This is a genomic window from Filimonas zeae (genome assembly GCF_014641615.1).
Taxonomy (GTDB): Bacteria; Bacteroidota; Bacteroidia; order Chitinophagales; family Chitinophagaceae; genus Filimonas; species Filimonas zeae.
The window spans coordinates 57,672-115,342 of the sequence record NZ_BMIB01000001.1; the positions used below are offsets into that span (position 1 = coordinate 57,672).

General features: G+C 47.4%; 51 protein-coding genes and 1 tRNA gene (2 of these 52 cut by a window edge). 32 read left to right on the forward strand and 20 right to left on the reverse strand.

Annotated features, from left to right (window positions below):
- From IEY13_RS00240 to IEY13_RS00265, 6 genes are all read left to right on the forward strand, one after another.
- Positions 1-612 carry the 3' end of a RagB/SusD family nutrient uptake outer membrane protein gene (locus IEY13_RS00240; protein ID WP_188949512.1) on the forward strand. It extends 885 nt beyond the left edge of the window, so the window shows 612 of its 1,497 coding nt (coding positions 886-1,497); the start codon falls outside the window, past its left edge; its stop codon occupies positions 610-612.
- An 80-nt stretch (positions 613-692) separates the two neighbouring features.
- Positions 693-1,997: a glucoamylase family protein gene (locus IEY13_RS00245; protein ID WP_188949514.1), complete on the forward strand. Its 1,305-nt coding sequence runs from the start codon at positions 693-695 to the stop codon at positions 1,995-1,997.
- Between the two features lie 18 nt (positions 1,998-2,015).
- Positions 2,016-2,696: a GDSL-type esterase/lipase family protein gene (locus tag IEY13_RS00250; RefSeq protein ID WP_188949517.1), complete on the forward strand. Its 681-nt coding sequence runs from the start codon at positions 2,016-2,018 to the stop codon at positions 2,694-2,696.
- Positions 2,697-2,708: 12 nt separating this feature from the next.
- Positions 2,709-4,997: a beta-glucosidase BglX gene (gene bglX, locus IEY13_RS00255; RefSeq protein WP_229687647.1), complete on the forward strand. Its 2,289-nt coding sequence runs from the start codon at positions 2,709-2,711 to the stop codon at positions 4,995-4,997.
- 161 nt (positions 4,998-5,158) lie between these two features.
- Positions 5,159-5,229, forward strand: a tRNA-Cys gene (locus tag IEY13_RS00260).
- A 474-nt stretch (positions 5,230-5,703) separates the two neighbouring features.
- Positions 5,704-6,651, forward strand: a complete 948-nt coding sequence (locus IEY13_RS00265) for a hypothetical protein (protein WP_188949519.1) — start codon at positions 5,704-5,706, stop codon at positions 6,649-6,651.
- A 124-nt stretch (positions 6,652-6,775) separates the two neighbouring features.
- On the opposite strand, the gene rnhA is transcribed toward IEY13_RS00265, so the two are convergent.
- Together rnhA and IEY13_RS00275 are read right to left on the reverse strand one after the other, a co-directional pair.
- On the reverse strand, positions 6,776-7,246 hold the full coding sequence (gene rnhA, locus IEY13_RS00270) for a ribonuclease HI (RefSeq protein ID WP_188949521.1): 471 nt from the start codon (positions 7,244-7,246) through the stop codon (positions 6,776-6,778).
- Positions 7,247-7,282: 36 nt separating this feature from the next.
- The gene (locus IEY13_RS00275; protein ID WP_188949523.1) at positions 7,283-8,911 is read right to left on the reverse strand and encodes an acyl-CoA carboxylase subunit beta; all 1,629 of its coding nucleotides are present in this window, start codon (positions 8,909-8,911) and stop codon (positions 7,283-7,285) included.
- 138 nt (positions 8,912-9,049) lie between these two features.
- On the opposite strand from IEY13_RS00275, the gene IEY13_RS00280 reads away from it, so the two are divergent.
- Positions 9,050-9,850 (forward strand): alpha/beta fold hydrolase, encoded by an 801-nt coding sequence (locus tag IEY13_RS00280; RefSeq protein ID WP_188949526.1) that lies wholly within the window; start codon positions 9,050-9,052, stop codon positions 9,848-9,850.
- A 47-nt stretch (positions 9,851-9,897) separates the two neighbouring features.
- Positions 9,898-10,758: a PAS domain-containing protein gene (locus tag IEY13_RS00285; protein WP_188949528.1), complete on the forward strand. Its 861-nt coding sequence runs from the start codon at positions 9,898-9,900 to the stop codon at positions 10,756-10,758.
- On the opposite strand, the gene IEY13_RS00290 is transcribed toward IEY13_RS00285, so the two are convergent.
- From IEY13_RS00290 to IEY13_RS00325, 8 genes are all read right to left on the reverse strand, one after another.
- Positions 10,748-12,946 carry a B12-binding domain-containing radical SAM protein gene (locus tag IEY13_RS00290; protein ID WP_188949530.1) on the reverse strand — a complete coding sequence of 733 codons (2,199 nt, stop codon included), beginning with the start codon at positions 12,944-12,946 and terminating at the stop codon, positions 10,748-10,750. The genes IEY13_RS00285 and IEY13_RS00290 overlap by 11 nt on opposite strands.
- Before the next feature lie 113 nt (positions 12,947-13,059).
- Positions 13,060-13,293, reverse strand: a complete 234-nt coding sequence (locus tag IEY13_RS00295; RefSeq protein ID WP_188949532.1) for a helix-turn-helix domain-containing protein — start codon at positions 13,291-13,293, stop codon at positions 13,060-13,062.
- Between the two features lie 21 nt (positions 13,294-13,314).
- The gene (locus IEY13_RS00300) at positions 13,315-14,265 is read right to left on the reverse strand and encodes a DUF2975 domain-containing protein (protein WP_188949534.1); all 951 of its coding nucleotides are present in this window, start codon (positions 14,263-14,265) and stop codon (positions 13,315-13,317) included.
- Positions 14,266-14,388: 123 nt separating this feature from the next.
- Positions 14,389-15,597, reverse strand: a complete 1,209-nt coding sequence (locus IEY13_RS00305; protein WP_188949536.1) for a DUF763 domain-containing protein — start codon at positions 15,595-15,597, stop codon at positions 14,389-14,391.
- Positions 15,598-15,621: 24 nt separating this feature from the next.
- Positions 15,622-16,020 carry a DUF1634 domain-containing protein gene (locus IEY13_RS00310; RefSeq protein WP_188949538.1) on the reverse strand — a complete coding sequence of 133 codons (399 nt, stop codon included), beginning with the start codon at positions 16,018-16,020 and terminating at the stop codon, positions 15,622-15,624.
- 26 nt (positions 16,021-16,046) lie between these two features.
- Positions 16,047-16,880, reverse strand: coding sequence for a sulfite exporter TauE/SafE family protein (locus IEY13_RS00315; RefSeq protein WP_188949540.1), 834 nt, complete (start codon positions 16,878-16,880; stop codon positions 16,047-16,049).
- A 6-nt stretch (positions 16,881-16,886) separates the two neighbouring features.
- Positions 16,887-17,531 carry a FadR/GntR family transcriptional regulator gene (locus IEY13_RS00320; protein ID WP_188949542.1) on the reverse strand — a complete coding sequence of 215 codons (645 nt, stop codon included), beginning with the start codon at positions 17,529-17,531 and terminating at the stop codon, positions 16,887-16,889.
- 63 nt (positions 17,532-17,594) lie between these two features.
- Complete coding sequence (locus IEY13_RS00325; protein ID WP_188949544.1) at positions 17,595-18,128, reverse strand: FecR domain-containing protein; 534 nt, start codon at positions 18,126-18,128, stop codon at positions 17,595-17,597.
- A 116-nt stretch (positions 18,129-18,244) separates the two neighbouring features.
- Here IEY13_RS00325 and IEY13_RS00330 point away from each other — a divergent pair, with 116 nt between their 5' ends.
- The 4 genes from IEY13_RS00330 (at position 18,245) to IEY13_RS00345 (ending at position 22,992) form a co-directional block, all read left to right on the forward strand.
- Positions 18,245-19,528, forward strand: a complete 1,284-nt coding sequence (locus IEY13_RS00330; protein WP_188949546.1) for an NAD(P)/FAD-dependent oxidoreductase — start codon at positions 18,245-18,247, stop codon at positions 19,526-19,528.
- A gap of 120 nt (positions 19,529-19,648) precedes the next feature.
- Positions 19,649-21,211: a S8 family peptidase gene (locus IEY13_RS00335; RefSeq protein ID WP_188949548.1), complete on the forward strand. Its 1,563-nt coding sequence runs from the start codon at positions 19,649-19,651 to the stop codon at positions 21,209-21,211.
- Between the two features lie 187 nt (positions 21,212-21,398).
- On the forward strand, positions 21,399-22,211 hold the full coding sequence (locus IEY13_RS00340; RefSeq protein ID WP_188949550.1) for a polysaccharide deacetylase family protein: 813 nt from the start codon (positions 21,399-21,401) through the stop codon (positions 22,209-22,211).
- A 7-nt stretch (positions 22,212-22,218) separates the two neighbouring features.
- Entirely contained in the window at positions 22,219-22,992 is a 774-nt protein-coding gene (locus tag IEY13_RS00345) for a glycosyltransferase family 2 protein (RefSeq protein WP_188949552.1), read from the forward strand.
- On the opposite strand, the gene IEY13_RS00350 is transcribed toward IEY13_RS00345, so the two are convergent.
- From IEY13_RS00350 to IEY13_RS00360, 3 genes are read right to left on the reverse strand one after another with little or no spacing between them, the layout of a single operon-like run.
- Positions 22,973-23,737, reverse strand: a complete 765-nt coding sequence (locus tag IEY13_RS00350) for a hypothetical protein (protein ID WP_188949554.1) — start codon at positions 23,735-23,737, stop codon at positions 22,973-22,975. The genes IEY13_RS00345 and IEY13_RS00350 overlap by 20 nt on opposite strands.
- 54 nt (positions 23,738-23,791) lie before the next feature.
- Complete coding sequence (locus IEY13_RS00355) at positions 23,792-24,346, reverse strand: hypothetical protein (protein WP_188949556.1); 555 nt, start codon at positions 24,344-24,346, stop codon at positions 23,792-23,794.
- A gap of 15 nt (positions 24,347-24,361) precedes the next feature.
- Complete coding sequence (locus IEY13_RS00360; protein WP_188949558.1) at positions 24,362-25,267, reverse strand: helix-turn-helix domain-containing protein; 906 nt, start codon at positions 25,265-25,267, stop codon at positions 24,362-24,364.
- 106 nt (positions 25,268-25,373) lie between these two features.
- Between IEY13_RS00360 and IEY13_RS00365 the strand changes: the two genes are divergently transcribed.
- On the forward strand, positions 25,374-25,853 hold the full coding sequence (locus IEY13_RS00365; RefSeq protein ID WP_188949560.1) for a nuclear transport factor 2 family protein: 480 nt from the start codon (positions 25,374-25,376) through the stop codon (positions 25,851-25,853).
- On the opposite strand, the gene IEY13_RS00370 is transcribed toward IEY13_RS00365, so the two are convergent.
- From IEY13_RS00370 to IEY13_RS00380, 3 genes are all read right to left on the reverse strand, one after another.
- Entirely contained in the window at positions 25,840-27,747 is a 1,908-nt protein-coding gene (locus IEY13_RS00370) for an AAA domain-containing protein (RefSeq protein WP_188949563.1), read from the reverse strand. The two genes, IEY13_RS00365 and IEY13_RS00370, sit on opposite strands and share 14 nt — an antisense overlap.
- 24 nt (positions 27,748-27,771) lie before the next feature.
- Positions 27,772-28,656, reverse strand: coding sequence for a class I SAM-dependent methyltransferase (locus IEY13_RS00375; RefSeq protein ID WP_188949565.1), 885 nt, complete (start codon positions 28,654-28,656; stop codon positions 27,772-27,774).
- Positions 28,657-28,745: 89 nt separating this feature from the next.
- Positions 28,746-31,133, reverse strand: coding sequence for an ABC transporter permease (locus IEY13_RS00380; protein ID WP_188949568.1), 2,388 nt, complete (start codon positions 31,131-31,133; stop codon positions 28,746-28,748).
- A gap of 227 nt (positions 31,134-31,360) precedes the next feature.
- Here IEY13_RS00380 and IEY13_RS00385 point away from each other — a divergent pair, with 227 nt between their 5' ends.
- From IEY13_RS00385 to IEY13_RS00445, 13 genes are all read left to right on the forward strand, one after another.
- Positions 31,361-31,792, forward strand: a complete 432-nt coding sequence (locus IEY13_RS00385) for a VOC family protein (protein WP_188949570.1) — start codon at positions 31,361-31,363, stop codon at positions 31,790-31,792.
- A gap of 40 nt (positions 31,793-31,832) precedes the next feature.
- Positions 31,833-32,093: a hypothetical protein gene (locus IEY13_RS00390; RefSeq protein ID WP_188949572.1), complete on the forward strand. Its 261-nt coding sequence runs from the start codon at positions 31,833-31,835 to the stop codon at positions 32,091-32,093.
- Positions 32,094-32,198: 105 nt separating this feature from the next.
- Positions 32,199-32,786, forward strand: coding sequence for an RNA polymerase sigma-70 factor (locus tag IEY13_RS00395; protein WP_188949574.1), 588 nt, complete (start codon positions 32,199-32,201; stop codon positions 32,784-32,786).
- A 32-nt stretch (positions 32,787-32,818) separates the two neighbouring features.
- Positions 32,819-33,757 carry a FecR family protein gene (locus tag IEY13_RS00400; RefSeq protein ID WP_188949576.1) on the forward strand — a complete coding sequence of 313 codons (939 nt, stop codon included), beginning with the start codon at positions 32,819-32,821 and terminating at the stop codon, positions 33,755-33,757.
- Positions 33,758-33,907: 150 nt separating this feature from the next.
- Positions 33,908-37,438 (forward strand): SusC/RagA family TonB-linked outer membrane protein, encoded by a 3,531-nt coding sequence (locus IEY13_RS00405; RefSeq protein ID WP_188949578.1) that lies wholly within the window; start codon positions 33,908-33,910, stop codon positions 37,436-37,438.
- Between the two features lie 22 nt (positions 37,439-37,460).
- On the forward strand, positions 37,461-38,885 hold the full coding sequence (locus tag IEY13_RS00410; RefSeq protein WP_188949580.1) for a RagB/SusD family nutrient uptake outer membrane protein: 1,425 nt from the start codon (positions 37,461-37,463) through the stop codon (positions 38,883-38,885).
- A gap of 19 nt (positions 38,886-38,904) precedes the next feature.
- Complete coding sequence (locus IEY13_RS00415; RefSeq protein WP_188949582.1) at positions 38,905-39,654, forward strand: DUF4843 domain-containing protein; 750 nt, start codon at positions 38,905-38,907, stop codon at positions 39,652-39,654.
- Positions 39,655-39,674: 20 nt separating this feature from the next.
- Positions 39,675-41,123 carry a PKD-like family lipoprotein gene (locus IEY13_RS00420; protein ID WP_188949584.1) on the forward strand — a complete coding sequence of 483 codons (1,449 nt, stop codon included), beginning with the start codon at positions 39,675-39,677 and terminating at the stop codon, positions 41,121-41,123.
- Between the two features lie 37 nt (positions 41,124-41,160).
- The gene (locus IEY13_RS30075) at positions 41,161-42,555 is read left to right on the forward strand and encodes a TlpA family protein disulfide reductase (protein WP_229687649.1); all 1,395 of its coding nucleotides are present in this window, start codon (positions 41,161-41,163) and stop codon (positions 42,553-42,555) included.
- 117 nt (positions 42,556-42,672) lie between these two features.
- Positions 42,673-43,413, forward strand: coding sequence for a DUF4261 domain-containing protein (locus IEY13_RS00430; RefSeq protein ID WP_188949586.1), 741 nt, complete (start codon positions 42,673-42,675; stop codon positions 43,411-43,413).
- Between the two features lie 95 nt (positions 43,414-43,508).
- A complete protein-coding gene (locus IEY13_RS00435; RefSeq protein WP_188949588.1) occupies positions 43,509-44,006 on the forward strand; it encodes a thioredoxin family protein in 498 nt (165 codons plus the stop codon).
- Positions 44,007-44,155: 149 nt separating this feature from the next.
- Positions 44,156-44,734 carry a hypothetical protein gene (locus tag IEY13_RS00440; RefSeq protein WP_188949590.1) on the forward strand — a complete coding sequence of 193 codons (579 nt, stop codon included), beginning with the start codon at positions 44,156-44,158 and terminating at the stop codon, positions 44,732-44,734.
- A gap of 10 nt (positions 44,735-44,744) precedes the next feature.
- Positions 44,745-45,194 (forward strand): hypothetical protein, encoded by a 450-nt coding sequence (locus IEY13_RS00445; protein WP_188949592.1) that lies wholly within the window; start codon positions 44,745-44,747, stop codon positions 45,192-45,194.
- A gap of 3 nt (positions 45,195-45,197) precedes the next feature.
- Here IEY13_RS00445 and IEY13_RS00450 read toward each other — a convergent pair whose 3' ends face one another.
- Entirely contained in the window at positions 45,198-45,707 is a 510-nt protein-coding gene (locus tag IEY13_RS00450) for a response regulator (RefSeq protein WP_188949594.1), read from the reverse strand.
- 156 nt (positions 45,708-45,863) lie between these two features.
- On the opposite strand from IEY13_RS00450, the gene IEY13_RS00455 reads away from it, so the two are divergent.
- The gene (locus IEY13_RS00455) at positions 45,864-46,640 is read left to right on the forward strand and encodes a hypothetical protein (protein WP_188949597.1); all 777 of its coding nucleotides are present in this window, start codon (positions 45,864-45,866) and stop codon (positions 46,638-46,640) included.
- Here IEY13_RS00455 and IEY13_RS00460 read toward each other — a convergent pair.
- The gene (locus tag IEY13_RS00460; RefSeq protein ID WP_188949599.1) at positions 46,637-47,122 is read right to left on the reverse strand and encodes a hypothetical protein; all 486 of its coding nucleotides are present in this window, start codon (positions 47,120-47,122) and stop codon (positions 46,637-46,639) included. The two genes, IEY13_RS00455 and IEY13_RS00460, sit on opposite strands and share 4 nt — an antisense overlap.
- Before the next feature lie 72 nt (positions 47,123-47,194).
- Entirely contained in the window at positions 47,195-47,662 is a 468-nt protein-coding gene (locus IEY13_RS00465) for a PPC domain-containing DNA-binding protein (RefSeq protein ID WP_229687650.1), read from the reverse strand.
- 136 nt (positions 47,663-47,798) lie between these two features.
- On the opposite strand from IEY13_RS00465, the gene IEY13_RS00470 reads away from it, so the two are divergent.
- From IEY13_RS00470 to IEY13_RS00480, 3 genes are all read left to right on the forward strand, one after another.
- On the forward strand, positions 47,799-49,208 hold the full coding sequence (locus IEY13_RS00470) for a DHA2 family efflux MFS transporter permease subunit (protein ID WP_229687651.1): 1,410 nt from the start codon (positions 47,799-47,801) through the stop codon (positions 49,206-49,208).
- A 158-nt stretch (positions 49,209-49,366) separates the two neighbouring features.
- On the forward strand, positions 49,367-51,802 hold the full coding sequence (locus tag IEY13_RS00475; RefSeq protein ID WP_188949605.1) for an ABC transporter permease: 2,436 nt from the start codon (positions 49,367-49,369) through the stop codon (positions 51,800-51,802).
- A gap of 46 nt (positions 51,803-51,848) precedes the next feature.
- Positions 51,849-52,358, forward strand: a complete 510-nt coding sequence (locus IEY13_RS00480; protein WP_188949607.1) for a TlpA family protein disulfide reductase — start codon at positions 51,849-51,851, stop codon at positions 52,356-52,358.
- Between the two features lie 12 nt (positions 52,359-52,370).
- Here IEY13_RS00480 and IEY13_RS00485 read toward each other — a convergent pair whose 3' ends face one another.
- Positions 52,371-53,219 (reverse strand): ThuA domain-containing protein, encoded by an 849-nt coding sequence (locus IEY13_RS00485; RefSeq protein ID WP_188949609.1) that lies wholly within the window; start codon positions 53,217-53,219, stop codon positions 52,371-52,373.
- Positions 53,220-53,331: 112 nt separating this feature from the next.
- On the opposite strand from IEY13_RS00485, the gene IEY13_RS00490 reads away from it, so the two are divergent.
- Together IEY13_RS00490 and IEY13_RS00495 are read left to right on the forward strand one after the other, a co-directional pair.
- Complete coding sequence (locus tag IEY13_RS00490) at positions 53,332-56,538, forward strand: S41 family peptidase (protein ID WP_188949611.1); 3,207 nt, start codon at positions 53,332-53,334, stop codon at positions 56,536-56,538.
- Positions 56,539-56,695: 157 nt separating this feature from the next.
- On the forward strand, positions 56,696-57,671 hold the beginning of the coding sequence (locus IEY13_RS00495) for a hypothetical protein (protein WP_188949613.1). The gene runs 1,394 nt beyond the window's last position; only the first 976 of its 2,370 coding nucleotides appear in the window; it begins with the start codon at positions 56,696-56,698; the stop codon falls past the right edge of the window.

Sequence of the window (57,671 nt, forward strand, 5' to 3'; positions counted from 1 at the left end):
GAGGTGCAGGGTATTCGTGGTGCTACCTTTAATGTAACCAATGTGTTTACCGGCTGGGGCTTTAACACGCCTAGTGGCAATCTGGACAGTGCCTATGAAGCAGGGGATATCAGAAAAAAATCTACCATTATACATATAGGCGATACTTTGTTTGATGATGTGATTATTAAAACGGCCGAGAATGCACGGTATAACTATAAGGCTTATCCCAGCAATACTGCGGAAACTTACGGTGGTAACGCGCAATACAGCAATAAAAACATCCGCGTGCTGCGTATGGGGGATATATACCTGATTAACGCAGAAGCGGCCAACGAACTGGGTACAGGTACTGCTGTTACTTCACTAAACGCGGTGCGTAACCGTGCTAAGCTGGGTAATACCTCTGCTGCTACACAGGCGGATATCAGGAATGCCATCTGGAAAGAGAGAAGAGTGGAGCTGGCAATGGAGCACGACCGCTTCTTTGATCTGGTAAGGCAGGGCCGTGCTGGTACTGTGCTGCGTGCATTGGGTAAAAGCTTTGTGGATGGAAAGAATGAATTGTTTCCTATTCCGCAACAAGAGATTGATGCAAGCGGTAACCTGCTGCGTCAGAACCCCGGCTATTAATATTTTATAACTGCTTATTGCGCATTGCCCGTTTGTATAGAGTGGGTAATGCGCAATATGTATTTTCAGATAGTGTATTCATGAAAAAACTGGTGTTGATTTTAGCGTTTTGTGTGCCAGTGGCAGCAATGGCGCAACCGAAGAAAGGCTTATCAGATACGGCGCTGCTTGATCTGGTGCAGAAGCAAACCTTTAAGTATTTCTGGGATTTTGGTCACCCGGTAAGTGGGCTATCCCGCGAGCGTAGTAATGAGTCATTTAACTATGGCCATGAAGTAGTTACTACCGGCGGTACGGGCTTTGGTATTATGGCTGTTATTGTAGCTGCCAACCGTGGCTGGGTTAAGCGGGAGGAGGCAGTAAAGCGGCTGTTGAAGATGACTGATTTTCTGTCAAAGGCGGATAGTTATCATGGTGTGTTTCCGCATTGGCTGAATGGGGCTACGGGTAAAACTATTCCCTTCAGCCGTAAGGATGATGGTGGTGATCTGGTAGAGACTTCTTTTCTGTTTCAGGGGCTGCTGTGTGCGCGTCAGTACTTTACTGCCAACACGCCGGATGAAAACCGCCTGCGCAATCAGATTAACTGGCTGTGGGAGGGTGTGGAGTGGAACTGGCATACCCGTGGCGGTATGGACCTGCTTTACTGGCACTGGAGCCCTAACAACGGCTGGAGTATGAACTTTGAGCTGCGTGGGTGGAATGAAACGTTGATTACGTATATACTGGCGGCTTCCTCTCCTTCTTATGGTATTGATGCGAAGGTGTATCATAACTGTTTTGCGCAGAGTAATCATTTTAAAAATGGTAAATCATTTTATGGTATTACGCTGCCGCTGGGTTTTGATTATGGTGGCCCGATGTTCTTTGCGCATTACTCCTTTCTGGGGCTGGACCCGAGAGACCTGAAAGACCGGTATGCCAACTACTGGGAGCAGAACAGGAACCATACGCTGATTAACTATGAGCATTGCGTGCGCAACCCCAATCACTTTAAAGGATACAGTGCCAGCTGCTGGGGACTTACGGCCAGCGATAACTATGAAGGCTATAATGCACATTCTCCTGATAATGATCTGGGGGTAATAACGCCTACTGCGGCATTGTCTTCCTTCCCTTATACACCGGAGCAGAGCATGCGTGCAGCAAGGTATTTTTATGATACGGTGGGTAGTAAGCTGTGGGGTGAGTATGGTTTTGCAGACGCTTTTAGTGAGCAGAATAACTGGTATGCCAGCTCTTATCTGGCCATAGATCAGGGGCCGGAGATTGTGATGATAGAGAACTATCGCACCGGTTTACTGTGGAAGTTGTTTATGAGCTGCCCGGAGGTGCAGCACGGGTTGAATAAGCTGGACTTTACCAGCCCCTGGTTAACCAAATAAACCAATAACCAATATTATATGATAACCCAACTATGGAAGAAAAAAGGCGCACAGGTGTTGCTGGCGCTATTGTTACTTACAGGTACACCGGCTATGGCGCAACATCCGCCGTTCTGGAGCGATATTCAACGTTTTAAGAAAGCGGATAGTACACAGCAGCCTGCTAAAAACGGGATACTGTTTGTGGGCAGTTCGTCTTTTACCAAGTGGACAGATGTGCAGCAGTATTTTCCTGCCTATCCCATTATTAACCGTGGCTTTGGTGGTTCTTCATTGCCAGATGTAATCCGTTATGCAGATGCTATCATTTTTCCTTATCAGCCTAAGCAGGTAGTGGTGTATTGTGGTGATAACGATCTGGCTGCATCTGATACGGTATCGGCGGCTACTGTTGCGGCCCGTTTTCAGCAGTTGTTTCAACTGATACGCAGCCGTATGCCGAAGGTGGAAATAGACTATGTATCTATTAAGCCCAGCCCCAGCCGTGCGCATCTGATGCCGAAGATGATAGCGGCAAACAGGCAGATACATGCGTTTTTACAAACACAAAAGCGTGCTGCGTTTATAGATGTATTTACGCCTATGCTGAATAAAGACGGACAGCCCCGTGCGGAGTTGTTTATTGAAGACAGGCTGCACATGAATGCTACCGGATATGCAATATGGCAGAAGGCCATTCAACCCTATTTGAAGAAGTAAAAAGAGAGTAAGATGAAAACAGCAATGAAAGCCAGTTATCTGCTGGCAGGCTTAGGTCTGATAGGACTGCCTTTTACGGGTGGCGCGCAGGATGCGAAGATGAACGCCTTTGTTACTAACCTGATGGCTAAGATGACAATGGAAGAAAAGATTGGTCAACTGAACCTGGTAACACCCGGTGGCGCTGTAACCGGCGCAGTGGTGAGTGAGGGTGTGGAAGACAAACTGCGTAAAGGCCTGGTAGGTGGTATGTTTGGTATTACCGGCCCGGAAAAAATACGTAAGGCACAGGAGCTGGCAGTAAACCAGAGCCGCCTGCATATACCATTGTTGTTTGGTCTGGATGTGATACATGGTCACAAGACGGTATTCCCTATTCCTTTGGGACTATCCTGTAGCTGGGATACCGCGCTGATAGGCAGAAGTGCCCGTACGGCGGCTATTGAAGCCAGTGCAGACGGGTTAGACTGGGCCTATTCCCCCATGGTGGATATTGGCCGCGACCCCCGCTGGGGCCGTGTGTCTGAAGGTTCCGGTGAAGACAGCTGGCTGGGCGCTGCCATTGCGCGTGCGATGGTGAAGGGCTATCAGGGCAATGATCTTACCCGCAACGATGTGGTAATGGCCTGCGTAAAACACTTTGCTTTATATGGTGCAGCAGAAGGTGGGCGTGATTATAACACCACCGATATGAGCCGTATTAAAATGTACGAGCATTACCTGCCTCCTTACAAAGCGGCGGTAGAAGCAGGTGTGGGAAGTGTAATGAGTTCTTTTAACGATGTGGATGGTGTGCCTGCTACTGCTAACAAATGGCTGATGACTGATCTGCTGCGCAAGCAGTGGGGCTTTAAAGGCTTTGTGGTAACGGATTACACAGCTATCAGCGAAATGATGGCACACGGCCTTGGCGATCTGAAACAGGTATCTGCTTCGGCACTGAATGCAGGTATTGATATGGATATGGTGGCTGAAGGTTTTCTGGGTACGTTACAGCAATCGCTGGCTTCGGGTAAGGTAACCAAACAGCAGATTGAAACAGCCTGCCGCCGCGTGCTGGAAGCTAAATATAAACTGGGTTTGTTTGCTGATCCTTACCGCCGTCTGGATGTACAGCGTGCTTCGCAACTGATACTGACAGATGCACACCGGGCGCAGGCACGTGCTACTGCTGCCCGTTCATTTGTATTGCTGAAGAATCAGGGCCAGGTGTTGCCGCTGCAAAAGAAGGGTACGGTGGCACTGGTAGGGCCACTGGCTGATAACCACCGTAACATGCTGGGTACATGGAGTGTATCGGGCGATTTTGATAAGAGTATAACGGTACGGCAAGGCATTGAAAATGTAGCGGGCAACGATGTACAGATTCTGTACGCCAGGGGCGCTAACATTTCTGATGATACCGTGTTTGCGAAAAAGGTGAATGTGTTTGGTAAGGAGATAGAGATTGACAGCCGTTCTGCCGATGAAATGGTGAAAGAAGCGGTGGAAACCGCAAAGAAGGCGGATGTGGTAGTAGCAGTACTGGGTGAAGCGGCAGATATGTCCGGCGAATCCTCCAGCCGTACAGATATCAACATTCCCGGTAATCAGCGTGCGCTGCTGGAAGCCTTACTGGCAACCGGTAAGCCGGTGGTGCTGGTGCTGTTCAATGGCCGTCCGCTAACGCTGGAGTGGGAGCATGCGCATGTGCCTGCTATTCTGGATGCGTGGTTTGGTGGTACGGAAGCGGGTAATGCTATTGCAGATGTGTTGTTTGGTAACTATAACCCTGGTGGTAAAGTCACTGCTTCTTTCCCGCGTAATGTAGGTCAGATTCCGGTGTATTACAACCACAAAAACACGGGCCGCCCTTACAACGGCGAGGCTGAAAGCAAGTTTAAATCTAACTATCTGGATGCGCCTAACGATCCGCTGTATCCTTTCGGTTATGGCTTAAGCTACACCAGTTTTGCATATGGAGATGTACAACTGAGCACTACCAAAGCAACGGGTAACGCCACCGTTACTGCCAGTGTTACAGTGACCAATACCGGCAAATACGCCGGTGAGGAAGTGGTGCAGCTGTATATTGCCGATCCGGTAGCCAGCATTGCCCGCCCGGTGAAGGAACTGCGTGGTTTTCAGAAAGTACTGTTACAGCCGGGTGAAACCAAAACCGTTTCTTTTCCTGTAACTACTTCTCTGCTGAAATTCTACAATACCAACCTGAAGTATGACTGGGAGCCGGGTGAATTTATTATTCAGATAGGCACTAATTCCAGGGATGTAAAGAGCGCTTCTATCAGCTGGGATAAATAATATTAATAAGTATTAAGTTTCTGACAGAGAAAACAAAGGCCTGTAGATGCTGTACAACGCAGTATTTACAGGCCTTTTGGCTTGTGGGGGAATATTTTTGAAATATAAAGTCCATATTTTTGGTGGACTAATGAGTTCTTCCTATGTTTGCTTCACAAACGAGTTACGTGGCCGAGTGGGTAGGCGATGGTTTGCACAACCTTCCACGGAGGTTCGAGTCCTTCCGTAACTGCTATTTTTTTGTATGGCAAGCAATCGAAGTAAAAGCTGTGTTTCTACACGGCTTTTTTGCATTTGTGGTAGCCGGGAGCCTTTAGTGTCTGATGTTTCCAGGCCGCTGCTCTTTTCAGCAATAAATATGGTTTGAACGCTTTATCTATGTCTATGGGTAGCAGTTGGCATGCGGTATCTATGCTGTATGTATGGAATTGGGTACAGGCATCTACGGAGGATGTACGGAGCATTCATGGGGGATGCATAGGAAATCTATGGAGGAGCTACGAAGCATTTATGGCAGCGGGAACGGGTTTCTACAGGGTTACCATGGGCAAATCCGTGTTTGATACGGATGGAACAGGTGGGTAAGTTGGCTGCACTATCGCCGTGTGTATACCGGCTGTTTACCGTGAGATAAGGGGTAAAGCGTTCAAAATTTTAAGGTGATAATAGCGGCGGATGGCGTAAATTACTGATAGCAATTTTGAGTATGGCTAAACAGACTGGTCCGTTTTTAATCCGATGCACTATTGACGGCGTTTGCTTTTATATAGCAAACGGCGAAGGTTGCGCGCGTACCAGTAACCCGCCGGAGGCAAAACGCGTGAAAAAAGCGCCTGCATTTGCGGAGTTCCGCCGGTATTCGGATTATCTGAAGCAGGCTTCGCCGCTGGCATCAGCTATGCACAAAAAACTACCCAGGGGCAAACAACGCCATCATTATCAACGGTTAGCTGGCATAGCTATCCGGGGCATGAAAGCTGGTGGCGATAGGGAAACAGTAGTGCGGCTGATGGAGCAGGAGGCGGAACTGATATGCAACGAGATACACGAAGGGGTAGTAACAGCTGTAGTACATGGAGAGCAGGCCTGGAAGGTGAAATGGAAGGATGGCGGGCCGGTGTTGCAAAAGCGGCGCAGGAAAACGGCTATACTTAAGTCTTCTGCCAGCGTGCAGCAGCGGCAGGCGTTTGAGGAATTGAAAGAGGGAGGGGATTGGAAGTTGGGAGTTGATAGTTTGGAGTTGGGAGTTGATGGGGTAGAGAAGGGAAGCGATTGGAAGTTGGGAGTTGGTAGTTTGGAGTTGCGAGTGGACGGGGTAGAGAAGGGAGGGGATTGGAAGTTGGGAGTTGGTAGTTTGGAGTTGGGAGTTGACAGGGTAGAGAAGGGAAGCGATTGTCCGGTGTTTGAGGTGCAGTCAGGGGAAGGGCGGGGCCGGGGAAGCGGGGAGAAATGTGAGGTAGAGCGTGGGGGAGTGAAGGAGCCGGCGTTTGAAGCGCGTGAAAGTGATCTGTTTAATTTTAGTATACAAAAGCCGCTGGTGCGTTGGCTTGCAGATAGGGCAGTGTGGTGGGCGGATAATGGAGAAGCGGTTGCGAAAGATAGGCGGAGAGGGCGTGCAAATGGGCGGCCGTTAATACGTTGGCCTTCCGGCTAAAGGATGTTGCCATTGTAATCCGGAAGTGTTTATTACAATATTCTCTTGTGAGACATGGTAGCGGGTACATGTAATGGTTACCCCATTCAATATACCCGCCAGGTTATATTTGTTTCTGAATCTATTAATTCTCCTGCTCGTAACCGTAATCAATCTGCAGGTTCTTACCGTCTGCGGCCTGGGTGGCCAGTACGTCGCAGCGGTTGTTGTAGGGGTTATCGGCGTGGCCTTTTACCCAGCGCATTTTTATCTGGAACTCTTTGGATAGTTTGTAGAAACGGGTCCAGAGGTCTTTGTTTTTTTTGCCACCTTTGAAATCGTTTTTAATCCAGCCGTCTACCCACTTTTTTTCAATGCTGTTTACCACGTACTGACTATCGGTAAAGATGGTTACGGGAATGCCTCTTTTGGTAAGGGTTTCCAGGGCTACAATTACGGCCAGCAGCTCCATACGGTTGTTGGTGGTGCGTCTGTAGCCGGCTGAAAGTTCTTTTACCTTTTCTCCCCACATTAATATAGCGCCGTAGCCGCCGGGTCCGGGGTTGCCTCTGGATGAGCCGTCGGTGTAAATAATCAGTTGATGACCTTCAGACATGTATTGATTCCGTTTTTGGGGCTGCAAAGTAAGCACTTACACCTGAAACACGCCCAGTTTTAAGTCATTTATCACGGGGTTGTTATTGGCGGCGGCTATGCCTTCGCTGATAACAGTGCGGGTATCTATGGGGTCGATAATTTCATCTACCCACAAACGCGCGGCTGCATAGTAGGGTGTGGTTTGGGTGTTGTACTTGTCTTTAATGGTTTGTAACAGCTTGTTTTCTTCTTCGGGGGTAATGGTTTTACCCTGACTTTTCAGGCTGGCTACCTGTATCTGTAACAGGGTTTTGGCAGCCTGATCGCCACCCATTACGGCTATTTTGGCGCTGGGCCAGGCGTAGATGAAGCGGGGGTCGTAAGCCTTGCCGCACATGGCGTAGTTGCCTGCGCCAAAGCTGTTGCCGGTAATAATGGTTATTTTGGGTACCACGCTGTTGGCTACGGCGTTTACCAGTTTGGCGCCGTCTTTTATAATGCCGGAGTGCTCGCTGCGGGTGCCTACCATAAAGCCGGTTACATCCTGCAAAAACACCAATGGTATTTTTTTCTGGTTGCAGTTGAGTATAAAGCGGGCGGCTTTGTCGGCGCTGTCGTTATAAATAACACCACCCATCTGCATTTCGCCTTTTTTGTTTTTGAGTACCAGGCGCTGGTTGGCTACAATACCTACGGCCCAGCCATCTATACGGGCGTAGCCGCATACCATGGTTTGACCGTATTCTTTCTTAAACTCGTCAAACTCACTGTTGTCAACCAGGCGTTCTATCAGTTCTACTACGTCGTAGGGTTTGGCGTTGTATTCGGGAATGATGCCGTACAACTCTTCCGGGTTTTTAGCGGGCGGTGCGGGGGCTATGCGGTCGAAGCCTGCTTTGGGTTTGTGGCCCAGGCGGCTGATGATTTTCTTTATCTGATCCAGGCATTCCTGCTCGGTGGTAAAGCTGTAATCGGCAATGCCGCTTATTTCGGTGTGGGTGCCTGCGCCGCCCAGGGTTTCGGCATCTACTTCTTCGCCAATAGCGGCTTTTACCAGGTAGGGGCCTGCCAGAAAAATGCTGCCGTTGCCTTCTACCATCAGGGTTTCATCGCTCATAATGGGTAAGTACGCGCCTCCGGCTACGCAGGGGCCCATTACGGCGGCCAGCTGGGTAATGCCCATAGCACTCATTTGTGCGTTGTTGCGGAAGATGCGGCCAAAGTGTTCCTTATCGGGAAATATTTCATCCTGCATGGGCAGGTATACACCGGCACTGTCTACCAGATATATTACCGGCAGGTGGTTTTCCATGGCAATCTCCTGCATGCGCAGGTTCTTTTTACCGGTGATGGGGAACCAGGCACCTGCTTTTACGGTTTGGTCGTTGGCTATAATCATACACTGCCGGCCGCTTACATAGCCCATACCTGCCACGGTGCCGCCTGCGGGGCAGCCGCCATGTTCTTCGTACATACCGTAACCTGCAAAGAGGCCTAATTCGGTGAAGGTGCTGTTTTTATCGATCAGGTATGCTATTCTTTCCCGTGGTGTGAGTTTGTTGCGTTCTTTCTGCTTTTCTATGGCTTTTTTGCCGCCTCCGAGTTCAATTTTTCCGGCATATTGTTTCATGTCGCTCAGCAAAAGGCGCATCCAGTCTTCGTTACGGTTAAATTGTAAGGTCATAGTAGATTATCGTTAGAACAGTGAATATACGGCGAATGCGTTAACAAATATTTTAAGGTGAATTGAAGCATATTTTAAGTAGCGGGGATTAACGAATCTGTACATTAGCGGCTCTTATCAAATATAATACGCCCGGTAATGGATGTGATTCAAAGAAATAATATTACTGTTTACGGTAATGAAAACGCTAAGCAGACCATCGTTTTTGGTCATGGCTTTGGAACGGATCAGACCTCATTCAAGCAGGTTGTACAGTTTTTTGGAAAGGACTATCGTGTGATTTTATATGATAATGTGGGTGGAGGGAAAGCTGATCCGGAAGCATACAGCCCTGCGCGTTATAGCACGCTGAATGGTTATGTAACTGATCTGTTAGATATATGTGCGTATCTGGAATTGAAGGATGTGATATATGTAGGGCATTCCGTTAGTGGTATGATTGGCTTACTGGCTTCTATCCGCAATCCGGAGTTCTTCAGCAAACTGGTATTTCTGGGTGCGAGCGCCCGTTACCTGAATGATGATGCTGCCGGTTATGTGGGTGGCTTTAATCAGGAAGCACTGAATGGTTTATACGATGCTATGAGTAGTAACTACTATGCATGGGCGAGTGGTTTTTCTTCTATAGTAATGAATAATCCCGACCGTCCGCAGCTGGCTGCTACGTTTGCTTCTACTTTGTCTGCTATACGCCCGGATATTGCACTGGCGGTAGCGAAGGTAATTTTTGAATCGGACCACCGTGCAGATTTAGGTAAGGTAACCAAACCGGTGCTGATTGTACAGTCCAGCGAAGATGTGGCGGTGCCTGCTTCGGCGGCTGAATACCTGCATGCACATATTCCCGGCAGCAAGCTGGTGCATATTAACTCTAAGGGGCATTACCCGCATATGAGCGCACCCGGTGAAGTGGTGACTGTTATGCAGGAGTTTATTTAGTGCGCCTGCTTTTTTACTATAACCTGTAACACTACCTGATATAACAAGTGCTGAACTGGAAAAAAATATCGGATACTTTTATCCATTACGTAAATGACCGGAGCGAACATACTACTGCCGGTCGTTTGTTGCCCTATAGTATTAATCTGCTGCGGCATGCTGCCGGTGCGTACACTTCGTTACAGGTAGTGTTTGAAGATAAGGTAACGGCGAAGGTGAAGGATGCTACGCCTGCTTTTCTGGATGAGCTGGTACTGAACCCCGGTCCGCTGGAAGAGTTGCTGGCCGAACACCGCTACGAACCTTTTGGCTGGGAAGAGATACCTGTGAAGAAAAACCCTTTGCAGGATGTGCTTACGGCTTTATCGGCTGCTGCTATTATTCCGCTGAATATTAACGACCGTGCCTCTATGCTGGTACTGGGCTGGAGCGAGCCGCAGGTGTTTGATGCTTCTTTTACAGAAGCGGCTGTGCTGATACGCAAAACGCTGGAGAGTGCGCTTACACACACTTCCCGTACCGATGCACTGGAACTGAGTAATACCTATTTTACTGCTATACTGGAGGCCATGCCCCAGGCTGTTATTTTTATAGATGATAACGGCCGTAGTGGCTGGCTGAACAAACAGGCGGCGCGTTTGCTGAAGCTACCCATGTCGGGCGAGATGGCACCAGGTGCTTTTGCCGGCGCCATGGCTGACTGGCGCAACAGTGCGGCCAATGTGGATGATATTAATGCGAAGGCGGCGCAGTTCTTTTCATCGCCTGGTAATGTAATTAAAGACTGGATATGGCAGTTTGGTGGGGATACTCCTGCACAGTATAGCGTAAGCTGCACGCCGGTAAAGCACGATCAGTTTACGGGTAAGCTGTGGGTGTTTCATAAAATGGTAGTGGCTACAATCTGAGCAGCCCATATTTATGTAAGGTGTTTACCGGCTTGTTATCCCAGAATAATTCAAAGTCTTCCAGTCCGGCAGCTTCATAGCTGTCTTTTACTTCCTGTAAGGTATATGTTTTAAGGTTGGCGGCAGAAAGCTGTTGCAGCATACCATTCAGCCATTGGCCCTGATTGGTATCTACACTGATATTCATACTATCCTTCTTGCCCTGGAAGGTGAAGGAAGCCACTTCCCACTGATTCCCTTTTTTACTTTTGGTAATAATTTCCATTTGCGGTTTGCGGCCCAGCCATACTACTTTGCTGGTAGGCTTTGGGGTGCTGTATTCCGCTTCCTGTAAGGCTTTTACAATGTATTCAGGATCTACTTTGGTTTTGGGTACTTTAAACTCGAACCATTTTTGCAACGGATAATCGAAGCAGGCACCGTGCATGTAGTTGAGTAACGATTTCTTTAAACCATAACCGAAGGCGTCGTGATCGGCACCGGTAGGGTCTGTGTGTACAATATCATTGTTGGCAAAGGTGCCTATGGCCTCGGTTTCTTTTTTAACACCAAACTTTTCGGGGTTAAGACCTACGGGGCTGTGGGCCGTCATGGCAAACTGGTGCCAGAAGGCAGATTGTAATACCCCTGCCTGAAACATCTGTCGTACCATTTCCAGCGAGTCGATGGTTTCCTGTTCTGTTTGGGTGGGAAAGCCATACATGAGGTAGGCGTGTACCATTATACCTGCTTCGGTAAAGTTGCGGTTTACGCGGGCTACCTGTGCTACGGTAATACCTTTCTGTATCAGTTCCAGCAGGCGGTCGCTGGCTACTTCCAGTCCGCCGGATACGGCAATGCAGCCGGAGGCTCTGAGCAGCAAACACAGATCGCGGGTAAAGCTTTTTTCAAAGCGTACATTGGTCCACCAGCTTACCGTTATTTTACGGCGGATGATTTCCAGCGCCAGTGCGCGCATCAGTGCGGGCGGTGCAGCCTCATCTACAAAGTGAAAGCCGTTCTGACCTGTCTGGGCAATAATCTGTTCCATACGGTCGCACAGCATTTGTGCGGCAATGGGCTCATAAAGCCGTATGTAGTCCAGTGATATATCGCAGAAGGTACATTTACCCCAGTAGCAGCCGTGCGCCATGGTAAGTTTGTTCCACCGGCCATCGCTCCAGAGGCTGTGCATGGGGTTTATAATTTCGATGGCGCTGATGTATTTATCCAGCCAGAAATCGCTGTAGTCGGGCGTGCCTACCTGGCCCTGTTTATAATCGCTGCAGGCTTTGTTGTTAATATAGGTAACGGTGCCGTTTACCAGTGTAAAGGTGCGTTTCAGCTCTTCTACCGTTTTTTCGCCGTTAATATGTTGTATCAGGTTTTCGAAAGGCGCTTCGCCATCGTCGAGCGTTACGTAGTCGTAAAACTCAAACACCCGTGGGTCTGACAGGGAGCGGAGTTCGGTATTGGCAAATCCGCCGCCCATTACCACGCTGGTCTGTGGGTAGTTTTGTTTAATCCACTGCGCGCAGCGGAGGCTGGCGTACAGGTTACCGGGAAAGGGAACGGAAATGGCTACCAGCTTTGGCTGTACCATCTGCATTCTTTCGGTAAGTATGCGTATGAGGATGCGGTCTATGTAGGTGTATTCCTGTTGCAGGGCATTGTACAGCTCGTCAAAACTGTTGGCGCTGCGGCCCAGGCGTTCTGCATAGCGGCTGAAGCCGAAGTGTGCGTCTACACATTCGGTAATCAGATCGCTCAGGTCTTCCAGGTACATGGTAGCCAGGTGTTTGGCTTTGTCCTGCAGGCCCATGTTGCCGAAGGCCCATTGCAGATCGTCTAACTGCGCAAAGCGGCTGGCTTCGGGTAAAAAATTGCGTTTGCTGATGAGGTGCGCCAGTGTGGGGTTTTTGCCCTGGAGAAACAGGATTACCGCGTCTATGGTTTGCAGGTAATCTTCCTGTAAGGCCATAATGCGGCGGGCGTTTTCTGATAATTCAGCGCCTTTGCTGCCTATTTCTTCAAACAGCTGTTGCAGGCCGGGTTGCGAGAACAGGGCCAGTGTAACTTCTATACCCAGATCTGCCTGAAAAGAAGCGATGTTTTTGGTATTCAAAAAACCTTTCAGGTAGGCAGTGGCCGGGTACGGCGTGTTCAGCTGCGTAAAAGGGGGCGTTATCAGAAAAACCGGAGCGCTCAATATTAACGTGTTTAAGGGGCAAAAGTATCCCTTAAAACCCAAAAATGGTGGTGGTTAACCTGCTTTTAAGAATGACAGGGCGGCAGAAGGGCCGCTGGGAAATGTTATAAGGTTTATTTGTTCATCAGTTTTGCGTAGTCCTCATCGGTCATATATTCCAGAATTTCTCCCGGCTGGCATTCGAGTACCCGGCATATTTCTTCCAGCGTTGAAAAGCGGATGGCTTTGGCCCTTCCGCTTTTCAATATGCTCAGGTTGGCAAGGGTAATGTCTATTTTCTCACTCAGGTAGGTGAGGCTCATTTTCCTTTTTGCCAGCATTACATCCAGATTCACTACTATGGGCATTACGCTAAAGTAATTAAAGTTTTAAACGGTAAGGTCATGTTCCTGTTGCAGCTGAAGGCCTTTGTTAAAGGCCCTGAATAGAAGCCAGAATATAATAGCTGCAATGAACCACGTGGGTTCAATGCAGTCTGACAGATTTATGCTGAACCAGATTTTGGTAATATGGTAGTACCAGAGTCTAACCGGTGGGTTTATAAGAAGTGGAATGAGTGCGGATAAGAACATATACCATGCACAGAAAGCCAGCCGCATTTTATTTTCTTCTGTAAAAAATGCTCCCCGTGCAATGGAGAGGCAAAGTCGTATAAGGCAAATGACAGACCAAAGCAAACCACCGGATTGAAGGATTGCATAAACAATCATCAGTATCCAGCTGATGCAATATACTATTGTGCTTACCTTGAATTTAACGATCTGGCCATGGGCATCATAACGAAAGGGAACTTCTTTAATAAGCGGCCTCAGGTGCAGATTGCCAGCTATACGAATGGTGTCTTCATATTTAATATAATTTCTACCCTCCTTTCTGAAAAATACTGGTTTGGTACCAATTGGTGATTCCAGTTCTTTTTTGAAATAGTAGCTGCTTATTCCGAGATACCGGGTGGTATCTGCATAGCCAGAATCGTTTGCACGTCCCCAGCGGTCTTTGCAGCTGATGCAGTCTCTTATAGTATAAACTCCTATTCCTGCTGCTGAATAGCCTTCAGCAATGCCTTCGGTTATATGCCTGATATAATTGTCTGCGTTTCTGGCACTGTCTTTCAGGCGCACGTAAGTATGATACGGCAAACTGGTGGATAATGTATATATAAAAGCTGAGTCGGGATCGGGGTCTTGTATATACCCTTCGCTATGTACAAGACTTGTATTGGTTACTCTGGTAAAGAACAGGGATGTTATAATAAAGAACAATACCAGTGCAACGAGTGTAATAACTATGATGTCTGCTATCCGGTCTGGTTTTCTCATTTGGGTAGAGTTGTTTCCTCAAAACTATAATAAATTATCGAAAAACAATAAATAATAGTTGTTTTGTTGCTGGATGAAACTTATTTGTCGTTTACTGGTGTGGCGGAGTAATACAGCAGAACTTTAGAAAAGCGGCAGCTGCGTAGCGCCTTTGGGAGGCTCTTCTTTGCCGAAAACGGTGCGGCCCTGGTATTTCCACGAATCTTTTCTTTCTTTTTCAATCAGTTCGTCAAAGCGGGTATGGTCGGGTACAAAGTCCTGTTCGTGCTGGCGGGCTATTTCGCTGAGGCTGCGGATGGCGTGTTGTTTATCGCTCTGGCCAATTTTAGCTTTTTGTACGGCGGTTTGGAGTATGTTGATGGTATCGTCGTATACGGTTTGTGGTACGGGGAAGGGATGACCGTCTTTGCCGCCGTGGGCAAAGGAAAAGCGGGCGGGATCTTTGAAGCGCGAGGGTGTGCCGTATATAACCTCGCTTACCAGTGCCAGTGATTGCAGGGTGCGGGGGCCTACACCCTCCAGTAGTAAAAGCTCTTCAAAGTCGGTGGGGCGTTTTTCGTGCGCCAGCCATAGTACGCTGCCGAGGCGTTTAAGGTCTACGTCTTTGGCTTTTACCTCGTGGTGGCCGGGTAACAGCAGGCGGCGGGTTTCGATGATGAGGTTTTCGGGGGGTTCGTCTGCCATTTGCAGCATGGTCTGGCGGGCAGGGGCGGCCTGATGATCGGTCATGTTGAGGATGATGCCTGCATTACCGCCACAGATAGCGGTGTGGGGTTCATCGGTGAAAGAGGTGATAGCGGGGGAGTGCCAGTGGTACCGGCGGGCGCTGCTGCCATTGGTTTCCATGCCCTGCTGTACCACGGCCCACTGGCCTTCATCGCTAACAATAAAGCTGTGGAGGTATAGCTGAAAACCATCCTGTATGGCAGTATTGTCTACCTTGGCACTGAGGCGGCTGCAGCGTGCCAGGTAGTGGCCATCCAGACCTGTTTTTTCGCCTATGGCCAGTAGTTCGGCCGGGGTTTGGCGGGAGTGTTTGCCTTTGCCGCCGCAGATGTAAATGCCCAGTTCTTTAGAGAGGGGATTGACAGATTTTTTGAGGGCGCCCATTACAGAGGTGGTGATGCCGGAGGAATGCCAGTCCATACCCATTACGGCTCCGAGGCTTTGAAACCAGAAGGGATCGCTTAAACGGCGTAGTACCTCTGCCTTACCAAATTCGGTAATAATGGCTTCGGTAATAGCCAGTCCCAGCCGGGCCATGCGTTCTGCCAGCCAGGGTGGCACTGCTCCGTAATGCAGGGGTAGGTCTGCCGTTCCTGATCGCTTCATGCTAACAAAGTTAGCGTAAAAGCTTTATACCTTCAGACCGCCGAACATGCTGGTCATAATTACGCCCAGTACTATAAGGGTGATGACTACATACAGCTTGTCTTTTTCCAGTATAAAGGATACCAGGGATAACACAATACGCAGGATAGGTGTGGCTATAAGAATAGCTACACCCAGCTGAATAATTTCGGTGGCGCTGCCGGTGCCGAGGCCTTTGATAATACCGGGAAGGCTGGTGTAGGAGGCATCTTCGCCGTGGAAGGTTGTGTAATCGGGTATGGTTTGCATGCCGTGGTGCAGCAGGTACATGATACCACCTATAAGGGCAACTGCGCAGGAGAGGATGACGCCAATGCGCAGGGTCTGCCCTATAAATACTTCTATATTTCTATCGTTGATAATGGCTTTGTTGTTTGCTTTCATCTTTAATTTCTTTACAGGGTGCATGGTTAAAATTTGTGCTGCAGGCCGTTGTAGATCATCTGTAAGGCGATGATGGTGATGGCTATGCTGAAGATGAGGCGGAGTTTCTTAGGATTGATGCGCATGAGCAGGCGTGTGCCGGTAAGGGCGCCTGCCAGTACACCAATGATTACCGGCATAGCAATACCGGGATCGATATATCCTCTTTGCAGGTATACTACGGCGCTGGCAGCTGCGGTAACACCTACCATAAAGTTGCTGGTGGTGGTGCTTACGCGGAAGGGAATGCGCATGGCGGTATCCATGGCCAGCACTTTCAAAGCGCCGGAGCCTATGCCCAGCAGACCGGATAGAACGCCGGCCAAAGTCATGATAGAAAAGCCGCCGCCTACGTTTTTGAGTTTATAATGTATCACCCCGTCTTTAGTGGGGTAGCTGCCGTTAAGTTTCAGTTTTTCGGCCAGGGGGCTGCCTTCCATATCGGCATGTTCATTCTTTTTACGGAGCGTCATAGCGGCGGAGAAGATCAGTGTGGCACCGAAGAGAATGGCTACGAAGTTAACCGGCGTGTATACCGCAATGAGCGCACCGCATACGGCGCCGATGGTGGTAGCAATTTCCAGAAACATACCTACGCGTATATTGGTAATGCCTTCTTTTACATAGGCACTGGCAGAGCCGGAGGAAGTAGCGATGGAGGATACCAGCGCAGCGCCGATGGCATAACGCATATCAATATGAAAAACGAGGGTGAGCAGTGGTATTACCACTACGCCACCGCCGAGGCCTGTTAAAGAGCCAACAAGGCCTGCCATGTAAGCACCAGCCAGTAAAATGAGGGTAAACGTAAGAATAAGCATCTGGTATTAATTATTGTTTGCTAAAATCTGTTGTAGGGTGGCTGCGGCTTTATCGGGCTTGCCGTTTTTAACGGCGGTGAAGAGGGCTTCGTGAAGTTGGTGGCTCTGGGCAAAATGGTGTACGGTGCCAGCGTCGCGTTTATCAAAGAAGTCACGGATTACCACGGTAAAGTTTTTATAGAGGTCGGCCAGTACGGAGTTGCCGGAAGCGGTAGCGAGTGCCAGGTGAAAGCCTATATCGGCATCGGTACATTCTTTTATCTGCTCCTGCTCAATGGCTTTGCGGCGTTTATCCAGCCAGTGGGCTATGGCGTCTATATCATCCGGTGTTTTATGGGTGGCGGCCAGGCGCACAATTTCTACTTCCAGCAGGGTACGTACGCTGTTGATTTCTGTGGCATCGGCGCGTCGGAGGCGTTCGTGCAGGGTTTCGCGTTTGGGTTTGTCGCTTACATAAGTACCATCGCCCTGTTTTACGCGTACTATGCCAGACATGGCCAGTGTTTTTACCGCTTCGCGTATGGTGGAGCGGCCTACATTGTATTGTGCCATCAATTCCGGCTCGGCTGGTATTTTATCACCCGTTTTATATTTTCCCTTTGCTATGTCGCGTTGTATAGCGGCAATGACTTTGTCTGATAGCTTCGCCATAACATCTCCGTTTAAACGTCTGATGTTTCAAAGGTAGGAAATAGTACGGGAAAGGGTATCCGCTTATTTCAGGGCTGCACGCCAGGCGGCCAGATCGGTAGCGTCGAACTTCTCTTTTTCCATCAGATCAATGGTTTTGTTAATCATTACCATCTGGTTATTTCGGAGGGTATCCTGCTCGTTAAAGGGCGATTCGTAGTTCTTATCTACCAGAATATGGCCGTTGATAACCTGTACTTCTTCGCCATCTTCCTTAGCAAAAGCAATTACGCGGAAGGCAGCTTTGCCGTTAACGGTCAATTTTAACAGACGGGTGCGGATGATGAGAGGGGTGCTGTTATCCGGTACATCCATAAACAGATCGCCATCTATTTCCAGTTCCCGTTTTTGGGGATATGCGTCCGCGGTTGTAATGCGGGTGTCTTTCTGCAGCCACACGCTGGAGCTATCGTTGAGCGTTATGTTTTTAACAGGGCGTGGTATTTTGCCTTTGTACGCAAATCCGGGCTGTGAGCAGCTGGTGAACATGCCTGCGGCTATGGTTATCAATACTGCGGGAAAAGCGATTAGTCTGGTGGTTGGTTGGTATAGTGCCATGCTGCAAACTACGGATGTTTGTGCCAACGGGAAAGCGGGAAGGTGTTTTTTTATGGCAGGGGAATTGCTGGCATACAGCATTATCCATCATTTTAGTCCGTTTAACAGGATACCTTATGAAAGTAGTTATTGTCGGGGGCGGCTTTGCCGGTATTAATCTGGCCAAACAGCTGGCAGGGAACAGCGCTATTGAGGTGGTGCTGGTAGATAAAAATAATTATCATTTTTTTCCTCCGCTGATTTATCAGGTGGCTACTTCTTTTATTGAGGCTTCTAATATCAGTTATCCTTTCCGTAAAATGTTTCAGTATAAAAAGAACCTGCGTTTTCATTACGGGGCGTTACTGAACATTGTGGCTTCGGAAAACAGAATTGAAACTACCACGGGTGATGTGCCTTATGACCGGCTGGTGCTGGCGCTGGGTACGCAAACCAATTATTTTGGTATGCAGAATGTGCAGCAGTATGCTTTGCCGATGAAAACGATTAATGATGCGCTGGATTTGCGCAACCATATATTACAGGTGATGGAGAAGGCGGCGCTGGAGCATGACCCTGTGGAGCGGGAGAAGCTGCTGAATATAGTAATTGCCGGTGGCGGGCCTACGGGTGTGGAACTGGCGGGTATGCTGGCCTATATGGGAAAGAATATTGTGAAGAAGGATTACCCTGATGTGCCGGATGCGAGCCGGGCCAATATTTACCTGGTGGATATGCTGCCGGTACTGCTGGGGCCTATGAGCAAAAAATCGCAAACGGAGGCTTATGAAGTGCTGATGGGGATGGGGGTAAAGGTGAAGCTGAACCAGAGTGTAAAGGATTATGTGGATGGTGCGGTGGTGTTTGGCGATGGTAGCACTATACCTACGCATTCGCTGATATGGACTTCTGGCGTAATTGCCTGTGAGGCGCCGGGGCTGCCCAGGGAAAGTGCAGGACGCGGCAGACGGTTACAGGTAGATGCTTTTAATAAGGTGGTGGGTGTAGAGCATGTGTATGCGATAGGGGATATGTGTTTGCAAACCACGGATGCAGGTTTTCCCAACGGGCATCCGCAGCTGGCGCAGGTGGCGATACAGCAGGGAAAGCTGCTGGCGAAAAACCTGCAGCGGGAGTTGCGGCACGCGCCTATGCAGCCGTTTTTGTATAAGGATAAGGGCAGTATGGCTATTATATCTAAGAACAATGCGGTGGTGGATTTGCCTAAGAATGTGTTTATGCGTGGCTTTTTTGCCTGGCTTACCTGGTTGTTTATTCATATTTTACCTATTGCGGGTTTCCGGAATAAGCTGAAGCTGTTTAATAACTGGATTGTTTCTTTCATTAGTAACGACCCCAACCTGCGGTTGATTATACGGCCTAAAAACGACTGGGCGGCAAAGGGGGAGGGGAATGGATAGCAGTAGCGTTCGTTAAATTTTGCTGTAAATCAGTTATCTGTTAAAAATACCGGCATATTTGTGGAATGATGCGCTGCGGCGCATCTTTTATTTGCATCATTAGAAAAGAGTATAGAGATAATGAAAAAATGGAACGCAGTGCTTGCTTTGTGTGGTACGCTTGCTTTAGCCCATGCCCAAAAGCCTAACTGGCATAACCTGGATCTGCAACGTGATTCTGTGTTTGGCATCAGTACAGAAAAAGCCTATAATGAATTACTGAAGAACAAAAAGAGCACACCGGTAGTGGTGGCGGTAATTGACAGCGGTATTGATACGGCGCATGAAGACCTGCGGAGCGTGCTGTGGGTTAACCCGAAAGAAAAAGCGGGTAACCAGAAAGACGACGATAAGAACCGCTATACAGACGATATTAACGGATGGAGCTTTATTGGCTCTGAAAAAGGGAATGTGCAATATGATAACCTGGAACTGACGCGTATACTGCGCAAGCAGATGGCGCGTTTTGGTTCGCTGAGCAGTTTGCCGGAAGATACCACGGGTTTGTATGCGTTTCAGCAACTGAAATCGGAATACGACCGTGAGCTGGCGAAGGCTAAAATGCAGCTGATGGGTATGACGCAGTTTGCAGCTGCGCTGGACAGCGTGGTGGTGCATGCCAATAAAGGCCGTTTAACCCTGGAAGATCTGAAAGGGTATAAGGCAGCGAACGGACAGGAGCGCCATGTGAAGACGATTCTGATGAAAGAATTGCAGCGTTACCCGGATGCGGTTACGTTTAAGGAGAAGGAGATTGACGGCGGTGTGGAGCATTTTAAAGATATGGTTGAGTATCAGCTGAACCTGGAGTACGATCCGCGTGCGGTGGTGGGTGATGATTATAATAATGTAAAGGAGCGTTATTACGGCAGTAATGATGTTACCGGGCCGGATGCCGACCATGGTACCCACGTAGCGGGCATTATAGGTGCTGTGCGTAATAACGGTTTAGGTATAGAGGGCGTTGCGGATAACGTGCAGATTATGGTGGTGCGTGCGGTGCCTAACGGCGATGAGCGCGATAAGGATATTGCCAATGCTATCCGTTACGCAGTGGATAAGGGTGCAAAGGTTATTAATATGAGTTTTGGTAAACCTTATTCGCCTGATAAGAAGGTGGTAGATGAGGCTGTGAAATATGCTTTGAAGAAAGATGTGCTGCTGATACATGCGGCGGGTAATGAGGGGTTGAATATTGATGACAGCGCTAATATTTTTTACCCCCGCCGCCAGTATGAGAAGAAGGGGGAAGCGAATGCCTGGATTGAGGTAGGTGCTTCCGGTTATAAAGATGATGAAACGCTGGTAGCTTCTTTTTCTAACTATGGAAAAAACACTGTGGATGTGTTTGCGCCTGGTGTTTCTATCTATTCTTCTGTTCCAGGTTCAAAATATACTTACCATGATGGTACCAGTATGGCTAGCCCGGTAGTAGCTGGTTTGGCTGCGCTGATCCGTTCTTACTATCCTAAGCTGAGTGCGATGGAAGTAAAAGATATTATTCTGCAATCTGCTGTTAAGGTTACGCACCCTGTTATGGTGGCTGATGGTGGTGCACCACATGCTGTGCAGCTGTCTGATATATGCCGCACCGGCGCGGTGGTAAATGCGTATGCTGCTTTACAGCTGGCTGCGCAGAAGTAAATAGTATTACCATGTTATTTGTGCCGCATCTGCCTTTTTGGGGGCAGGTGCGGCATTTTTATTTCCGGTGATTTTACTGCTTTGGGCAGGTGGTTACGTGTTTAAAGAGATGTAAGCGTATTTTAATCGTTTTCAATGTATTAGCTTCCTATTTTTGCTATCTGATCCGTACTTAACATTCTTACAATTGGAAAACTTATTTCCGGTATTGATGTATCATGCCGTTACCCTGGAAAACCATGAAGCCTGCGGGCATGTGCACGTGCCTTACGGGGCATTTGCTGCACAGCTGCAATGGCTTTATGAGAATGGCTACGAAACCATAACAGTTTCGGAAATTGGCGATCCCCGTCAATCTGAGGCTAAAAAGGTGGTGCTTACTTTTGACGATGGGTATTATTCCCTTTACCACCTGGTAACGCCTTTATTAAAGCGGTATCGTTTTTCTGCTACTTTATTTCTTACTACTTACCCTGTGGGTGCAGCAAGCTATGATGTACTGCCTGCACTGGAAAAGGAATTTCCGGAAGGCGACCGGCCGCTTACGTGGCAGGAGCTGGAGGAGATGGAGCATTCCTGCTGGGATATACAGGCGCATGGTCATCAGCATCTGGTACATAATACGCTGGGCTTACATGCTTTGACGGCGGAGATAGAGAAGAGTAAAACTGTTATAGAGCGTCATCTGAATAAAGCGGTACGTTTTTACGCCTTTCCCTATGGGCGGTATAATCATCCGTGTTTGCGTATTACACGGGAACTGGGATTTGTTAAAGTATTTACGGTACAGCCAGCACTGGCCAGGTTTTCTTCAAACAGGTTCCGTATGCCGCGTATAGAGGTTAACCGGTATGTAACAATGGAGCAGTTTGCGCATAAGGTATGTACGGGATTTGGTAGCCGGGGGGAGCAGCTGCGCTGGTTTGTTTTGCAGTTTGTTTACAGGAATGTGAAGTGGAAAGACAGGATTAGAGCGATATACAGGAAAATAAGAAAATAGCTGATTGATGGATTTGTTGAAAGATGTAACCTTATTGATAACACACTATAACCGTAGCACCTCGCTGGAGCGGCTTTTATTAAGCGTGCAAAAGCTGGATATGGGTTTTGGAGAAGTGATAGTATCGGACGATGCGAGTGATGCGCCGCATTTGCAGCATTTGCAGGAACTACGGGCAGTATATGGGTTCAGGATTATAACTGCTGACAGGAATGGCGGGCTGGGTGCCAATATAAACAAGGGGCAGCGCGCCGTTGGTACGCCTTATATTTTATATGTGCAGGAGGATTTTGAAATTACGCCTCTGTTTAAAAAGACGATGCCGGAAGCGCTGGCATTACTGGAAGCGGATAAGGGGCTGGACCTGGTTCGTTTTTTCGCCCATTTCCGTTATCCTTATCTGAAGCCGTACGGTGGTGATTTTGAGGAAGTATCTATACCCGCGCTGGCGTGGGATTACAATAAGATTTATAGTTACGCGGATACGCCCCATTTAAAGCGGGCTGGTTTTGAAAAGAAGTTTGGTGCTTACCGGGAGGATTTGAAGGCTGACCGGATGGAGTACCGTATGTGCATATCCTTTATGGTAAATAAAGGGCGCTGTGTTATTACGAAGCACTATGCTTCGCTGTTTATACACGAGAACCTTGTATCGGAACCCAGCACTGCCATACGGCCACCCCGCCAACGAAGTAAAGAGTTTATTATACAGATTATCCGTTTCTGTTACCGCCAGTTAAAATATAACTGGGATTTGCTGGTTACTCCGCGGAGGCGTTAAGCTGTATTGTAACCTGCACTTGTTTGTTATTGGCGCGTTCCCATCTTATAACTGCGGGCTCTTCTTTAATGCGGGTGATTAATTCATTAAAGAGCCAGGTTACAAAGTTGTCCATGGTAAATATGCCGGGTACCAGCATGATTTCTATTTCGCCGGAGAAAGTGCTATCAGTTTCTTTCAGTATTTCGCGGGCGTATATTTTCAACTCGTTGGCAAGCATGCTGGGGTTGGTGTGGCCTGCGGTAATAACCTTGCGGGTACTTCCATTTTCGTTTTCTGCGGTAAGGCCTGACATATAAGGTGCACGCGGTTCTGCTATTGTACGTGCTGCTACGGGCACAGGCATTGGGATATTATCCAGGAGGGCAGGTCTGCCCAATCTGGCAAACGGTTGCCCCGATTCCAGCGGTATAAAGCGATGGCCTACCAGCAGGCCGTTGGGCATTGCATGGTCGAATGCTTTTACCAGCATGGCATCGTGTTTTCTTTCATCTCCGCCGTTTACCTGCCCTTCCATGTAAATTACCACCTGCTCAAAATCGGTATCTGCTTTGCGCAGAAAGTCATCTATAAAAGTATTCGGGTCTTGTGTTGCGGCTGGTATTTGCCGGATGATATGCCCGCTTTTGAATACCAATATTTCGGGCATGATGCTGCCGGTAATATTGTGGCGGGAAAAAAGCGCCCTGTCTATACCTGTAAATACTGCTGCTTCCAGCTGTTTGTTGCCGCTGAATATGTCCATGTGTACTGGTTTATGGGGGATGACGGCGGCAATTTATACAAATACCCCGATATGCTAACCGGGGTGTTTTACGGGAAGCGGAGATATTTTGAGTGCATAGTGAATAAGCTCCATTACGTAATTCCGCAGCAGATCAAACTTGTATATATAATCGGAATGTACTTCGCCCAGCATTTTAGTGTAGATGCGACTTATATAAGCATCCTGCGTATCGCTGAGGCGAAAGGATGATTTACCGTGCTGCAAAAACATGGGCAGCTGGTTAATGTTCTGTTTCATTTTTTCGCTGAGGAAGGGTACGCGGAAGAAACAACAGAAGCCGCTGGTATTGTTGCTGAGCGGTTGAAAGGTATAGGGCATCTGCGGGTTGGAGAACAACAGCAGGGTGTCTGATATATCTATGCTTTTACCGGTAAAGTGGTAGCGGTTATGCCCGCGCAGCAGACTTATTTTGTGGAACTGACCTGCTTCTACTGCTGCCGGATTGCACTTGCCGTAATCTATTTCTTCTGCCCGGCATAGGTTAAAGTTACCCCAGTTGCCGGGCTGGTTTTCGTTGAGCCCGTTAGATGACAGATAAAAATCGTCGGGCATATCACATATAGCCATAACACACAGTTTACATTATATTGCCCGGAAGGCGGATGGGGTTAAGGCTACATGTTTCTTAAAGAAATTGTTGAAATGCGCAGGCTCTTCAAAGCCCAGGCAGTAGCTTATTTCGGATATGTTCCAGTTGGTATGGCGCAGCAATGCTTTTGCTTCGCTGGCCAGCCTTTCCACAATGTGGGCGGTGGTGGTTTTTCCGGTAGTTTCTTTGATGGCGCGGTTAAGGTGGTTTACGTGTACGGCCAGCTCTTTGGCAAAGTCGTTGGCAGAGCGTAAGGTAAACCGCTGCTCGGGCGACTCAATAGGAAACTGACGTTCCAGCAATTCTGTAAACACCGAGGTAATGCGCGACTTGGCATCGGGGTGCTGGTAGATGGTGCCTGCGGGTTCCATTTTAAGTGCATAGTGAATGATTTCTGTTACATAATTCCGCAACAGATCGTACTTATACACGTAATCGGAATTGATTTCGGCTACCATTTTCTCAAATATTTCCGCAATCTGTTTATCGCGTGCATCATCGAGTACATAAGCGGGTTTACCTCCGGGGGTAAACATAGGAAAGTCGCTTACGCTACCTCTTATTTTCTCGGTAAAGAAAGCTTCTTTGAATATGCAGAAGTAGCCGGTATCGTTGGGTTGCATGCACTGTATGGTGTAGGGTACATGCGGATTAAAGAACAGCAGTGTGCTGCCGGATATTTCCAGACTTTTATCGGCGTAGTGAATAATGTTGTGGCCGCGGCTGAGGCTTATTTTATAAAATGCCCTGCGGCTGTATTTTACCGGCGCAGCGTTGGGGCGAATGATGTCCTGCATCCGGAAAACGTTGAAATGTCCGATATCCTGTTGCAGGTTGTCGGGCATCCAGTCGAGCTTTTTCCGGTAAAAATCTTCGAGTGTTTCGGTTTTGTTGTCCATTGCTGTACGGTTAATAGTAGTGATGTGTTGCAAATTTAAAACGGATTAAATGCTTTATCTTACGTGAATCAAACCGAAACTTGCGAAATTCAAACAATTTAAAGCTATGTCTGCTACTGTTTATTTCCGACTGCTGATTTTCAATCTGTTACTGATTGTGGGTGTGGGGGCGGGTTATGGTCAAACGGCCACAGATTCGGTAAAAGCGACTATTGATGGCTTGTTCACCGCTATGTTGCAAAGCGATAGTGCTGGTGTTATGAATAGTTTTGCGCCGGAGGCGGTATTGCAGACTATTGTGGAGAAGCAGGGGAATGTACGTGTGCAGACGGAAAAAGCCGAGGATTTTGCAAGGGCTGTGAAGGGGTTTGCGAAGGAGGCCTGTGATGAGCGTATTGTGTATGATGTGGTGCGGATAGATGGAGACCTGGCTATTGCGTGGACGCCTTACCGTTTTTATTATAAAAAGGAGTTTCACCATTGCGGTGTAAACTCCTTTCAGCTGGTGCGGTTGAATGGCCGCTGGAAAATTCAGTATATTATTGATACCCGGCGTAAAACCGGTTGTGAGGCTATACATCCATAAACTCCCATGCGCTGAGGTATGCGTTCTTTTCTTCGGCATACGCAATAAAATTGCCATAGAAGGGGAACTGTGACAGGGTGCCGCTATCGCCAATGATTACTAACTTTTTGCGGGCGCGGGTCATGGCTACGTTCATACGGCGTACATCGGACAGGAAACCGATTTTGTTTTCGGTGTTGCTGCGCGTCATGCTGATGTATACCATATCTCTTTCCTGCCCCTGGAAGCTATCGATGGTATTAATGGTGATGGCGTTGCTGTATGGCGTTAATTGCGGGCTGTGTTCCAGCTGTTCTTTCAGTAACTGTACCTGTTGTTTGTAGGGTGAGATAACTGCTATGGATGGGAAGTTATCTGGCTGATAACGGGTACTCAGTTCTGTAATGGTTTTTGTTAAGTGTTTGAACAGGAAGGCCGCTTCTTCGGGATTGGTGGTGCTGGTGCCTTCTGTTTTTTCATCAAAGCCGCAGCCGGCGGTATCTATAAAAGCCAGTGCTGTGTCTTCCTCATGCAGCAGGTGGGCAGCTACGGACTGGTGTGCCTGTAACCTGCTTTCGTAAAACACTTTTGAAGAGTAGCCCATAATATGTTCGTGCATGCGGTATTGCTGCTGTAGCAGGCTTACTGCTTCGGGGTGTATTTGTACGCATTTTTCCAGCAGGGTGGTGCTGAGACCGTTTTTTGCGGCTTCTGCTGATTTAATGGTGGGGGGCAGCTGGCAATGATCGCCCGCCAGTACTACTTTCTTTGCTTTTAGTATAGGTATCCAGCAGGCGGGTTCCAGCGCCTGGCCTGCTTCGTCAATTACTACGGTATGGTATTTCAGATGCCTTACGGTGTAGTGGTTGGCGCCTACCAGGGTAGCTGTGATTACCTGTGCTTTGGTTAACAGGTCGCTGACGATGTATTGCTCTGTATTTTCTACCGACTTCATAATATTGCGTGCTTCATCAAACAGGGCTTTACGCTGGTCGCGCTCTGCTTTGCCAAAGTTGCGTTTGTATTTGTGCGCCATATCTCTGAATTCAGAGGCCTGCTTTTTCAGCTTTTTAATCTCCTTCATGCTGTTGTGGGCCGTCATTTTACTATCCAGCGTAAGGCTCATGAGGCTGTCGGATACTTTGGCGGGGTTGCCCACACGTAGTACGTTGAGGCCTTCATCGGAGAGTTTTTCGGTAAGCAGGTCTACGGCGGTATTGCTGGGCGCTACTACCAGTATCTGCTTATGATCCTGTTTAATAAGCGCTTTAATGGCCTGTACCAGGGTGGTGGTTTTACCGGTGCCGGGAGGGCCGTGTACAATAGCCAGTTCGTTGGCCGCCCTTATTTTATCTACCGCAGCCTGCTGTGAGGGGTTGAGGCCGGGTATGGTGTAGTTGTGAATATGGGTATCAAAAGTGGGCTGTTTTTCGCCGGTGAGTATTTTAATCAGTCTGCCTTCTTCGGTCTTTTCCTGCAGGGTGGAGGCCAGTTTGAGGGCGTTGGTCATTTCATCGTAGCTGTTATCATCAAACAGCAGGTCTATGCCCAGTTTGCCATCGCGGCTCCATTCCGGCAGCTCATCGGTTCGCAGGGTTATTTTGAGAATGTTGCGGCTTTGGTAAGATATGGTACCTTCTATACGATCGTTTTTAGGATCGTGGTTAGAGAACAGCACAGCGGAAGCGCCGAAGCGCAGCTGGTGTGCCACGTCCTGATGTGTGGTGCGTTCCACTTCTACGGTAAGATAATCGCCACGGCTCATTTCCGAGCCGCGGATGGCTATGGGGTACCAGCTGAGGCCGTTGGCTCTGCGTTCGTTTACAGAGGTGGATTCTGTTAATGCCTGATAAGCTTTTCTGTCTTCTTCACGTTCTGTTTTCAGCAGCTCCAGCTGCTGTTTAAAATAATCCATGTGGCAAAGGTAACACTTACCTCGTCATGCCGTTTTTAGTCGCCAGGTGGTTTGCAGGCGGCCTGCTTTCTGTAGTTTATGCAGCTGGCCTTGTGTGGCGTGCTGTAGTAACCGGGGCAGGGCGCTCAGTTCTGAGGCGTCTATCCGTGCCTCTTTGTCAATTGTAAATCCCTGCTGGTTAAAAAACTCTTCTGCTTCTTCAAAGCTGTTGAACATTTTTTCGGTAATGCGGTGTGCATCAAAAAAAGCGTTGAGTGGGTCTTCTGCGGGGCGGGGGCTGCTGCTATATTTGTTTTTGATATATATGTCGGCGGTAATCCAGTAGCCTCCGGAGTGGCTGAGAATCTGGTGTATAGTGTTGCAAAGGCGTTTTTTCTCATTCTGATCCAGATACATGAGCAGGCCTTCGTTTACAATGGTAATTGGCCCGGATGGAAAACGGGCGGTGGTATTGTATACTTCCTCTGTATCCAATGCGTTGAGGGGCAGCAGTTCCAATTGGCTGCCTGCTGCGGGGGCTGCTGGTTGCAGGTTTTGTATAAAGGATTGTTTAAGTTCTATAACGCCTGGCAGATCGGTATCTATGTAATGTATGTTGGGGTGCTGCATAGCTTCCAGTCCTCTTAAAGAAAAGCCGGAACTGAGTTCCAGAATGTTATTTACGGGTAGCTCCCACAGCAGCTGGTTAATACTCCGGTATCTTTTTTCGAAATGTACCACACGTGCCCAGTAGGAGAAGTGCTCTGGTGCGTGCAGCTGAAACCAGTTGTCTGATGCTGACAGCAGTGCAGCTGCTTCCCGGGCGTAGGGGATGGTGGTATGCGCCTTCATAAACAACAGGGCCCGTGCGGAGGGGCTGATGGTGCTGTAATCTCTGGGCGTGGTATGGATGGTGCTGTTTGTTTGCATAAGGAAGAATATGAGTGATAAGTTAGTTTTTTGATATAAAAAAAGCAGGCCATGGGCCTGCTTTTCAGGGGACATATCCTGTTGGTATGTTATTCTGTTTTTAAGCTTTTTACGGGGTTGGCCATAGCGGCTTTTACGGATTGAATGCTTACGGTAATGAGTGTAAGCAGTAAGGCTATGGCCCCTGCCAGGAAGAATATCCACCAGGAGAGGCTGGTGCGGTACTGGAAGTTATTAAGCCAGGTGTGCATGCCGTACCAGGCAATGGGTGTGGCAATTAACAACGCTATCAGTATCAGGAACATAAAATCGCGCGATAACAAATGCCATAGCTGAAATACCGAGGCACCCAGTACCTTTCGCACGCCAATTTCACGTATGCGTTGTTCGGCCATAAAGGCGGCCATGCCAAACAGGCCCAGGCAACTGATAAAAATGGCCAGCAGGGCAAAGAAGCCGGCCAGCTTTCCTATACGTTCTTCGCTGCCAAATTTGCTGGCGAAGTCCTCATCAGCATACGTGTAGTTGAAGGGCATGGAGGGGGCGTATTTTTTTAATATTTGTTCCGTGATGGCCAGGGCCTGCCTTACCGGCATGTTGTTGTTGAGGCGCAGGTTCATAAAATAACCTGGCTGGCTGCCAATGGCGAATATGGTTTGTTTTACCGGATCGTAAGGCGATTGCATTACAATATTGCGGGCTACACCTATGATGCTGAGGGTTCTATCGCCCCAACGAATGGTTTTGCCGGTTATGGGAGCAGGTAAGTGCATGTAAGCTGCCGCAGCTTCATTGATAATGACGGCATTAGAATCGGTAGGCATTTCCAGCGAGAAGTCGCGGCCCTCTTTAAACTGCCAGCCTACGGTTTTACCGTAATCGTGCGAAACCCTTACCACGCCAATGTCGGCGGTGAAACCCGGCGGTTTGCCTTCCCATTCAATACCACTTGTATTGCTGTGCAGGCTGGTAACAGGGCTGTTGGCAGTGGATATGTAGGAAATGGCGCCGCTTTTTTGTAATTCGTTAGACAGTGCCTGCATGTGCGGCATAAGATCGTTACTGGCCATAGAAAACGTAACCAGTCCGGCGCGTGTATACCCGATGGGTCTGTTTTTAGCGTATTGAATTTGACGGAATACAATAATGGTTCCGGTAATAAGAATAACGGAAACTGTAAACTGTAGCACTACCAGTACTTTACGTGGCATGGCTGCATAGCGGCCGGCTTTGAATACCCCTTTTAATATTTTTACAGGTTGAAAGGAGGAGAGGTATAATGCCGGGTAGCTGCCTGCTATTAAGCCTGTAACTATAGCTGTTGCCAACAGCGCCAGCCAGAATACAGGCAGGCCCCATGGTAAGTGGATTTGTTTATCTGCTACCTGATTAAAGGCTGGTAGTGTTAGCACGACCAATGCTACTGCCAGCAGGGTAGCAAATGCAGTAATCAATAATGATTCTATTAAAAATTGTGCTACCAGCTGACCGCGTTGCGAGCCCACTGCTTTGCGTATACCAATTTCTTTACTGCGTTTTTCGCTGCGGGCGGTACTGAGGTTCATGAAATTGATACAGGCCAATAGCAATACAAATACACCTATAATGGTAAACAGCCATACTGTTTGTATGCGGCCACCGGTATTTATTCCTTCTTTAAAGTTGCTGTACAGGTGCCATTTATCCATACCGTGCAGAAAAATAAGTGGTTTGAATGCTTTTTCATCTTCGGGAATGTTTTTGAGTTTGGCGTTCTGTATATGTGCAGATACTTTATTGATATCTGCATTGTCGGCTATTTGTGCAAACATCTGAAAGGAGTTGTTGCCCCATTCGTTCTGAGAGTTTTTTACCCAGGGTTCATCTATAAGATAAGCCTGCCAGGGGATAACCATATCTAACTGGCGGAAAGTAGTATTAAAGGGAAGGTCTTCGTAAATGCCGGTTATTTGCAGCAGTTGGTTGTTGTTCAGTTTCAGGGTTTCGCCCATTGCGTTTTGTTCTCCAAACAAGGCCTTTTTCAGTGACTGAGAAATGAGTATGGAGGAGGGATTGTTGAGGGATTGTCTGCTCCCCTGTATCATGTTCAGCGCCAGTATCTCTGGTCCCTGCTCTTCCATAAACAGCCCTTTGCGGGTGAGATGTTTATCGCCTTTACTGATAAGCAGATCGTTGAACCAGGAGGAAAGTGCGAGATATTTAAAATTCTGGCCGTAGCCTTTCATCAGCTCGTTTTTCAGGGGTATTGGAATGGCGGGGGAGGTTTGGGTAATGCCACCAAAGGTTTGATGTTGCATCACCTGCGCCACGCGGCTATGGTTGGAGTGGGATTGGTTATACGTTAATTCATCCCATGCCCAGAGGCCTATGAGCAGTGCCACAGCCAGGCCTATAGCCAGGCCGGATATGTTAAGTATAGAAGGAACTTTATTTTTTACCAGATTGCGCCAGGCTACACTGAGATAATTTTTAAACATGTGCATACGGTTTAACAGCTGGTGAGAAGTAATCAAAAATATGCCAATGCGGTTTTATTTTGATTTTCAGTTGGTTGTGCTGTTTTGGGGTGGTGCAGGTGTACGGTTTTGCAACAGCTTTTGTACGATTTTACCGTTTGTCTTAAATAGCCCTGCATGTTGTCGGATTTGCCCAGGGAGGATGCGGCAGCAAGTTGGTAAGTTTGTATTCACCAAATCAACACACAATGGCATCGATCAATCCGTATTTAAATTTTCCCGGTAATACCGAGGAGGCGTTTAATTTTTATAAGTCTGTATTCGGCGGTGAATTCATTACCCTGCAGCGTTTTGGCAAAATGCCGGGCTGTGACGGTGGCGAGGTTTCTGCTGCTGACCAGGAAAAGATTATGCATATAGCGCTGCCTATAGGTGGCAACGTGCTGATGGGTACAGATGCACTGGAATCGATGGGACAGCAACTGGCAGATGGCAATAACTTTTCGATATCTGTAAATGCAGATAGCGAAGCGGAAGCAGATAAACTGTTTGCTGCATTGTCAGCAGGTGGTAGTATTCAGATGCCTTTGGAGAAAGCTTTCTGGGGCGCTTATTTTGGTGCGCTGAAAGACAAGTTTGGTATACAGTGGATGATTAATTACGATTACGGGCAGAAGTAGGTTGTTTGCCGGATTATCTGATTTAGCAAAGGGGCTGTTGATGACAGCTCCTTTGCTTTTATGGGCTGTTGATGTAGGAGAGAGGCTGGTTCGCGTGAAGCGGGATGACAGAATAGCATCAGTAGCCGTGCCGGGACTTTGTACAGGTGTAGGCCGTATGCAGCCGATGATTGCTGCAAGGCAGATGTATCAGGCTTACCGGGAGATTATGCTGGAGGAAAAGATGCAGTTTAAAAACTTTGCGGAGGCGCAGAAGTATCACTGGAACATTAATCCGCAGGGTATGATATGGACACACTAAACTAACGGCTGTTGTATGCAAAGAAGCTTAGTAACTGCAAGACTCAGGAGTGAAAATTGCATCTACGGATTTTTTTATAAGTTTACAGCAAAGTGAGAAGATACTGTGTCCCCCGTTTCCAATGATCCTTTTCCGTTATCTGATGCGGATATTCATGAGCAACTCTTTCATAATTTGTTTCGTGAATATGAGCAAAAACTCTATGTGTTCGTAGTAAGGGTGCTGCGTTCCGAAGAGTTGGCGCGTGATATTATACAGGATGTGTTTCTGAAGCTGTGGACCATGCGCGATCAGCTGCCTCATATGGAAAATGTGAACGGGTATGTATACCGGATGGCAGAAAACCGGGTATACGATTATTTACGGGCTGCTGCCACACAGGAGCGTGCGCGTAAGGAATTGTGGAACCGCCTGCAGGGAGCAGAGGGCGAGCCTACCGACAGCCGGGTGGAAGGCCGGGAGTATGCGGAAGTAATACAACGTGCTATAAACCAGTTGCCTCCACAGCGCAAGCTGATTTATCTGATGAACCGCCAGGAGGGCATGAAGTACAAGGAAATTGCCAGTGAGCTTAATATTTCGCCTCATACGGTGCGTAACCAATTGTCTGAAGCTTTTCAGCAGGTAGGTAGTTATGTACGCAGTCATTTTACCTCTTTGTTTTATTTTCTGCTTTTTTTTCTTCCGGGGTAGTACATTTTTTTCCGGCGTCCGTTACATAGGATATGCCAGCAAGAATTGAAGTTTTATTCAAAAAGTTTATTGCCGGAAACTGCAGCCAGAACGAATATGAGGAACTGATGGATTACTTACAATCTAATCAGGACGAAGCGCTGGTGCGTTCCATGTTACAGCAGGTGTACGAGACCGGGGAGGTTACTCCTGTAAAAGCGATGCCAGGCAGGGTATGGTTACGGCGCAGTGTGGCAGCGGCAGCAGTTATAGCAGCTTTGCTGGCGGGCATATGGCTGTTGCGTGGTGTACACAAGGATACTGCTACGGGAGGGATTGCCCAGGCCGGAGTAAAAGCGGCCACCCGTAATGCGGAACAGAAATATATACTATTGCCTGATAGTACTGAGGTATGGGTGAATGCGGCGAGTACACTGGAATTTCCTGAACAGTTTGATAAAAAAGTGCGCGAGGTATACCTGAAAGGGGAAGCATTTTTTGATGTGAAAAATGCAGACCGCATTCCTTTTATTGTACATACGGGAGATGTAAGTACCCGCGTACTGGGCACTTCTTTTAATATTAAAGCGTATCCGGGGCAGCGGGATGTGGTAGTAGCGGTGAAGCGCGGTAAGGTGCAGGTGGTGAAGAAGGATGCTATTATGGCTACTTTAGAGATGGGGCAGCGCGTACAGATAGGACTTGATGCGGGTATTAGTGTGCCTGCAATAATAAAGACCACCAAAGAAGAGGATGTGGCGGTATGGACAACGGGTAAGCTGGTGTATGACGACCTGCCTTTGCAAATGATACTGGAAGATATACAGCGTACTTATAATGTTAGCATTCGTTTGCAGAACGTGAAACTGGAAAACGAGCGGGTGCGTACTGCTTTATCCCGATCGGACGGGCCTACCAGAGCACTGGAGAACATTTGTGAACTGCTGGGGGCCAGACTAACGCTGAAGGATGGTATTTATGTGATTGAATAACTATAAATAAAACTAACACTGCATGGAGAAAACAAAACTACTACTGATTACCTGACAAAGCTTTGCGCAACAAAAAACCGTTGAAGGCGGCAACCAACAACGGCGTAATGTTATTAACCCCTTTCAAGAATTAATAAACTAAGTAAAGCTATGTATTTATTGGCTTCCGGCAAAAGGCCGGAGTGGCATTCTATGCCATTATCACAACCTGATTGTACCCAAAGGAGTTGGTTTATGCGTATTTCCTTATCGTCACTGGCGCTGGTGCTTTGCTTTCTGTCGTTTGCACGGGAAGGTAATGGCCAGAGTATGGACCAGAAAATTACAGTAAGCTTCCGCAATACGCCGTTAAAGCAGGCGATTTTGCAGCTGGAAGCGCTTACGGGCTTTGGTTTTACTTACCGTAGTTCGGATATTGAAGGCAAGGAGCTGGTGAATTACAGTGTAACCAATGCACCATTTTCTACCGTGCTGTATGCTATGTTAAAGGCCAGGAGTCTGACGTTTGTAGAGAAGGATGGTACTATCCTTATTAAAAAAGCGTTGACAGGTATGGCTGATGAAAAGGTGGTGATTACGTCCGTTGCCTGGACACCTATTGATACTACGGTAAAGGGCTATTATGTATTGAAAGGCCGCGTAGTATCAACCGAAAGAGAAGAGCCTATTGCCAATGCAACTGTTGCTGTAACCCAATCCGGCTACGGTACTGTAACAGATGCAGATGGTTATTTTAGTTTACGTATACCTGCCGGAGTTAAATTAATATCATTCAGCCATGTTAACTATAACGGGGTGGGGTTAGCCCCCAACGAACGGAATATGCTGGTGCGGCTTACGCCCCATACACAAATGATGAGTGCTACGGTTACTACGGGCCTCTTTAAAAGACCAAAAGAAAACTTTACCGGTTCTGCCACCACCATCAGCGGCGATCAGCTGAAACAGGTGAATATGGTAAACCCTTTACAGGCGTTGAAAGTATTTGACCCCTCTGTGCGCATTCCTGATAATGTGCAGTTTGGAAGTGATCCTAACCGGTTGCCGAATATTACGCTGCGGGGTACCAATAGTTTCCCGCAGGTAACTACGGCTACCAATGGTGCTTCCGGCGCTGATTTTATGGCCAACTATGGCACTAACCCTAACCAGCCACTGTTTATTCTGGATGGTTTTGAGGTGAGTCTGCAGAAGATTTATGACCTGGATATTAACCGCATTGCCAATTTTACTATTCTGAAAGATGCGGCTGCTACCTCTGTATACGGTTCCAGAGCAGCAAATGGCGTTATTATAGTTGATACCAAACAGCCTGCACCTGGTAAGCTGCGTGTAAACTACAGTGGTATGATGCAGGTGGCTGCACCAGACCTGACGGTTTATAACCTGCTGAATGCACGGGAGAAATTGGAAGTAGAGCGCCTGGGAGGTTTGTACAATGAGTATGCTACGGGGCAGCGGCCTGACGGGGATGCTGTATTGCGGCAGACGTATGCGGGCAGGCTGAGTGCTATAGACAGGGGTGTAAACACGTACTGGCTGGCACAGCCGGTACGCACAGGTTTTGGCCAGCGGCATTCGGTGTATATAGATGGTGGTGATAACTATATCCGTTACGGGCTGGAGCTGGGATATAATAACAATGCGGGTGTAATGAAAAACAGTAACCGCAGAAATTATATGGTAGGGATGAATATCAGCTACCGTTACCGTGGTTTGTTATTTAAAAACGTGTTGTCGGTTGAGTATAATAAAGCTACGAATTCTAACTACGGCAACTTTAGCGAATACACCCGTTTAAACCCTTACTGGAGCCCTTACGATTCTACAGGCAAAATTGCCCGTATACTGGAAATAGTTCGTGATCCGCTGAACCCTACCGCAGGTTTTACTAATTATTTTAACCCTTTATACAATTCCACACTTAATACCATTAATACCAGCCAGTATACCAACCTGATTAACCAAACCAATCTGGAATGGAATATTGGCAGTGGTTTCCGGCTTACGGGCCGTATGGGTATTACCCGCCAGACAGACCAGAGCGATCTGTTTTTACCTGCACAACATACTTCGTTTGATACTGTTGCGGACTTTACCAGACGGGGAAGTTACAAACGTGGCAACGGTAGCTTTTTCTCTTACGATGGAAGTATGCAGCTGGACTATAGCAAGATTATTGGTCGTGGACAGTTGTATGCCACTGCAGGGGCAGGTATTGCGCAAACCAACAGTGATGCTACCACTTTGCAGGTGTTGGGCTTTCCCAATCAACGTCTGGATCAGCTGGTGTTTGGTAATGCTTATCCTGCTGATAGCCGCCCTTCCGGTAATAACACGGTTACGCGCCGGTTTTCCTCTTTTGTTAATGGCAGTTACAGTTATCTGGGGCGTTATCAGGCAGATGTAAGTATCAGCGCAGATGGCTCTTCTCAGTTTGGTACAGATAAGCGTGTGGCTCCTTTCTGGAGCGCGGGCCTTAGCTGGAACCTGCATAAGGAGGCGTTTGTAAAAGCAGCTGCTTTTGCAGATGTGCTGCGTTTGCGTGCTACGCTGGGTACTACCGGCAGCAACCGTTTTGAGCCTTTCCAGGGTATTACCAGCTATACCTATTACACCGATCAGAACTATCGCGGGCAGGTAGGTGCGGTACTGGCGGGATATGGTAATACCAACCTGCAATGGCAACAGACGCTGAAAAGGAATATAGGCGTAGATATGACTTTGTTTAAAAGCCGTATGAATATTCGTTTTGATATTTACAGGGAGAATACGAGTAGCCTGATACTGGATATAACCACGCCACCTTCTGTAGGGGTTAACAGTTATAAGGAAAACGTGGGTGAGCTGGAGAACAACGGCTATGAGTTTACCATGAACTACTTTGTTATTAAACAAGACCGGAAGCGTTTGTTCTGGAGTGTGTTTGCGAATGGGGCTCATAATGCTGACCGTATTAAAAGCATTTCCAATTCTCTGAAAAAACAGAATGAGGAGAATGATAAAAACTCCACCAATACAAGCAGTGCCGATTACAACAAGCAGGTTAGCCCGCAATATCGTTTTCAGGAAGGGCAGAGTGTAAACGCTATATGGGCGGTACCAAGCCTGGGTATTGACCCCAGTAACGGGCGTGAGGTTTTCAGAAAGCTGGATGGATCGCTTACGTACGACTGGAATGCAAGGGATAAGGTGATTACCGGTAATGAGATACCTGAACTACAGGGCAATTTTGGTACTAACCTGAGTTATAAGGGGTGGGCATTGGGTGTGTATTTCAGCTATCAGCTGGGGGCGAAGATGTATAACCAGACACTGGCCGACCGTGTGGAGAATGCAAACCTTACCTGGCAGGTAGACAGGCGTGTGCTGGAAGGCCGCTGGAAACAACCGGGTGATGTTACTTTTTATAAGGGGCTGGTGTTTGATAACGGCCGCGAAGTAACGGGTTCTACCTATGTTACCAGCCGCTTTGTACAAACTAACAATTTTGTAAACCTTACCAGCGTATCTCTTTCTTATCAGGTACCTGATAAATTAACCAAAATGCTGCGTTTGCAGAATACGCGCTTTACCCTACTGGCCAACGATGTAAAACGCTGGTCGTCTATTACAGTGGAACGTGGGCTGGATTATCCGTTTGCGAGAAACTTTACCCTTAACCTGAGTACTTCTTTTTAATTAACCAGAACCTCACGTTTTTATGAATATAAAATCTGCTATGTCCGTGCTGCTTATGGCTGCTTCGGTTGCAATGGTTGGCTGTAAAAAATGGCTGGATGTAAGTCCGAAAACACAGATACGTGAATCTGTGCTGCTGAGTGATGAGCAGGGATTTAAAGATGCACTTACGGGCACTTACCTGAAAATGGGGGGCAATGCTTTGTATGGCCAGAACCTGACTATGGGCTTTCTGGATGCACTGGCGCAGCGTTATGCGGTATCTTCTTCTTCACATAGTTTTTATCAGAGCGCTTACAGGTTTAACTATGCTGATAACAGTGCTAAAAATTATATTTCTGCTATATGGGGTGGATTGTATTCTACCATAGCCAATACGAATAATATTATTACGCAGATTGATGAGAAGAAGGGATTGTTCAGCAATAATAATTTTAACCAGATAAAGGGGGAGGCACTTGCTTTGCGTGCTTTGCTGCATTTTGATGTGCTGCGTATGTTTGGGGCCTCGCCTGCGGTGGATCTGCAACGGAAGTCTGTTCCTTATGTAACCCGTTTTGGCGTATCGGTATATCCGTTACTGCCTATTGCAGCCGTGGCAGACAGTTGCCTGAAAGATCTGGCGGAGGCTGAACAACTGCTTTCGTACGACAAGGAAGTAAGGAATGCTTTTAATCAGGACCCCTTTTTATCGTACACGCGTAATCATATGAATTACTGGTCGGTAAAAGGATTGCAGGCCCGTATATACCTGTATAAGGGTGAAAAGGCTAATGCGCTGAATGCAGCACTGGCTGTTATTAACAACAAAGGTGACCGGTTTCCGTTTGTGAGCGGCACCAGTGCAGGCGCCACTGTTAACCGCGACCGGTTGTATTATACCGAGCATTTGTTTGGATTGTACACCTATAAGCTGAAGGCTTATACGGAGGCATATACTAAAACGAATGTGGTAGGGGGCACACCCACTACTGCCACCACTGCCACCAATCTGAACAATCTGTATGAAATAAGTTCGGGGGGCAGTTCTGATATCCGTTATAATTATCTGTTTACTGCTTTTGCTTCTTCTTATGCTACTACCAGGTACTGGCAGGATGATTTAAACTTTGAGTACCTGAAGAATCTGGTGCCGGTTATCCGCTTATCGGAGATGTATTATATAGCTGCGGAATGTGCAGGAACGCCTGAAGCTGGGGTGGGGTATCTGAACACTATCCGCTCAGCAAGAGGACTTTCTACGCTTGCTACCACTATTTCGGCTACCGCTCTTACTACTGAGATACTGAAGGAGTATAAGAAGGAGTTTTATGCGGAGGGGCAGTTGTTTTATTATTTTAAACGACTGAATGCTGCGAAGATTGATGGTAATTCACTGGCTGCGGGAGAAGCTGTGTATATGTTTCCGATGCCTGATAATGAGATAGAGTTTGCGAATCGTTTTTAACCCCGTTAAACTGCTTACAATGAAGAGAATAACGCTTACTATATTGTTACTGCCGTTTTTGCTTTGCTGGCTGGCAGGCTGCTCTAAAAGTGAACTTACTGCTTATACACAGCAGGGCATGGTATATTTTTACCGTACTGCCTATGGTATAACGAACGACAGTACTACGCTTTCTTTTGCTATTAAGGCCGATACGTTGGTGGCCGATACTGTGTGGCTGGATGTACGTATAATGGGAGAGGCGGCGCCTAAAGACCGTGTAGTAAAACTGGAGGCATGGGCAGACTCTACCACTGCGGTGGAAGGTGTGGATTATACGTTTCTGCCTTCTGTAATTAAAGCGGGTGCTTTTACCGCCCGTTTACCAGTTTTAATAAAGCGCAATGCGGGACAGAAGACACGGGAGTTGAGGTTGCTGGTGCGTTTGGGTACCTCTGCTGATTTTGCTCCTGGTGCTTTAGGCATGACATCCGGACAAATGCCAGGTGCCACACTGAAATATCTGATTAAGATCAACGATTTTTTAACCAAGCCTGCTAATTGGGAATCTTTTCTGGTGTATTACTTTGGCGCTTACAGCCAGGTAAAGTATAAACTGATTATCGACGCTACCGGCAGGGTTGAGTTTTTAACCAGTGGTGCAGATGCTGTAATTGGCCCCACGGTTGCTTTTTATGCTTTACAGGCACAGCAGTTACAGGCTGAGATGGAAGCAGTGAACGGGCCTCTGCTGGACGAAAATGGCAATGCGATTACCTTTCCTCATTAGATGATGCATAAACTTTATTTATGAAATTGTTATTTAAATATATACCGGTGCTTGTGCTGGTGGTGCTGGCTGCGCAGGGATGTTATAAGGATGAAGGAAATTACACTTATGCTGAAGCCAAAACTGTAAAAATTGCGGCAAGCATACCTGATACGGTGAATATTCTTTTACAGGATACTTTGAAAGTGGTAACGCAGCTTACTGCACTGAACACGGATACTTCTGCCTTTACTTATGAGTGGATTTTATATGAATCGGTTACGCCTTTAACACGCTATTATCTGGGTACGGATCATAATCTTACTTCAAAGATTGTGAATGCACCAGGCCGGTATACGCTGGATTACTTTATTACCGATGGTAAAACGGGTATTGCGTACCGGAAGTCTTTTGTAATAAATATTACCAGCGTTTTAAACGAAGGATGGATTGTGGTGGAAGAAGCCAGCGGTGCCTGCGATATGGCTATTATTTTGCCTTCGGGGCAGGTATACCATACTGTTTATTCCGGCGCTAATAATGGAATTAAACTGCCTGCGGGTACGCAACGTGTTGCTGTGGTGCGCGACCGTGTTGGGGCTCAGAAGATTTATGTAATGTCTCCTAACCAGGGTGAGCAGTTGTACTATGCGAATTTTCAGAAGCTGAACAGCTTTAGCAGCTGGTTTTATGCCACGCCCGCAGTAGTTAAGCCACAGGAATATTTTATTATGGGCGGCAGCAGCGAGCGGTTGCTGAATAACGGGCAGCTGTATTCTTTTTCTACCAATGGGCCGGGTGTGCCTAAGTTTGGTTTGCCACCAGTGGGTACACATGATATTGCCCCTTACGAAATGTATAGCGTAAGACAGGGCTGTGTATGGTATGATAATCTGGGGCAACGTTTTTACAAGCAGGATGAAAGCTATTATGATTTTAATGATTTTCCTGCTCCGGGCTCTGCTGCGGTGTTTAATCCGAATAAGATTGGCAAAAAGCTGCTTTTTACGGGTGCCACCAGTGGTAGTGACGTGTATAACTGTTTGTTTAAAAATAATGAAGATGATTCTTTGTATATCTACAAACTGGAGCTTACAAAAACAGATGTTGGTACGGCTATAGATGCACTGGGCATTCAGCCGGAGCTGGCTAATGCGGGCAGTTATGTTATGTCGCGCAAGCTGAATTTTCTGTATTACACTTATGGTAACAAGGTATATCTGCTGGATATACCGGCGCATACCAGCCGTGTTATTTACACGTTTGCACCTGGTACCGAAATACGGGCTATGAAGCTGTATTACAACAGTAAGCTTACTGCTGACCCTGATAACTATAACCTGATAGCTATTGCTACCAACGAGGGTGGCGCGGGTAAGGTATATCAGTTTCCGCTGGCCGCTACCGGTGCTTTTGCGGGAGATACTTACCGGAATGTTTACACGGGTTTTGGATTGATTCATGAGATTACATTTAAGAGAGCGCCTTAGTACAGGCGCTTCTTTTTCAACCAACTAATAACAAATTATGAAAAAGGGATTATGGTTAACGGCGCTGGCTGTAACAGCGGCCGGGTTATCGCTTTGCGCCCAGACAGTGCCTGCTATTATCTGCGGCCGTGCAGCAGAGAGTAGTGCAGAAGGGTTGCAGCTGATGGAAACGGTAAATGGTAAGATGGTGGCTTATGCTACTACGCGGTTTGACAGCGAAAAACGTTTTGCGTTTGCACTGCCGCAGCCTAAAGAGGGTTTTTATTACCTGGTGGCTATGAGTAAGGGAAAGGCCGGACGTGATTTTATACGCGTTTATCTGAAGCCGGGTGAGCAAATTGAATTGAATATTACTGATAAAAAGTACCATGCTGCGCTGGTGAAGGGAGGTGCTGAAAATAAAGCCCTTTACCAATGGCAGGAGATTGCTTATACACTGGAAGGTGGTTTTCGCTTCTGGGGCGATACGGTTACTTATCATTCCTATTTTCCGGCACTGGAGGCTGCGTTGCCTAAAGCGGAGGCATTTAAGAAAAGTTTGCATACCGGTAATAACCGTTTTGATGCTTTGCTGAAGATGGCAGTAGATGCTGATATTGAGTTTGCCAGTTTTAGTTTACTGTATACACCCCGGCCTGTTCATGCACCCAAAGATTATCCTATGCCTGCTTATTATAACACCGTAACCAAAGATGGCCGTTATACCAGCAGTGATGTATTGCAGCTGGGCAATGGTATTGAGTTACTGAGCAGGTATGTAACCGCTTACAGTATGAAGGCGTTTTATAACGAAGGCAGTAAGCCGGAACGTGCGGAGTTGCTGGCAAAGCAGATAGCGCTACTAGGTAACGATACCGTAAAGGGGGCTTACCTGGCTGCTACTTTTGACAGGTATAAAACCTATGAGGACTTGCAAACCAGTATGAAGCCTTATCAGCAATACCTGCAATTGCCGGCATTTCAGCAGGCTTATTTTGAAGCTTTGAAAGCGGTAAGCACTTTTAAAGCAGGTACTGTGGGATATAATTTTTCTTACCCGGATATGAGTGGTAAAAAAGTATCGCTGAAAGATATGGCTGGTAAGGTGGTGCTGGTGGATATGTGGGCTACCTGGTGCGGCCCCTGTAAGGCAGAGATACCGCATTTGCAGAAACTGGAAGGAGAGATGCATGGCAAGGACGTGGTTTTTGTAAGCATATCGGTTGATGAGGCAAAAGATAAAGAGAAGTGGAAGCGTTTTGTGGAAGAGAAAAAGCTGGGCGGCGTTCAGTTGTTTGCGGCTGGCTGGAGTGATATGGCAAAGTTTTATGGCGTAAACGGCATTCCGCGTTTTATGGTGTTTGACAAAAAGGGCAATATTGTATCGGTTGATGCGCCGCGGCCCTCCACGCCGGAGCTGAAGCAAATGCTGGAAAAGGCATTGCTGAACTAATTATTTTGCAAATACCCCCTGGATATTACAACCTGAGCAGCGGTACTCTGATAAAGAGGCCGCTGTTTGTTTTAATACGGGCATGAAATGCTATAGCTTTGGCGCAAATACAGGTGTATGCTTACCGGAATGATTTTGCTGAAGGGGCGTGCTGCTATGAATGCAGACCGTTTTGCCAAAGACTTTGCTCAGTATTCTGATGCGGATATGGAGGAACTGGTAAAGGATGGCAGTACGCTGCTGCTGAATATAGAAGGCGCTGCCGTGGCCATTTCTACTGTAACGCAGCCTATAGCACCAGGTGATATACAGACGGCTGCCAAAAGGGCGTACGAGTGGCCTGCTGTACTGAACGATGTTAAAGGCCATCAGAGCCATCTGGTAGTGGCGGTTTCTGAAAACAAAACGGATGATGTGCTGAAGCACTTTGTAATTCTTACAGATGTGCTTTGTGCTTTACTGCGTACTACGGAAGCGGTGGGCGTTTATATGCCGAGCCAGCAGTTGCTGATTGCAAAAGAGGTATATCTGGATGAAGCTGAGGATATGGATGAGGATTACTTTCCGCTGAACCTGTGGATGTATTTTGCTGTGCAGGCCGGGGATAAAGGTGTTTCGGGCTATACAAACGGACTGAAAGATTTTGGCAAAGCTGAACTGGAGATTGTTGATTCGGTTGCGGACGGGCAGGATGTGAGAGCATTTCTGTTTAATATGGCGCATTACATTATAGAGAATGATGTGGTGTTTGAAGATGGTGATACCTGTGGGGTTACGGAAGAGGAGGATGTGGTGGTAAAATGCTCGCCCGGGGTTAAAGTGAAGGGTACTACCTGCAAGCTGCTTTACCGGCAGTAAGTAAAGCAGGGGTATGGAACCAGGCTGGTGTGTTTGTTAAATGTGTATGGTTATTAAGGTGGGTGTTTTATCTTTAATTTCTTAACAATATTCCTATGTTACAAAGGGTTTTTCTGGCGGTGTTTCTGAGTGTTGCCGGTATAGTATGTGCCAATGCACAGGATAAGCCACAAATATATAATATACAGGCAGATGCTGCAGCTGATATTGCTGCGGCGGTAAAAAAGGCAAAGGCGGAGAATAAGCATGTGTTTTTACAGATTGGTGGCAACTGGTGTGGTTGGTGCCTGCGTTTTAATAAGCTGGTAACGGAGAATGATACGTTGCGTACCGCCATGGAAAGCAATTACATAGTGGTGCATGTAAACTACAGTAAGGAAAATAAGAATGAAAAAGTGCTGGCAGGGCTGGGATATCCGCAACGTTTTGGATTTCCGGTGTTTGTAGTGCTGGATGGTAATGGTAGCAGGCTGCATACCCAAAACAGCAGTTACCTGGAAGAAGGCAACGGGCACAGTGTTACGAAGGTTCTGGGCTTTTTGAACGACTGGACGCCGAAAGCTATTGCGCCAGCGTCTTATCCTTCCCGGTAAGTACCCAATTTGTGTGTAGGTGTTGTGTGGGTGAGGCCCTATTGTTACAGGAAAAGGACAATAGGGGAAACGATGGGATATGTGCAAGGGTGTTTGTTTTTCAGCCATGCTATGGAATGGTTTTTTAGGGTGTGCTGTAAACGAACATTATGAAAACGCCCACGTTTAATAAAAAGCATTTAACAGAGTATCTGTTTTTTGGCGCTATGGCTGCCTTGTTGTATCTGATACCTTTATTCTTTTATCTGACAAATAACCGGTATGAGAACAGTTACTACCTGTATATTGGTAATGCACTGTTTTTTCTGGTAATCTTTTATTATAACATGCGGTTGCTGTACCGCCCGTACGATAAAAGCCGTGCGGTATCTATGCTTATGTCGGGCCACCTGGCTACAATATGTGGTGTTATTATTTCTGTGCTGGTTGCCACTTTACTTATGGTAGCTTTTCAGCCCGGTTTGTTTACTGCAAAGTCGTCAGATGCTATTCTGAATAATGCACCCGCTAATGCTGAAGTAATAAGGCCTTCGGGCTGGTTGTTTATGATTTACGTAAACGCCGTTATCTGCAATTTTGGTGCAGGGGCATTGATTTCTATTATGGTATCGTACGCAGGCAAGCGTAACCAAACCAAAGATAAGCCTGCCCACGTGGATACACATCTTCCTGTTAATCACGGTAATGAGGGAGGAGCAGGAAGACACCCACATCATCGTCATGCATAAAATTCAGCCTATGAGTAACGCATCCATACCATTGTTTTTGTTACGCGACCTGGCCATTATTAATGGTGAACGGGTGGTGAAGTACCAGCAGATTAAGCGCACCGGTGAAAAACTGGAACTGGATATGGCTGGGATATTATCGGATATGATACAACAAAGTGTTGTATATCAGCAGGAGTTAACAGACAAGATCAGTCAGCTGGATGGCATTTCTATGCATGCCAAAAAGCCCGGTGAGGTATATCATTTGTGGGAAGAGGAGCAGGTTATGCCGGAAGGAAGAGGCAGACTTCAGTTTCTTACTTTTTGCGAGAAAGAGGAACAGGCCTTGCAGCGGGCTTACCGTACTGTGCTGGAGCATGTGCAGGCGCATGAAGATATTCAGTTTCTGCTGGAACGGCATGAAAGCGATATTGATTACGAGCTGGATCATCTGGCCAGATACCGTAATGCGCTTTAGTTATCAGGTAAACAAATCCAATATCCCGGCTATGTGCTTTTTTAACAGCGCAAAGCCGGGTGGTTTTATGCAAAAATGTGCGGCACCAAAGGCCAGTGCCTTTTGTTTATCAGCAGGGTTTTGCGAGGTGGTAAAAATTACTACAGGTACAGATTGAAAACGGGCATTTGCTTTCAGCGTTTTTAAACAGTCCATGCCATTCATACAAGGCATGTTTATGTCCATAATAATCAGATCGGGCAGTTGTGCGGACCGGGTAAGGTTGCTGATGGCTTCCATTCCATTGGCGGCGGTGCTTAGTTTAATTTGTATGTGCAGCTCTTCTATGGCTTCGCGGAAAAACAGCTGATCATCTTCATCATCCTCTATCAGCAATACCTTTTTTACTGCCGTGCTGCGGTAGGGCTGCTCTGTAAGGCTTGCGGCAGCAGGCCTGGCAGCTGCTTTTTCTTTTTCCGGAAACAGGGGAATTCCTCTGGCCGGAAGCGGGCGGTATAATGAGGGGCCGATCATAGTAGTTTTTTCTCTCGGTGAAACATAAATAGTAACTCACTGTCAAAATTGAGGTTATTCAGCGGAACAGACATTATACAATTGGCGCAATAACTTGTACGATTTACAGAGCCTGTGCTGCCGGTATGCATGTTTCTTATATATCTTTGGCCACATATGAATAAACATGCCCTATTAGCATGGCCGGTTTTACTAGCACTGGCCTGCAACAATGTTCCGGCTGAGGAAAAGCCCGCTGACACTACCGCTACTATTGCCGCAACGGCTGTTACACCTGTACCGCCTGTTACTACAGGTGCCAGCAATGCCCTTGCGGATACTTTTACAATGGGAGAACGTACTTATTATGTAGTACCTATGGAGCAATCTCCTTTCCCCACTGAACCTGAGCAGGATGTTACAGAAATGGATGTTGCTGAAAAGGCTGCTCTGGCCAGGACTACCGGTGTAAAGCGTATAGGGGATACCCTGTTGCTGCCGGTTGATAAAGGTGAGCCTGTTGCAATGGTGAATAACAATTCTGACGGCGACGATTATGCGCACTATTATTATGATAGCTATTTACCTGAGATTAACTGTTACTGCCTGATAGGCACTTATTACGAAGCGGGTGACTATGTGTTGCTTAACCGCAGTACCGGGGCTAATATTCATGTATGGGGCAAACCTGTAATAAGCCCGGATAAAAAAATGCTGATCTGCCCTTCTTACGATCTGGAGGCAGGTTTTATTCCTAACGGATTTCAGGTGTTTACCAATGATAACGGTGCGCTGGAAAATACCGGAGATGTATCGCTTACCAAATGGGGGCCCGGCCGTGTGAAGTGGCTGGATAACAATACTATTGCAGTGGAACAATTGTACCCGACTTTAGATGGTAATGGAGATGCCACGAAGGCTGAGGTTTCGGCCGGGAAAATTACGCTCCGCTAACTTTGCTGTAGCAGCGCCAGTGTTTTGGTAAGTTGCCTGCACTGGCTGGTATCTTTTACCGGTGATAGTTGCAGTACCTGCTGCCGTAGCTGATTCAGTGATAAGATGTCGGGCACTGAATTGCCGGGATTGCAAATTATCCATGCCAATGCTGTTTTAAGTGTAGTGGCTTTTATACGTACCGAATAAGCGGAATAACGGGCCGGGTGAATATGTACATATCTGCCCGGCTCGTTGCCTTGTAAGAATATCCACCGGGAACCATCGGACAAAGTGCATTCCCGGTAGCCTCCGCCAGCCTGCAGCCATTGCATGTAGGCAGCTTCCTCCTGTATATTCAGCTGTAACAGGTGTTCCGTAACCTCTTCAAATATGACGGGTATTTCCAGCGGACCGTAATACACATCCATAAGGGCATTGCCCAGTGGCTGCAGCGCGCAATAGATAGTTTGCGGGGTTTGCGCGTGTATCAGCTGCAGCATACTGCTGCGGTGATGTTTTAATGCGTTAAAGAGAATGTTTCCGGCGCTGATCATTGTATGCAAATATAACTGCTAATCCAGGCTTAGTACATTAGCGCCAAGTTCTTCATCTTTTATCCGTTCCAGCTTTTTATCGTGTGTTGTTATCAGTATTTCTACTGAGCCGGTGCTTACTGTTGCGGCCAGTATATGGCCTGCGCGGGCATTAAAGTCCTTATCGCCTACTACGCCATGGGCGTGTATAGAAACCTTGCCCTTTTGCCAGGCAATGGTGCCATGCATGGAAGCGAGTTCTACATTGTCAAAGTTTTTGGGGTGGTATTTCTTCTCTGTAAAATCGAAATAGCCGAACTGAATGTTTACAAACCCCATTCCTGTAAAGTTGGCTGCGGGCAGGTTCTGGTTTACTGCCAGCTTTTCCAGTTCTGCCATAATGCTGTCGCCCTGGGTTAAAACCATCAGGTAGCCTGCCGGTACTTTACGGTATTTAGTAGTGGTATTGCTGCCGGTTTGTGCCATGGTGTTGTGGTTTGTGAGCATACATGTTATAAGGATAACTGCTGTTACCAGTTTTTTCATAAAGGATGCTTATTTTACAGATGTAACACGAATAGTGCCAGAGGTAGCAGGCGTGGTATAAGTATTGTACGGCAACTATTTCTAAAACAGGATGCGCATGAACAAGGTTAAGGTGTTGATTACGCTGATGATTGGTACTTCTATGGCGGCCATTGACAGTAGTATTGTAAACGTTTCGCTTCCTGTTATACAGCGGAAATTTGGGGTAGAGGTGGATGAGGTATCGCTGGTGATTACTGCTTACATGATTACTTTTCTGCTGTTTATACCTTTAACCAACTGGTTTAAAAACCGCATTGGATATTACTATCTGTATATAGTCAGTATTATTTTGTTTACGCTGGGCTCGCTGCTGTGCAGCTTATCCGGCAGCCTTACCATGCTGGTGCTGGCGCGTGTGGTACAGGCTATTGGCGGGGGCGCTATTGCACCTGTATCGCTGGGCATATTATCGGAAAGTTTTCCTGAAAAAGAGCGTGGCAGTGCTATTGGCTGGTGGGGTATTGGTAACGTAATGGGGCCTGCGTTGGGGCCTACGCTGGGTGGTGTGCTTACGCAGTACCTGGGGTGGGAATCTATTTTTTATGTAAACATACCTATTGGTGTGGTAGCAGTGGCTATGGCAGTGCGTTATCTGGGCTTTTTAAAAGCATGGCCGCGGTATACCCCACCTTTTGATATAAAGGGTTATGTGTTGTTTGTAGGGTTTGTAGTGCTGCTGCAATGGACGCTTACCAGCGCCGGCGCATCGCATGGTTTTTTATCGTGGCAGTTTATTGGTGGGGTGCTGGTAACGCTGCTGTTATTCCGGCTTTTTATACTTTCTGCCAGGCGGCCGCAGCCTTTGCTGGATTTGTCGGTGTTTCGCATAGCAGGCTTTAACCGGGCGTTTATTATAGTAGCCATCCGCTCACTGGCTTTATTCGGGGGCATGTTTTTTCTGCCTTTTTTGCTACAGGGGTTGCTGGGATATACTGAAATTGAGAGTGCGTTGCTGATATTGCCCAATGCGTTGATTATGCTGGTTACGCGGCCTGCGGCGGGTAAAATGGCAGATAAGGGAATGATACGGAATATATCTCTTGCAGGTATTCTGCTGGTGTCTGCTTCCTTTTTTCTGTTTGCCCGTATTCATATAGGTACTACTATCTGGTTTATTATTCTGGCCATGCTGGTGCGTGGGCTGGGCATTAGTTTTTTGATTGCACCGGTATCTACCGCATTGCTTAATTCGGTGGAGCGGTCGCAAACTGCTACTGCTACCTCGTTAAACAGCCTTATGCTGCAGCTGGGTGGTTCGGTAGGTATTGCTATCAGTGGTGCTATGCATAGCTATATTTACAACCATTATCTGCAGCGGGGGTATAATACACAACTGGCTGAGCACTTTGCGTTGCAGGATGGTTTTTTGTTTACAGCGGTACTGATTCTGCTGGCACTGATACCGGCTGCTAAACTGCCGCAGCGCGCCGAAAAACCACTGCGGGATAAAGAGGCGCTGGGTTAGCTGTGGATGGTTGCAAGTGAACAGTGTTTGTACTAAAACCGTACACCGTACGGGGCTTGCAGGGTGTAAGTGGTTGAAAATAAAAAGGGTAGAGCCTGGCATTTGATTGGCGGCCTTTGTTGTACAGATGTTCTGTATAACCTGTAATTCACGCTGCTATGCTGAAAAATTATATCAAAATAGCCATCCGCAACCTGCTTGCCAGCCGGATGTTTTCTTTCATTAATTTGTTTGGGCTTGCTACAGGGTTGGCTACCTGCCTGCTGATTGTATTGTTTATCTGCGATGAAAGCCGGTACGATCAGCATTTTGCCAATGGCAACCGGTTATACCGGGTTGTAAGCAAATCGGCCAAAGGCGAAACCTGGGCGGCTACCTCTGCACCGGTGGCTGCCGGTTTACGGCAGGATTTTGCAGAGGTAGAAGAGGCGGCGCGGCTGCTTACTTTTCCTGATATAGCTACCATGCTGCTGAAGTATGAAGAAGGGGCGCACCAGCAGCAGGCGTTTGAAACCAATGGGTATTATGCCGATGCGGGTTTTTTCAGGGTACTGGATATGCCTTTTACTTATGGTAACCCACATAGTGCCCTGGAGGCACCTAACTCTATAGTGCTGTCTGCCGTGTTAAGTAAAAAGTATTTTGGCAATGCTAACCCGGTGGGTAAGGTTATGAAGGTAACAACCCCGTTTGGTGTGTTTGGTTACACGGTTACGGGCGTGTTTCAGCAGCAGCCTTCGCATATACCGGCGCAGTATTATATGAGCATGCGTAACAGCGATATGTGGAACTGGGTGCAAAACCTGAGTCAATGGGCTAATAACAATGTGTTTTTTACCTACATTAAGCTAAAACCCTATACCAATAAGGCTTTGTTTGAAACCAAGCTGAATACTTATTTTGATAGTAAGGCAGGTGCTGAAATGAAGGCGGCCGGTTATTCCAAACAGTTGTTTCTGCAGGCGGTACCGGATATTTATCTGCATTCTGCCCTGGGCAATGAAATAGCTGCGAATGGTAATATTACCTATCTGTACATACTGGGTTCTATAGGTGCTTTTATTCTGCTGGTAGCCTGTATAAATTTTATGAATCTGTCTACAGCACGCTCGCAGCGCCGTGCGCGGGAAGTGGGGGTACGCAAGGTAATGGGCGCCGAAAAGCATTTGCTGGTGCTGCAGTTTCTGGGCGAGGCATTGCTGCTGAGTGTGCTGGCCCTGGTACTGGCATCGGGTATAGTGGTATTGCTGCTGCCTGCTTTTAACAGTCTTACGCAAAAGCACCTGCAGCTGACAGATTATGCTGCCCTGTGGGGCTGGGCTGTGGTATTAACCCTGGTTACCGGTTTACTGGCGGGTGCTTATCCTGCCTTATATCTTTCTTCTTTCCGGCCTGCTGCTGTATTAAAAGGTAAAATACGCAACACCATGGCGGCTGTATTTGTGCGTAAGGGTTTGGTGGTGTTTCAGTTTACTATATCGGTATGTTTAATTATAGCGGTGCTGGTAATTACAAAGCAACTGCGTTATACGCAGCAGCGGCCACTGGGTTTTCAGCAAACGCAGCAGATAGTGCTGCCTTTACAAATGGGGTATAATAATACGGAGAGTAACTACGTATCGCTGAAAAACGAATTGTTGCAGCAACCGGGGGTAGCATCTGTTACCTGTGGCAATGCTTATCCGGGTATTCCGCAGCTGAACGATATGTTGTTTTATGCAGAAGGAAAAAGTATAAAAGATATTGTAGATATCCGGTTATCTACCATAGCGCCGGATTATCTTTCTTCTCTGGGCTTTACTTTGTTAAGCGGCAATGGCTTTAGAGAAGGGGGGAAGGGAGTAACGAACGATTCTCTTCTTATTCTGAATGAAACGGCTGTAAAGCAACTGGGGTATACAGTAGCGGATGCGCCGGGTAAAAAGGTGTATTACGATGCGGGTAAGGGTGATTACCAGTCTGCAACCATTCTGGGCGTAGTAAAAGATTTTCATTTTGAGAGTATGCACACTGCTATACAGCCTTTCGGGTTTATTGCAGGTGGTATAGGCAGTAAATACAGTTACCTTATTGCACGTATTAACAGCAATGATTATAGTCAGCTGCTGCGGGGTATGGAAGCTGCGTGGCATAAATTGTTACCAGGCACCCCCTTTGCGTATTCCTTTTTAGATCAGGATTTTCAACGTAATTACCAGAAAGAACAACGTACCTCGCGCATAGTAACCTGGTTTACCTGCGTGGCGGTGGTTATTGCCTGTCTGGGCCTGTTTGGGCTGGCTGTGTTTTCGGCAGAACAGCGCAGGCGCGAAATGGGTATACGTAAGGTACTGGGCGCTTCTGTAACGGGTATTGCGGGGCTGCTGGCCAAAGACTTTATGCAGCTGGTGTTGCTGGCTATTGTAATAGCTACGCCGCTGGCATGGTGGGCCATGTATAGCTGGCTGCAGCATTTTGTATACCGCATAACACTCAGCGGGTGGGTATTTATGCTGGCGGGTGGCATAGCAGTAACCATGGCCCTGCTGACTATCGGCTTTCAGGCGGTGAAGTCGGCAATTTTATCGCCTGTTGCCAGTTTAAAAGCAGAGTAGCGGTTGCAGGTTTTGGTATATTTGTAAGCAACCTTATACACGTATTATGAGAAAAACAACAGTTTTATGGATGCTTATGCTGGCATTGCCGCTGGCGCTTACTGCACAGGAGGATACTACCACGCTGATACATACAGGAGATACTGTGCCTTCTTTTACGTTTGAAACGGAGAAGGGTAAAAAGGTGCGTATTGAAGATTACCGGGGCAAGCTGGTGTGGATTAACCTGTTTGCTACCTGGTGCCCGCCCTGTAATGCGGAACTGCCGGAAGCGCAGAAAGTGTGGGATAAGTATAAAGCTAACCCCCGCTTTGCTTTTTTTGTTTTTGGCCGGCAGGAGAACTGGGATAAGTTGTTGCCTTATAAGGCAAAGAAAGGCTTTACTTTTCCCATATTACCCGATGCCGACCGTGCTATATTCAGCCGCTTTGCCACACAGTTTATTCCCCGTAACATACTGGTAGATGAAAAGGGAACCATCCTCTTTGAATCCAAAGGCTTTGAACCTAAAGAGTTTGAAGCGCTGGTAAAGCTGATAGAGGAACACCTGAAGTAAGCTGTAATGTTGTTATTTTTTATTGGCATTGCCCAGCCATAACAGGGCATCTGTTATCATTTGGTTCTGTACCGGATTATCGAATGTTTGCGATAAGTCTTTGTTGTGCGGCGCATGTTCGTAATCAATATCGTTATGCCCCATGTTAACGTATAACATGCGGTATTTGCGGTTGCTCCATACCACGGGGTAATAGCCGCTTTGCCATATTTCGTGCTGTTTGGGGCCGGTACCCAGCGGAAAGCTGGACGCATCTATGGCAAGCAGAATGCGTATATCCGGGTTTTTACGCAGGTCGTTACCCCAGCGGTACCACTCGTTTGGCGAAGCTTTAAAACGTGCAGGCAGGTGTCGTGTGGCGGGGTGCAGGCTGTCTTCTACCTTTAACACGGCACTGGTAGGGCGCCAGGTATTACTGCCATACTCGCCGGAGCCCAGGAATGTATGGTGGTACCAGTTCCAGTTTTGCGGAAAAGCGGAAGGGGTAAGTGCAAATGCCGAAAAGTGAAACCCTATCCAGCCGCCACCCTGTTCCATATACTGCTGAAAAGCGGCGCGCTGTGCAGAATCTTCCGGCCGGGTATCCAGAAACAGTACCACCTGGTATTGTGATAAAAACGGAGTATTGAGGTTGTTCCAGTTATTGGTAGAGTCGTACTGAAAGCCCTGCTGCTGCGCTGTTTGGGCAAACCATCGGTTGGCCTCGTGTACAAAGCTGATATGTGCCTGATCGCTTTTGGCGGTATAAAAACCAATTACTTTAAAGGCAGGTGGCTTAGAGGCAGACTGGCTGAACAACGGGTTGCAACAGGCTATGAGTAAAAAGCCGAAGGCGAACAGGCGCCGGGAAATGATGAACATGGCAAAGTAGTTTAGGTAAAACAATCACCGGCAATATACAGGATTGCCTGCCTTTTATCATAAAAAGCGATGGGTTTATACATCTTAATGGTAACTTTCTTTTTTATTCAATATGAGAAAATTAATACTGTTATTGCTGGCTGCTGCGCCTATGCAGCGCATGGCTGCCCAGCTTACACCGGGATGGCTGCGTTACGCTGCTATATCGCCCGATGCACAAACAATTGTGTTTACTTATAAAGGCGATTTGTACCGCGTGGCTTTCGGTGGCGGTACGGCAGTACCACTTACCCAGCATGCCGCGCATGACTATATGCCGGTATGGAGCCATGATGGTAAAAGCATTGCGTTTGCCAGCGACCGTTTTGGTAACATGGATGTTTTTGTAATGCCTGCTACCGGCGGCGAGCCACGCAGACTTACTTACCATTCTGCCCATGAGTATCCGTACGAGTTTACAGCCGATAACCAGAACGTTTTGTTTGGCAGTGCGCGCATGGATGCGGCTACTAACAGGGCATTTCCTGCTGCTTCTTTACCTGAGTTGTATCAGGTAAGTATTACAGGTGGGCGGGTTACGCAACTATTAACCACACCGGCAGAGGAAGTAAAGCTGAGTAAAGACGGGCGCTATCTGGTATATCAGGATAAAAAGGGGGGTGAGAATACCTGGCGTAAGCATCATACTTCTTCTATTACACGCGATATATGGGTGTACGATAAGCAAACCGGTAGCCATACCCGTATTACTTCTTTTAAAGGAGAAGACAGGAGCCCGGTACTGGGTGATGGAGATAAAACCCTTTATTATCTGAGTGAGGAAAGCGGTTCGTTTAACGTGCATAAGATGCCACTGGCGGGCGGCCCATCGCAAAAGCTGACTGCTTTTAAAAAGCACCCGGTACGCTTTTTAAGCCGTGCAGATAATGGTACCTTATGTTTCAGTTGCGATGGCGATTTGTATACCTGGCAGGGCAGTGGTACACCACAGAAGGTAACCATTCTGCTGGCTGCTGATAATAAGGCAAACAACGAGCAGGTGATACCTGTAAGCGGTGGCGTAAGAGATATGGCTGTTTCGCCCAATGGTAAAGAGGTGGCCTATATAAGCCGGGGCGAGGTATTTGTAAGCAGTGTGGAAGGAAGTGTTACCCGCCGTATTACCAATACACCTGAGCAGGAGCGTTCGGTATCTTTTTCCCCTGATGGTAAAACATTGCTGTATTCTTCTGAACGGGGTAACAGCTGGAAGATATATGAAACCCGTAAACAGCGCGAGGAAGAGCCTTATTTTTATGCTTCTACCGTGTTAAAAGAAACATTGCTGATTGGTGGTAACGACCATGAAAATTATCAGCCTGCTTATAGCCCCGATGGAAAAGAGGTTGCTTTTGTAGAAGATCGTATGACGTTGCGGGTGCTGAATAAAGCCTCTGGTAAAACGCGTACACTGCTTACCAATCAGGAGCTGTTTTCTATGGGGGATAACGACCAGTATTTTCAGTGGAGCCCCGATGGTAAATGGATATTGTTTGATTATGCTATGCCCGGTATTTCGCCCGGTGAGGTGGGATTGATACAGGCAGATGGCAGTGGCAAAGTGGTAAACCTTACCGAAAGTGGTTTTAACGATTCGCACCCTAAATGGATACTGGGTGGTAAGGGTATGTTGTGGTTCAGCAACCGCGATGGTTTAAAAGCGGTGGCACAAAGCGGCGGTGCGCAGAATGATGTGTATGGCCTGTTTTTTACGCAGGAGGCTTTTGACAGGTATAAGCTGAGCAAGGAAGATGCAGAACTGCTGAAAGAAGCAGAGGAAACCAAAGCAAAAGCAGATACCACCAAAAAGAAAGAGCCGAAGAAAGACAGTGTGGTAATAGACTGGCAGGATGTTACGCTGCGTAAAGCAAGGCTTACTATTCATTCTTCCTCTTTAAGCGATGCGCTGGTAAGCAAAGACGGTGAAACGTTATATTATCTGGCGCGTTTTGAAAAAGGCACCAACCTGTGGACTACCAACCTGCGTACTAAAGAAACCAAAATGCTGCTGGCGCTGAATGCGCAGGGGGGAAGCATTGTGTGGGATAAAGAGCAGAAGAATATTTTTCTGGCTTCTAACGGGGGCATTTCTAAAATTGAAGTGCCGGCCGGTAAACGCGAATCTGTTTCTGTGAATGGTGAGTTGAGGCTGGATATAGCTGCTGAACGCCGGTTTATGTTTGAGCATGTGTGGCGCCGTACAAAAGAAACATTTTATACCGCCAGCATGCATGGGGTAAACTGGGATAGTTATAAGGCGGACTACGAAAAGTATCTGCCGCATGTGGGGGATGGAATTGAGTTTGCGGAATTACTGAGCGAAATGCTGGGTGAACTGAACGTAAGCCATAGCGGCGCATCCAGTTATAACACTGCGGAAGGTGGTGATATTACTGCCTCGTTAGGTGCTTTTTACGATGCTGCTTACAAGGGCAATGGTGTTAAGATAGAAGAAGTAATTAAGGGCGGGCCACTGGATAAAGCAGGCCTGGTAATTAAGCCGGGTATGATTATAGAAGCTATAGACGGCGAAACCATTGCTGCTGATAAAGACCTGGCCCAATACCTGAACCGCAAAAATGGTGTAAACACGCTGCTGGTAATTGCTGATGGCAATACCCGTAAAGAAGTGGTGGTTAAACCCATTACACCGGGTGAAGAAAGCGGTTTGCTTTACAGAAGGTGGGTACGTAAAAACCAGGAAGAGGTAGATAAACTGAGCAATGGTAAACTGGGGTATGTGCATATACCCGGTATGAACGATGGCGCTTACCGTACCACTTATGAAGAAATGATGGGCAAATACGTAAACCGGAAGGGAATTGTAATAGATACGCGATTTAATGGTGGGGGCGATCTGGTAGCGGATCTGGCCATGTTCCTGGGCGGAAAGAAGTTTATGGACTATAGCACGGATAACCGTAGCGCTGGTTTTGAACCTAATTTCCGGTGGACTAAACCCAGCATTTCCATTGCCGGTGAGGCCAATTACAGCGATGGGCATTGTTACGCCTATACTTATCAGGAACTGAAGCTGGGCAAGCTGGTGGGCATGCCGGTACCGGGTACCTGTACTTTTGCCGGCTGGGAGGCCCTGCAGGATGGAAATACCCGCTGGGGCGTGCCGCCGCTGGGCTGTAAGGATATGAAGGGGCAATACCTGGAAAACCACCAGACAGAGCCGGATATTTTAGTGATGAATGAATATAATGTGGTGAGCAAAGGAAAAGACCAGCAGCTGGAAGCAGCCGTAACAGAATTGTTAAAAGAAGTGCCTTAGAACTGATAATCAGCACTATGTATATAGCGGCCTTTTTCTGCGGAAAAAGGCCGTTTTTTATGTCTGACCGATGAATAGTTAATGATTGTATAATGTTACCGGGTGGCAGTAACAATTGTATCAATATGGAGTCTAATTTGCAATAATAATCGTCATTATGACTACCTTAAGAATACTCCTTTTAACCCTGTTCGTCGCCGGCTCTTATGCCGCGGGGGCGCAGGATGAATGGCCCAGAATAGTAAACTCTACTAACGGCTCCATCATCAAAGTGTACGAACCACAACCTGAATCACTTTCAGGCAATATACTTAAGTCGCGTGCTGCTGTTTCCATTCAGAAAGATGCCCAGAGTGAGCCGGTGTTTGGTACCTTCTGGTCGGTAAATACGGTGGAAACAGACCGGGATAACCGCAGGATAAGCGTACAGTCTGTACGCATACCCAATATTAAGTTTCCGGAAGAGGTGGATGCGGCAACCATCAGCTATGTAAAAACCAGCCTGGAGACGGGGTTACCGGCGGTGCAGAACGATCTGCCACTGGATGTGATTCTTACTTCACTGGAAGCCAATGCAGAGCAGAAAAAGCTGTCGCAGGACATGGGTACCAAAGCACCGAAGGTGTTTTATGCCAGCAAACCATCTATGCTGGTTTCCATTGATGGAGAGCCTAAGTTTAAGGAGAATAAAGACTGGGGAGTATCTGTAGTTGTAAACTCACCGTTTACCATTGTTAAAAACAACGATGGTGCTTACTACCTCTATGGTGGTAAAAAATGGTACAAGGCGCCTAAACCACTGGGGCCTTATGCCTATGCAGCCAATACACCAGACAATCTGGATAAAGTTGCTGCTGCGGTAAACAACCAGAACAATGCAGAGGCTGGCTATCGTGATTCATCGGATGTGGCACAGTCTGATCAGGTGCTGGATATTATTACCACTACCGTGCCTGCTGAATTAATTCAAACGCAGGGTAATCCTTCTTTTACAGATATTTCAGGTACCGGCTTACAGTATGCAGAGAATTCAGAGAACGATCTGTTTCTGGATACCGATGCACAGCAATATTACGTATTGCTGTCCGGCCGCTGGTACCGTGCTGATAAGTTAAATGGTAACTGGAGTTATG

Coding starts and splice junctions, on each gene's coding strand:
- IEY13_RS00245 (WP_188949514.1), top strand. CDS start 693: ATGAAAAAACTGGTGTTGATTTTAGCGTTTTGTGTGCCAGTGGCAGCA.
- IEY13_RS00250 (WP_188949517.1), top strand. CDS start 2,016: ATGATAACCCAACTATGGAAGAAAAAAGGCGCACAGGTGTTGCTGGCG.
- bglX (WP_229687647.1), top strand. CDS start 2,709: ATGAAAACAGCAATGAAAGCCAGTTATCTGCTGGCAGGCTTAGGTCTG.
- IEY13_RS00265 (WP_188949519.1), top strand. CDS start 5,704: ATGGCTAAACAGACTGGTCCGTTTTTAATCCGATGCACTATTGACGGC.
- rnhA (WP_188949521.1), bottom strand. CDS start 7,246: ATGTCTGAAGGTCATCAACTGATTATTTACACCGACGGCTCATCCAGA.
- IEY13_RS00275 (WP_188949523.1), bottom strand. CDS start 8,911: ATGACCTTACAATTTAACCGTAACGAAGACTGGATGCGCCTTTTGCTG.
- IEY13_RS00280 (WP_188949526.1), top strand. CDS start 9,050: ATGGATGTGATTCAAAGAAATAATATTACTGTTTACGGTAATGAAAAC.
- IEY13_RS00295 (WP_188949532.1), bottom strand. CDS start 13,293: ATGCCCATAGTAGTGAATCTGGATGTAATGCTGGCAAAAAGGAAAATG.
- IEY13_RS00300 (WP_188949534.1), bottom strand. CDS start 14,265: ATGAGAAAACCAGACCGGATAGCAGACATCATAGTTATTACACTCGTT.
- IEY13_RS00305 (WP_188949536.1), bottom strand. CDS start 15,597: ATGAAGCGATCAGGAACGGCAGACCTACCCCTGCATTACGGAGCAGTG.
- IEY13_RS00310 (WP_188949538.1), bottom strand. CDS start 16,020: ATGAAAGCAAACAACAAAGCCATTATCAACGATAGAAATATAGAAGTA.
- IEY13_RS00315 (WP_188949540.1), bottom strand. CDS start 16,880: ATGCTTATTCTTACGTTTACCCTCATTTTACTGGCTGGTGCTTACATG.
- IEY13_RS00320 (WP_188949542.1), bottom strand. CDS start 17,531: ATGGCGAAGCTATCAGACAAAGTCATTGCCGCTATACAACGCGACATA.
- IEY13_RS00325 (WP_188949544.1), bottom strand. CDS start 18,128: ATGGCACTATACCAACCAACCACCAGACTAATCGCTTTTCCCGCAGTA.
- IEY13_RS00330 (WP_188949546.1), top strand. CDS start 18,245: ATGAAAGTAGTTATTGTCGGGGGCGGCTTTGCCGGTATTAATCTGGCC.
- IEY13_RS00335 (WP_188949548.1), top strand. CDS start 19,649: ATGAAAAAATGGAACGCAGTGCTTGCTTTGTGTGGTACGCTTGCTTTA.
- IEY13_RS00345 (WP_188949552.1), top strand. CDS start 22,219: ATGGATTTGTTGAAAGATGTAACCTTATTGATAACACACTATAACCGT.
- IEY13_RS00350 (WP_188949554.1), bottom strand. CDS start 23,737: ATGGACATATTCAGCGGCAACAAACAGCTGGAAGCAGCAGTATTTACA.
- IEY13_RS00355 (WP_188949556.1), bottom strand. CDS start 24,346: ATGGCTATATGTGATATGCCCGACGATTTTTATCTGTCATCTAACGGG.
- IEY13_RS00360 (WP_188949558.1), bottom strand. CDS start 25,267: ATGGACAACAAAACCGAAACACTCGAAGATTTTTACCGGAAAAAGCTC.
- IEY13_RS00365 (WP_188949560.1), top strand. CDS start 25,374: ATGTCTGCTACTGTTTATTTCCGACTGCTGATTTTCAATCTGTTACTG.
- IEY13_RS00370 (WP_188949563.1), bottom strand. CDS start 27,747: ATGGATTATTTTAAACAGCAGCTGGAGCTGCTGAAAACAGAACGTGAA.
- IEY13_RS00375 (WP_188949565.1), bottom strand. CDS start 28,656: ATGCAAACAAACAGCACCATCCATACCACGCCCAGAGATTACAGCACC.
- IEY13_RS00380 (WP_188949568.1), bottom strand. CDS start 31,133: ATGTTTAAAAATTATCTCAGTGTAGCCTGGCGCAATCTGGTAAAAAAT.
- IEY13_RS00385 (WP_188949570.1), top strand. CDS start 31,361: ATGGCATCGATCAATCCGTATTTAAATTTTCCCGGTAATACCGAGGAG.
- IEY13_RS00390 (WP_188949572.1), top strand. CDS start 31,833: ATGACAGCTCCTTTGCTTTTATGGGCTGTTGATGTAGGAGAGAGGCTG.
- IEY13_RS00400 (WP_188949576.1), top strand. CDS start 32,819: ATGCCAGCAAGAATTGAAGTTTTATTCAAAAAGTTTATTGCCGGAAAC.
- IEY13_RS00405 (WP_188949578.1), top strand. CDS start 33,908: ATGTATTTATTGGCTTCCGGCAAAAGGCCGGAGTGGCATTCTATGCCA.
- IEY13_RS00410 (WP_188949580.1), top strand. CDS start 37,461: ATGAATATAAAATCTGCTATGTCCGTGCTGCTTATGGCTGCTTCGGTT.
- IEY13_RS00415 (WP_188949582.1), top strand. CDS start 38,905: ATGAAGAGAATAACGCTTACTATATTGTTACTGCCGTTTTTGCTTTGC.
- IEY13_RS00420 (WP_188949584.1), top strand. CDS start 39,675: ATGAAATTGTTATTTAAATATATACCGGTGCTTGTGCTGGTGGTGCTG.
- IEY13_RS30075 (WP_229687649.1), top strand. CDS start 41,161: ATGAAAAAGGGATTATGGTTAACGGCGCTGGCTGTAACAGCGGCCGGG.
- IEY13_RS00430 (WP_188949586.1), top strand. CDS start 42,673: ATGCTTACCGGAATGATTTTGCTGAAGGGGCGTGCTGCTATGAATGCA.
- IEY13_RS00435 (WP_188949588.1), top strand. CDS start 43,509: ATGTTACAAAGGGTTTTTCTGGCGGTGTTTCTGAGTGTTGCCGGTATA.
- IEY13_RS00440 (WP_188949590.1), top strand. CDS start 44,156: ATGAAAACGCCCACGTTTAATAAAAAGCATTTAACAGAGTATCTGTTT.
- IEY13_RS00445 (WP_188949592.1), top strand. CDS start 44,745: ATGAGTAACGCATCCATACCATTGTTTTTGTTACGCGACCTGGCCATT.
- IEY13_RS00450 (WP_188949594.1), bottom strand. CDS start 45,707: ATGATCGGCCCCTCATTATACCGCCCGCTTCCGGCCAGAGGAATTCCC.
- IEY13_RS00455 (WP_188949597.1), top strand. CDS start 45,864: ATGAATAAACATGCCCTATTAGCATGGCCGGTTTTACTAGCACTGGCC.
- IEY13_RS00460 (WP_188949599.1), bottom strand. CDS start 47,122: ATGCTGCAGCTGATACACGCGCAAACCCCGCAAACTATCTATTGCGCG.
- IEY13_RS00465 (WP_229687650.1), bottom strand. CDS start 47,662: ATGCTCACAAACCACAACACCATGGCACAAACCGGCAGCAATACCACT.
- IEY13_RS00470 (WP_229687651.1), top strand. CDS start 47,799: ATGAACAAGGTTAAGGTGTTGATTACGCTGATGATTGGTACTTCTATG.
- IEY13_RS00475 (WP_188949605.1), top strand. CDS start 49,367: ATGCTGAAAAATTATATCAAAATAGCCATCCGCAACCTGCTTGCCAGC.
- IEY13_RS00480 (WP_188949607.1), top strand. CDS start 51,849: ATGAGAAAAACAACAGTTTTATGGATGCTTATGCTGGCATTGCCGCTG.
- IEY13_RS00485 (WP_188949609.1), bottom strand. CDS start 53,219: ATGTTCATCATTTCCCGGCGCCTGTTCGCCTTCGGCTTTTTACTCATA.
- IEY13_RS00490 (WP_188949611.1), top strand. CDS start 53,332: ATGAGAAAATTAATACTGTTATTGCTGGCTGCTGCGCCTATGCAGCGC.